General features: G+C 69.2%; 56 protein-coding genes and 1 rRNA gene (1 of these 57 cut by a window edge). 23 read left to right on the plus strand and 34 right to left on the minus strand.

All coding sequences use genetic code 11. The annotated features are described in order from the left end of the window. Positions 1–85, plus strand: a 5S ribosomal RNA gene (gene rrf, locus ACIN94_RS17455); the annotation flags it as partial. Positions 86–215: 130 nt separating this feature from the next. On the opposite strand, the gene ACIN94_RS17460 is transcribed toward rrf, so the two are convergent. After that, positions 216–683 (minus strand): Lrp/AsnC family transcriptional regulator, encoded by a 468-nt coding sequence (locus tag ACIN94_RS17460; protein WP_400706664.1) that lies wholly within the window; start codon positions 681–683, stop codon positions 216–218. 120 nt (positions 684–803) lie between these two features. Between ACIN94_RS17460 and ACIN94_RS17465 the strand changes: the two genes are divergently transcribed. Continuing rightward, a complete protein-coding gene (locus tag ACIN94_RS17465) occupies positions 804–1691 on the plus strand; it encodes a phenylalanine 4-monooxygenase (protein WP_400706667.1) in 888 nt (295 codons plus the stop codon). Between the two features lie 67 nt (positions 1692–1758). On the opposite strand, the gene ACIN94_RS17470 is transcribed toward ACIN94_RS17465, so the two are convergent. The 6 genes from ACIN94_RS17470 to hisN form a co-directional block, all read right to left on the minus strand. After that, positions 1759–2415: a response regulator transcription factor gene (locus ACIN94_RS17470; RefSeq protein ID WP_400706670.1), complete on the minus strand. Its 657-nt coding sequence runs from the start codon at positions 2413–2415 to the stop codon at positions 1759–1761. A gap of 86 nt (positions 2416–2501) precedes the next feature. Continuing rightward, positions 2502–3278 carry a phosphate ABC transporter ATP-binding protein PstB gene (gene pstB, locus ACIN94_RS17475; RefSeq protein ID WP_400706673.1) on the minus strand — a complete coding sequence of 259 codons (777 nt, stop codon included), beginning with the start codon at positions 3276–3278 and terminating at the stop codon, positions 2502–2504. A gap of 13 nt (positions 3279–3291) precedes the next feature. Next, positions 3292–4167, minus strand: a complete 876-nt coding sequence (gene pstA, locus ACIN94_RS17480; protein ID WP_400706676.1) for a phosphate ABC transporter permease PstA — start codon at positions 4165–4167, stop codon at positions 3292–3294. Then, positions 4164–5141: a phosphate ABC transporter permease subunit PstC gene (gene pstC / locus ACIN94_RS17485; RefSeq protein WP_400706679.1), complete on the minus strand. Its 978-nt coding sequence runs from the start codon at positions 5139–5141 to the stop codon at positions 4164–4166. Before pstC ends, pstA begins: the two co-directional genes overlap by 4 nt. A gap of 3 nt (positions 5142–5144) precedes the next feature. Next, positions 5145–6251 (minus strand): phosphate ABC transporter substrate-binding protein PstS, encoded by a 1107-nt coding sequence (pstS, locus tag ACIN94_RS17490; protein WP_400706684.1) that lies wholly within the window; start codon positions 6249–6251, stop codon positions 5145–5147. 128 nt (positions 6252–6379) lie between these two features. Beyond that, the gene (gene hisN, locus ACIN94_RS17495; protein ID WP_400706687.1) at positions 6380–7183 is read right to left on the minus strand and encodes a histidinol-phosphatase; all 804 of its coding nucleotides are present in this window, start codon (positions 7181–7183) and stop codon (positions 6380–6382) included. A gap of 141 nt (positions 7184–7324) precedes the next feature. Here hisN and ACIN94_RS17500 point away from each other — a divergent pair, with 141 nt between their 5' ends. Beyond that, positions 7325–7768 (plus strand): DUF4442 domain-containing protein, encoded by a 444-nt coding sequence (locus tag ACIN94_RS17500; RefSeq protein ID WP_400706690.1) that lies wholly within the window; start codon positions 7325–7327, stop codon positions 7766–7768. Here ACIN94_RS17500 and rsgA read toward each other — a convergent pair. Next, positions 7765–8841 carry a ribosome small subunit-dependent GTPase A gene (rsgA, locus tag ACIN94_RS17505; RefSeq protein ID WP_400707213.1) on the minus strand — a complete coding sequence of 359 codons (1077 nt, stop codon included), beginning with the start codon at positions 8839–8841 and terminating at the stop codon, positions 7765–7767. The genes ACIN94_RS17500 and rsgA overlap by 4 nt on opposite strands. Before the next feature lie 81 nt (positions 8842–8922). Next, positions 8923–10200 (minus strand): 3-phosphoshikimate 1-carboxyvinyltransferase, encoded by a 1278-nt coding sequence (aroA, locus tag ACIN94_RS17510; RefSeq protein WP_400706693.1) that lies wholly within the window; start codon positions 10198–10200, stop codon positions 8923–8925. 59 nt (positions 10201–10259) lie between these two features. Between aroA and ACIN94_RS17515 the strand changes: the two genes are divergently transcribed. Next, positions 10260–11018 carry an SOS response-associated peptidase gene (locus ACIN94_RS17515; protein WP_400706696.1) on the plus strand — a complete coding sequence of 253 codons (759 nt, stop codon included), beginning with the start codon at positions 10260–10262 and terminating at the stop codon, positions 11016–11018. 178 nt (positions 11019–11196) lie between these two features. Beyond that, the gene (locus tag ACIN94_RS17520) at positions 11197–11529 is read left to right on the plus strand and encodes a TraR/DksA family transcriptional regulator (protein ID WP_400706699.1); all 333 of its coding nucleotides are present in this window, start codon (positions 11197–11199) and stop codon (positions 11527–11529) included. Between the two features lie 92 nt (positions 11530–11621). On the opposite strand, the gene ACIN94_RS17525 is transcribed toward ACIN94_RS17520, so the two are convergent. Then, positions 11622–12362 (minus strand): class I SAM-dependent methyltransferase, encoded by a 741-nt coding sequence (locus ACIN94_RS17525; RefSeq protein ID WP_400706702.1) that lies wholly within the window; start codon positions 12360–12362, stop codon positions 11622–11624. A 166-nt stretch (positions 12363–12528) separates the two neighbouring features. Between ACIN94_RS17525 and ACIN94_RS17530 the strand changes: the two genes are divergently transcribed. From ACIN94_RS17530 to ACIN94_RS17560, 7 genes are all read left to right on the plus strand, one after another. Then, complete coding sequence (locus ACIN94_RS17530) at positions 12529–13251, plus strand: sigma-70 family RNA polymerase sigma factor (RefSeq protein ID WP_400706705.1); 723 nt, start codon at positions 12529–12531, stop codon at positions 13249–13251. A gap of 67 nt (positions 13252–13318) precedes the next feature. Next, a complete protein-coding gene (gene rsrA / locus ACIN94_RS17535; RefSeq protein WP_400706708.1) occupies positions 13319–13585 on the plus strand; it encodes a mycothiol system anti-sigma-R factor in 267 nt (88 codons plus the stop codon). Positions 13586–13634: 49 nt separating this feature from the next. Further along, entirely contained in the window at positions 13635–14579 is a 945-nt protein-coding gene (locus ACIN94_RS17540) for an NAD-dependent epimerase/dehydratase family protein (protein ID WP_400706711.1), read from the plus strand. 207 nt (positions 14580–14786) lie between these two features. Beyond that, on the plus strand, positions 14787–16133 hold the full coding sequence (locus tag ACIN94_RS17545; protein WP_400706714.1) for an HD-GYP domain-containing protein: 1347 nt from the start codon (positions 14787–14789) through the stop codon (positions 16131–16133). Positions 16134–16247: 114 nt separating this feature from the next. Next, positions 16248–17552: an HD-GYP domain-containing protein gene (locus ACIN94_RS17550; protein WP_400706717.1), complete on the plus strand. Its 1305-nt coding sequence runs from the start codon at positions 16248–16250 to the stop codon at positions 17550–17552. A gap of 139 nt (positions 17553–17691) precedes the next feature. Further along, positions 17692–19023: an acetyl/propionyl/methylcrotonyl-CoA carboxylase subunit alpha gene (locus tag ACIN94_RS17555; RefSeq protein WP_400706720.1), complete on the plus strand. Its 1332-nt coding sequence runs from the start codon at positions 17692–17694 to the stop codon at positions 19021–19023. A gap of 49 nt (positions 19024–19072) precedes the next feature. Beyond that, positions 19073–19285: a biotin/lipoyl-binding carrier protein gene (locus tag ACIN94_RS17560; RefSeq protein ID WP_400706723.1), complete on the plus strand. Its 213-nt coding sequence runs from the start codon at positions 19073–19075 to the stop codon at positions 19283–19285. Between the two features lie 13 nt (positions 19286–19298). On the opposite strand, the gene ACIN94_RS17565 is transcribed toward ACIN94_RS17560, so the two are convergent. Beyond that, positions 19299–19679 carry a thioesterase family protein gene (locus ACIN94_RS17565; RefSeq protein WP_400706726.1) on the minus strand — a complete coding sequence of 127 codons (381 nt, stop codon included), beginning with the start codon at positions 19677–19679 and terminating at the stop codon, positions 19299–19301. Positions 19680–19702: 23 nt separating this feature from the next. Between ACIN94_RS17565 and ACIN94_RS17570 the strand changes: the two genes are divergently transcribed. Both ACIN94_RS17570 and ACIN94_RS17575 read left to right on the plus strand, forming a co-directional pair. Next, the gene (locus tag ACIN94_RS17570; protein WP_400706729.1) at positions 19703–19885 is read left to right on the plus strand and encodes a hypothetical protein; all 183 of its coding nucleotides are present in this window, start codon (positions 19703–19705) and stop codon (positions 19883–19885) included. 203 nt (positions 19886–20088) lie between these two features. Further along, a complete protein-coding gene (locus ACIN94_RS17575; RefSeq protein WP_400706732.1) occupies positions 20089–21723 on the plus strand; it encodes a serine/threonine protein kinase in 1635 nt (544 codons plus the stop codon). 90 nt (positions 21724–21813) lie between these two features. On the opposite strand, the gene ACIN94_RS17580 is transcribed toward ACIN94_RS17575, so the two are convergent. From ACIN94_RS17580 to ACIN94_RS17600, 5 genes are all read right to left on the minus strand, one after another. Continuing rightward, complete coding sequence (locus ACIN94_RS17580; protein ID WP_400706735.1) at positions 21814–23466, minus strand: acetolactate synthase; 1653 nt, start codon at positions 23464–23466, stop codon at positions 21814–21816. A 188-nt stretch (positions 23467–23654) separates the two neighbouring features. Next, on the minus strand, positions 23655–24650 hold the full coding sequence (gene bioB / locus ACIN94_RS17585) for a biotin synthase BioB (protein WP_400706738.1): 996 nt from the start codon (positions 24648–24650) through the stop codon (positions 23655–23657). Between the two features lie 35 nt (positions 24651–24685). Continuing rightward, complete coding sequence (gene bioD / locus ACIN94_RS17590) at positions 24686–25408, minus strand: dethiobiotin synthase (RefSeq protein WP_400706742.1); 723 nt, start codon at positions 25406–25408, stop codon at positions 24686–24688. 45 nt (positions 25409–25453) lie between these two features. Then, positions 25454–26173: a GntR family transcriptional regulator gene (locus ACIN94_RS17595; RefSeq protein WP_400706745.1), complete on the minus strand. Its 720-nt coding sequence runs from the start codon at positions 26171–26173 to the stop codon at positions 25454–25456. Between the two features lie 76 nt (positions 26174–26249). Further along, on the minus strand, positions 26250–27419 hold the full coding sequence (locus tag ACIN94_RS17600; RefSeq protein WP_400706748.1) for an 8-amino-7-oxononanoate synthase: 1170 nt from the start codon (positions 27417–27419) through the stop codon (positions 26250–26252). 59 nt (positions 27420–27478) lie between these two features. Between ACIN94_RS17600 and ACIN94_RS17605 the strand changes: the two genes are divergently transcribed. Continuing rightward, positions 27479–28942 carry a histidine kinase N-terminal domain-containing protein gene (locus tag ACIN94_RS17605; protein ID WP_400706751.1) on the plus strand — a complete coding sequence of 488 codons (1464 nt, stop codon included), beginning with the start codon at positions 27479–27481 and terminating at the stop codon, positions 28940–28942. A gap of 30 nt (positions 28943–28972) precedes the next feature. Here the strand turns inward: ACIN94_RS17605 and ACIN94_RS17610 are convergent, their stop codons facing one another. Continuing rightward, positions 28973–29227, minus strand: a complete 255-nt coding sequence (locus ACIN94_RS17610; protein WP_400706754.1) for a WhiB family transcriptional regulator — start codon at positions 29225–29227, stop codon at positions 28973–28975. A gap of 281 nt (positions 29228–29508) precedes the next feature. Beyond that, on the minus strand, positions 29509–30459 hold the full coding sequence (locus ACIN94_RS17615) for a diacylglycerol/lipid kinase family protein (RefSeq protein ID WP_400706757.1): 951 nt from the start codon (positions 30457–30459) through the stop codon (positions 29509–29511). A 78-nt stretch (positions 30460–30537) separates the two neighbouring features. Here ACIN94_RS17615 and ACIN94_RS17620 point away from each other — a divergent pair, with 78 nt between their 5' ends. After that, positions 30538–30936: a hypothetical protein gene (locus tag ACIN94_RS17620; RefSeq protein ID WP_400706760.1), complete on the plus strand. Its 399-nt coding sequence runs from the start codon at positions 30538–30540 to the stop codon at positions 30934–30936. Positions 30937–30965: 29 nt separating this feature from the next. On the opposite strand, the gene ACIN94_RS17625 is transcribed toward ACIN94_RS17620, so the two are convergent. The 3 genes from ACIN94_RS17625 to sodN all read right to left on the minus strand — a co-directional run bounded on the left by ACIN94_RS17625 (position 30966) and on the right by sodN (position 32852). Next, positions 30966–31745 carry an RNA polymerase sigma factor SigF gene (locus tag ACIN94_RS17625; protein ID WP_221465310.1) on the minus strand — a complete coding sequence of 260 codons (780 nt, stop codon included), beginning with the start codon at positions 31743–31745 and terminating at the stop codon, positions 30966–30968. Between the two features lie 17 nt (positions 31746–31762). Continuing rightward, entirely contained in the window at positions 31763–32188 is a 426-nt protein-coding gene (locus tag ACIN94_RS17630) for an anti-sigma factor (RefSeq protein WP_400706764.1), read from the minus strand. 262 nt (positions 32189–32450) lie between these two features. Beyond that, positions 32451–32852, minus strand: coding sequence for a superoxide dismutase, Ni (gene sodN / locus ACIN94_RS17635; protein WP_184753709.1), 402 nt, complete (start codon positions 32850–32852; stop codon positions 32451–32453). 89 nt (positions 32853–32941) lie between these two features. Here sodN and ACIN94_RS17640 point away from each other — a divergent pair, with 89 nt between their 5' ends. Next, positions 32942–33247, plus strand: a complete 306-nt coding sequence (locus tag ACIN94_RS17640; RefSeq protein WP_400706768.1) for a S24 family peptidase — start codon at positions 32942–32944, stop codon at positions 33245–33247. On the opposite strand, the gene ACIN94_RS17645 is transcribed toward ACIN94_RS17640, so the two are convergent. Beyond that, positions 33214–33747 (minus strand): CGNR zinc finger domain-containing protein, encoded by a 534-nt coding sequence (locus ACIN94_RS17645; protein ID WP_400706771.1) that lies wholly within the window; start codon positions 33745–33747, stop codon positions 33214–33216. The two genes, ACIN94_RS17640 and ACIN94_RS17645, sit on opposite strands and share 34 nt — an antisense overlap. A 281-nt stretch (positions 33748–34028) precedes the next feature. Between ACIN94_RS17645 and ACIN94_RS17650 the strand changes: the two genes are divergently transcribed. Both ACIN94_RS17650 and ACIN94_RS17655 read left to right on the plus strand, forming a co-directional pair. Beyond that, entirely contained in the window at positions 34029–35210 is a 1182-nt protein-coding gene (locus ACIN94_RS17650; RefSeq protein ID WP_400706774.1) for an NADP-dependent malic enzyme, read from the plus strand. A 242-nt stretch (positions 35211–35452) separates the two neighbouring features. Further along, positions 35453–36811: a hypothetical protein gene (locus ACIN94_RS17655; protein WP_400706777.1), complete on the plus strand. Its 1359-nt coding sequence runs from the start codon at positions 35453–35455 to the stop codon at positions 36809–36811. 125 nt (positions 36812–36936) lie between these two features. Here ACIN94_RS17655 and ACIN94_RS17660 read toward each other — a convergent pair whose 3' ends face one another. The 3 genes from ACIN94_RS17660 to ACIN94_RS17670 all read right to left on the minus strand — a co-directional run bounded on the left by ACIN94_RS17660 (position 36937) and on the right by ACIN94_RS17670 (position 41981). Next, entirely contained in the window at positions 36937–38490 is a 1554-nt protein-coding gene (locus ACIN94_RS17660) for a trypsin-like serine peptidase (RefSeq protein ID WP_400706780.1), read from the minus strand. 526 nt (positions 38491–39016) lie between these two features. Then, on the minus strand, positions 39017–40219 hold the full coding sequence (locus ACIN94_RS17665; protein ID WP_400706783.1) for a trypsin-like serine peptidase: 1203 nt from the start codon (positions 40217–40219) through the stop codon (positions 39017–39019). A 205-nt stretch (positions 40220–40424) separates the two neighbouring features. After that, complete coding sequence (locus ACIN94_RS17670; protein WP_400706786.1) at positions 40425–41981, minus strand: hypothetical protein; 1557 nt, start codon at positions 41979–41981, stop codon at positions 40425–40427. A gap of 379 nt (positions 41982–42360) precedes the next feature. Between ACIN94_RS17670 and ACIN94_RS17675 the strand changes: the two genes are divergently transcribed. Next, complete coding sequence (locus ACIN94_RS17675) at positions 42361–43323, plus strand: zinc-binding dehydrogenase (RefSeq protein WP_400706789.1); 963 nt, start codon at positions 42361–42363, stop codon at positions 43321–43323. A gap of 65 nt (positions 43324–43388) precedes the next feature. Here the strand turns inward: ACIN94_RS17675 and ACIN94_RS17680 are convergent, their stop codons facing one another. The 7 genes from ACIN94_RS17680 to ACIN94_RS17710 form a co-directional block, all read right to left on the minus strand. Then, on the minus strand, positions 43389–44120 hold the full coding sequence (locus ACIN94_RS17680; protein ID WP_400706792.1) for a helix-turn-helix transcriptional regulator: 732 nt from the start codon (positions 44118–44120) through the stop codon (positions 43389–43391). Then, positions 44117–44914, minus strand: a complete 798-nt coding sequence (locus ACIN94_RS17685) for a DUF4097 family beta strand repeat-containing protein (protein ID WP_400706795.1) — start codon at positions 44912–44914, stop codon at positions 44117–44119. The genes ACIN94_RS17680 and ACIN94_RS17685 overlap by 4 nt, the downstream gene beginning before the upstream one ends. Before the next feature lie 71 nt (positions 44915–44985). Next, the gene (locus tag ACIN94_RS17690) at positions 44986–45162 is read right to left on the minus strand and encodes a DUF6104 family protein (RefSeq protein WP_400706798.1); all 177 of its coding nucleotides are present in this window, start codon (positions 45160–45162) and stop codon (positions 44986–44988) included. 66 nt (positions 45163–45228) lie between these two features. Then, positions 45229–48906 (minus strand): multifunctional oxoglutarate decarboxylase/oxoglutarate dehydrogenase thiamine pyrophosphate-binding subunit/dihydrolipoyllysine-residue succinyltransferase subunit, encoded by a 3678-nt coding sequence (locus ACIN94_RS17695; RefSeq protein ID WP_400706801.1) that lies wholly within the window; start codon positions 48904–48906, stop codon positions 45229–45231. 170 nt (positions 48907–49076) lie between these two features. Then, positions 49077–49742 (minus strand): B3/4 domain-containing protein, encoded by a 666-nt coding sequence (locus ACIN94_RS17700; RefSeq protein WP_400706804.1) that lies wholly within the window; start codon positions 49740–49742, stop codon positions 49077–49079. Between the two features lie 27 nt (positions 49743–49769). Next, a complete protein-coding gene (locus ACIN94_RS17705) occupies positions 49770–50624 on the minus strand; it encodes a bifunctional 5,10-methylenetetrahydrofolate dehydrogenase/5,10-methenyltetrahydrofolate cyclohydrolase (protein ID WP_400706807.1) in 855 nt (284 codons plus the stop codon). Continuing rightward, on the minus strand, positions 50621–51241 hold the full coding sequence (locus ACIN94_RS17710; protein ID WP_400706810.1) for a cyclodeaminase/cyclohydrolase family protein: 621 nt from the start codon (positions 51239–51241) through the stop codon (positions 50621–50623). The genes ACIN94_RS17705 and ACIN94_RS17710 overlap by 4 nt, the downstream gene beginning before the upstream one ends. A 400-nt stretch (positions 51242–51641) precedes the next feature. Here ACIN94_RS17710 and tnpB point away from each other — a divergent pair, with 400 nt between their 5' ends. Next, a complete protein-coding gene (tnpB, locus tag ACIN94_RS17715; protein ID WP_400706813.1) occupies positions 51642–53009 on the plus strand; it encodes an IS607 family element RNA-guided endonuclease TnpB in 1368 nt (455 codons plus the stop codon). Here tnpB and ACIN94_RS17720 read toward each other — a convergent pair. Both ACIN94_RS17720 and ACIN94_RS17725 read right to left on the minus strand, forming a co-directional pair. Next, the gene (locus tag ACIN94_RS17720; protein WP_400706816.1) at positions 52993–53187 is read right to left on the minus strand and encodes a cellulase N-terminal Ig-like domain-containing protein; all 195 of its coding nucleotides are present in this window, start codon (positions 53185–53187) and stop codon (positions 52993–52995) included. The two genes, tnpB and ACIN94_RS17720, sit on opposite strands and share 17 nt — an antisense overlap. Before the next feature lie 520 nt (positions 53188–53707). Next, positions 53708–54361, minus strand: a complete 654-nt coding sequence (locus tag ACIN94_RS17725; protein WP_400706820.1) for an FHA domain-containing protein — start codon at positions 54359–54361, stop codon at positions 53708–53710. Positions 54362–54542: 181 nt separating this feature from the next. Here ACIN94_RS17725 and ACIN94_RS17730 point away from each other — a divergent pair, with 181 nt between their 5' ends. Both ACIN94_RS17730 and ACIN94_RS17735 read left to right on the plus strand, forming a co-directional pair. After that, positions 54543–55664, plus strand: coding sequence for a citrate/2-methylcitrate synthase (locus tag ACIN94_RS17730; protein WP_400706823.1), 1122 nt, complete (start codon positions 54543–54545; stop codon positions 55662–55664). Positions 55665–55724: 60 nt separating this feature from the next. After that, positions 55725–55888, plus strand: partial view of a DUF3017 domain-containing protein gene (locus ACIN94_RS17735; protein ID WP_400706826.1) — the 5' portion only. The gene runs 106 nt beyond the window's last position; 164 of the gene's 270 nt are visible here — the first part of the coding sequence; it begins with the start codon at positions 55725–55727; the stop codon falls past the right edge of the window.

Raw genomic sequence — 55888 nt, forward strand, 5'->3', positions numbered from 1 at the left:
TTACATTCCGAACCCGGAAGTTAAGCTCTTCAGCGCCGATGGTACTGCACCGGGGACGGTGTGGGAGAGTAGGTCGCCGCCGGACAATCTTTTGGGAAAGGCCACCCCGTTTGGGGTGGCCTTTCCTGTTTTCCGGGTTCTTTTCTCACCTGGGCCGGCCCTCTCTTGGCCCCGGTTTTCTCCTGATCCGGGCCCTCTCGATCAGAGGACGTCGATCAGACTTCCGGGGCGGCGCTGAGCAGAGGTTCGATCCGGAAAGGGATCTGGATCGACAGGGCGATCGTGGTGTCGGTGCGCTGGACCGCGGGTGAGGTCAGGATGCGGGCGATGATCTCCTGGAGCTCCGGCGTGCTACGTGCGACCACGCGGCAGAGCAGATCGGCCTGGCCGCTGGTGCCGTACACCTCCAGAATCTCCGGTACGGACCGCAGTGCCTGCACGGCCTCGGCCAGACGGCCCTGAGCGATCTGCAGGGACACGAAGGCCAGGATCGGGTAGCCAATGCCTTCGGGGGTGACCGTGGGGCCGAAGTCGGCGATGACGCCGCGGGCGGTGAGCTTCTCCACGCGTGCCTGCACGGTGCCCCGGGCCACGCCGAGCAGCCGGGCGAGCTCGGTGAGGCCGATGCGGGGGTGAGCGCGCATGGTCACCAGGAGGCGGCTGTCCAGGTCGTCTATGGGCATCGCATCAGATTAGGCGATACGACCAGTTGATCGCAGCATCAACGGTGCAGATATGGGCAGATCGCGCAGTAAAACTGCTCGCTCTTGCCAATCATTCCTGGAATTGCTGTCATTTCATGCATGTTCGAGGAAGCACAGTACTTCGCGCCGGTGGCGACCCGTGATGATGGCACCGTTGAGGTTGAGCTCGCTACGAGCCATCCGGGCTTCGCCGATCCGGTCTACCGGCTCCGGCGCAACACGATCGCCGCGCTCGCGATGGGACACGTGCCCGGCACGCCGATCCCCACGGCTGAGTACACCAGCCAGGAACACGAGGTCTGGGCCCTGGTCAGCCGGGAACTGGCGATCAAGCACCGTAAGTACGCGACCGTGGAATACCTGGACGCGGCCGAGCGACTGGGTCTGCCGGCCGACCGGATCCCCCAGCTTCAGGAGGTCAGTGAGCTGCTGCAGCCGCTGACCGGGTTCCGCTATCTCCCCGCCGCGGGGCTGGTGCCTCTCCGGGACTTCTACGGCGTGCTGGCGGACGGCTTCTTCCACTCCACGCAGTACATCCGGCACCACTCCACGCCGCTCTACACGCCGGAACCGGACGTGATCCACGAGGTGATCGGGCACGCCAACGCTCTTGCCTCCGATCGTTACGCGCGGCTCTACAGGCTGGCCGGAAGCGCGGCACGGCGGGTCGAGAGCGACCAGGCGCTGGAGTTCATCTCCAAGGTCTTCTGGTTCACGCTGGAGTTCGGGGTGATGACCGACCAGAAGGAGCTGCGGGCGTACGGCGCGGGCATCCTGTCCTCCTACGGGGAGATCGAGGAGTTCCAGAGCATGGACATCCGGCCTCTGGACCTCGCCGCCATGGGCACGACCCACTACGACATCACGAAATACCAGGATGTTCTCTTCCGGGCGGAGTCGCTGGAGCACCTCGAAGACGTGGTCGGAGAGTTCTGGGCGACCTGTGACGACGAGAGCATCGCCCGTCTGGCCGCCTGCGCCCGTTAGGCCGGGGAGGGCGGCCAGGGGCGTCCTGGCCGCCCTCACGGGTAGGTGAGGGCGCGCGGAGCGCGGGTCAGGGCCTCTTGTCGACCAGCCGGTAACCGATCCCGCGCACGGTCTGGATCAGTTGGTCGTTGTTGTCGCCAAGGCGGGTACGCAGGCGTTTGACGTGTACCGCGATCGTGTTGGTCGAGGTGGTGTCGGTGGAGTTCCAGACGTGTCGCATGATCTGCTCACGGGTGACCGTGCGGTGGGCGTTGCGCATCAGGTAGTGCAGCAGTTCGAACTCGCGTAGCGGCAGGTGGACGATGTGCCCCCCGACCTTCACCTGGTAGGCGTCCATGTCGAGTTCGATCTCGCCGACCACGAGCGTCCGGTGCGTCCCGGCCTCGCCGGAGAACGCCGCCTGCACCAGGGACAGGAGTTCGGGGACCCGGTACGGCCGGGCCACACACGCGGTGGCCCCGGCCGTGAGCGCCTGGACGGCCTGTTCCGCATGGTCCTCGCCCACGCCCAGCAGGACGGGAACCACCCGCGTGAGCCGTACGGCGCGGATGAACTCGACCGCGCCGATGACCGGCAGCGAGGCGCTGATGAGCACGACGTCAGGCCGGAGCGCTCCGGCCTGCAGAAGGGCCTGGGCGCCGTCGGTGACGCCCCTGACCGCGACGCCGTCGCGTCCGAGGGCGTCGGCCAGGTCCTGGACCAGGGCCGATTCTGGATCGGCCACCAGAAGCAGGGGCGCCGTCCGAGTGTCCCCATTCACCTCGGGTGCCGACTGCGGCTGGATCACCCAGGTCCTCCAAAGCGATCGATTTATCCGAAACGACCGGTGATGTAGTCCTCGGTCGCCTGCTGGCTGGGGTTGGTGAAGATGCGCGAGGTGTCGTCCATCTCGATGACGCGGCCCGGCTGACCCTGTCCCGCCAGGTTGAAGAAGGCGGTGCGGTCGCTCACCCGCGCGGCCTGCTGCATGTTGTGCGTCACGATGATGATCGTGAACCGGCTCTTCAGCTGGGACATCAGGTCCTCGATCGCCAGGGTGGAGAGCGGGTCCAGGGCGGAGCACGGCTCGTCCATCAGGAGGACCTCGGGCTTGACCGCGATGGCCCGGGCGATGCACAGGCGCTGCTGCTGGCCACCGGAGAGTCCGGCACCGGGCTTGTTGAGGCGGTCCTTGACCTCGTTCCAGAGGTTGGCGCCCCTCAGCGACTCCTCGACGATGCCGTCGACCGTGGACTTGGCGTGCTTCCCGTTGAGCCGGAGGCCGGCCGCCACGTTCTCGTAGATCGACATCGTGGGGAACGGGTTGGGACGCTGGAAGACCATGCCGATCATCCGCCGCACCGACACCGGCTCGACGTCGGCGGCGTAGAGGTCCTCCCCGTCGAGCAGGACCTTGCCCTCCACGCGTGCGCCGGGGATGACCTCGTGCATGCGGTTCAGGGTCCGGAGGAACGTCGACTTGCCGCATCCGGAGGGGCCGATGAAGGCGGTGACCGACTGCGGCTCGATCGTCATCGAGATGTCCTCGATCGCCTTGTGTTTCCCGTAGTACGCGTCAAGGCCGGAGACCTGGATCTGCTGGCTCATTTCGACGTTCCTCCTATCGGTTCCTGGCCGGCGAGCGCCACCAGCCGATGAGGCGTGCTGCCAGGTTGAGCAGCATGACGATCAGAATGAGCGTGAGCGCTCCGGCCCACGCGCGGTCGACGGCGGCGTCGGTCGGACGGGCCGCCTGGTCGAAGACGTAGAGCGGCAACCCCATCTGCGGCCCGTTGAGGGGGTCGCTGTTGATGGAGTCGGTGAAGAAGACCGTGAGCAGGAGCGGAGCCGTCTCTCCCGCGACACGCGCGATGGCGAGCATGACGCCGGTGACGATGCCAGTGAAGGAGGTGGGCAGGACGATACTGATGATCGTCCGCCACTTCGGCACCCCCAGCGCGTAGGAGGCCTCCCGCAGGTCGTTCGGGACCAGGCGGAGCATCTCCTCGGCGGAGCGGACCACCGTCGGCATCATCAGGATCGACAGGGCCAGTGCGCCGGCGAAACCGGAGAACGGCATGCCCAGGGCCAGGATCCAGAAGGCCAGGATGAACAGGCCGGTGACCACCGAGGGGATGCCTGTCATGACGTCCACGAAGAAGCTGATCGCCCGGCTCAGCTTGGTGCCCTGGCCGTACTCCACGAGGTAGATCGCGGTGAGCAGGCCGATGGGGATCGAGATGGCCGAGGCCATCAGGACCTGCTCCAGGGTGCCGAGAATGGCGTGGTAGGCGCCGCCTCCCACGTCCCTGGCGCCGATGTTGCGCATGGAGTGCGTCAGGAACTCCATGTCGAACCGCGCGAGACCATTTTTGATCACCATCCAGAGGACCGCGACCAGCGGTACCACGGCGATGGCGAACGACAGGTAGACAAGCGACTGGACGATCCGGTCCTTGAGCCGCCTGCCGGTTGAGATGCGCTGGATCGCGGTCATGCGGCGGCTCCGGAGAACTCCTTGCGGCGGGCGACGATGAGACGGGCCACCATGTTCACGAGCAACGTGATGACGAACAGCACCAGGCCCGACGCGATCAGCGCGCCGCGTCCGATCGGAGTGGCCTCGCCGAACCCGTTGGCGATGTTGGCGGCGATGCTGTTGCCCTGGGGGGTCAGGATCTCGAAGCTGATGCCGAACGTCGCGGGGAAGATGAGCGCGACCGCGATGGTCTCTCCCATGGCCCGGCCGAGGCCGAGCATGGCCGCGCTGACGACGCCGGGACGGCCGAACGGCAGGACCGCCATTTTGATCACTTCCCAGCGGGTCGCGCCAAGGGCCAGCGCCGCCTCCTCGTGCATTCTGGGCGCCTGGAGGAACACCTCACGGGAGATCGCCGCGATAATCGGCAGGATCATGACCGCGAGCACGAGGGAGGCCGTCAGCATCGAGCGGCCCGCGACGATATCGCCGCCGAACAGCGGGATGAAGCCCAGATACTCGTTGAGGAACTCCGAGGGCCCCTGCATGAACGGGACGAGGAAGACGACTCCCCACAGGCCGTAGACCACGCTGGGGACGGCGGCCAGCAGGTCGATGACGTAGCCCAGGACTCCGGCCAGGCGCCGGGGCGCGTAGTGGGAGATGAAGAGCGCCACCCCGACGGCGACCGGAACCGCCATGATCAGCGCGAGGGTCGCGCTGATCACGGTGCCGAACGCCAGGGCCGCGATGCCGAAGGACTGGCTGCCGTTCGGCTCCCAGGTGAGGGTGGTGAAGAAGCTCCCCTTGTTGGCCTGCAGGGCGGGGATGGCTTCGATGACGAGGAAGACGGCGATGGCCGCCATGATCGCCAGCAGGGAGATTCCGGCGGCTGTGGAGGCGTAGCGGAAAAGTACTTCACCTCGGCTGCGCCGAGAGGCGGATCGGCTGAGAGCCGATCCGCCTTCGCGGGTATGGACGGGAGCCACCATGAATTAGGAGATCGCCTCGATGGCGGTCCGGACCTTGGCGAGCACCGTCGCCGGCAGCGGGGCGTAGCCCAGGCCGGTCAACGCCTGCTGGCCCTCGTCGCCGGCGGTGTAGCCGAGGAAGGACTTCACCAGCTTGGCCTCTTCGGGCGCCAGGCCCTTCTCGCAGGTGATCTCGTAGGTCACCAGGACGATGGGGTAGGCGCCGGCGGCCTTGGTGGCGTAGTCGATGCTCAGCTTGAGGTCGTTGCCCTCGCCGACGATCTCGGCGGCCTCGACCGTCTTGGCCGCGCTCTCCGGGGTCAGCTCCACGAACTCGCCGGAGCCGTTGGCGACCTTGGCCTTGGCCAGGCTGGAGTTCTCGGCGTAGGAGAGCTCGACGTAGCTGATCGCGCCGGGGGTGCTCTTGACGGACTGCGCGATGCCGTCGGAGCCCTTGGCGCCCTGGCCCTTGGCCTCGGCCGGCCACGCCTTGGCGGCCTCGTACGGCCAGTCGGCGGTCTTGGACAGGAACTTGGTGAAGTTGTCGCTGGTGCCCGACTCGTCCGAGCGGTGGAACGCCTGGATCGGGGTCGAGGGGAGCGTGGCGTCCGGGTTGTCAGCCTTGATCGCCTCGTCGTCCCACTTGGTGATCTTGCTGTCGAAGATGCCGCCGATGGTCTTGGGGGAGAGCTGCAGCCCCTCGACGCCGGGGAGGTTGTAGACGACGGCCACCGGGCCGGTCACCATCGGAATGTTGATGGCCTTGCCGGTCTTGCAACGGGCGTCCGCCTCGGCGGGCTCGCCCTTGTCGTCCTTGAGGGCCGAGTCGGAGCCGGCGAACGCGACCGTGCCCTGGATGAACGCCTGGACACCGGCGCCGGAACCGCTGGGCTGGTAGTTGACGCTCACGCCCGCGTTGGCCTGCTGGAAGTTCTTCTTCCACTCGTCAATGGCGTTCGCCTGCGCCGAGGAGCCCGCCGCGTTGATCGTGCCGCTGAGACCGGCGTCCGACCCGGCTGAGGACGCCGCCGGGGAGGCGTCGGTGCTGGCGTTGTTGCTATCGGTGCCGCACGCAGCGAGCGAGAGCGCGCCGACGAGGGTGACCGCGGCGAGCCGGCCTGCATACTTCACGGTTGGGTTCCTCCCACTAAGTCCTTCAACACTCTCGACAGTAGGGAGGCGAGATGACTCAGAACCTGTGGGAAGGTGAACGGAAAGTGAATGCCTCCGGTCGCGATCGCGGCACTCACCTGGGGGGTTTACACGGGGAGGGTGAGCGGCCCCCCGCCGAGGCGTTTGAGGACCTCGCTGTGTAGCGAGCCGTTGGTGCACACCAGGCTGCCCCCGTCGAGGTCGGGCACCCCGGACAGGTCGGTCCAGATGCCGCCGGCCTCCTCGACGATCACGGTCAGCGCCGCGATGTCCCAGGGAGAGAGCTCGGGCTCGGCCGACAGGTCGACCGAGCCTTCAGCGACCATCATGTGCGACCAGAAGTCGCCGTAGGCGCGGCTGCGCCAGACCGACCGGTTCAGGTCGACGAACTCGTTGAGCTTCCCGGCCTCCTCCCAGCCGCCGAGGCTGGAGTAGGAGAACGAGGCGTCCTCCAGCCGGGTGACGGAGGAGACCCGGCAGCGGGTGGCCTTGGTCAGGCTCTTGCCGGTCCACGCGCCGCTGTCGCGGGCGGCCCACCAGCGGCGGCCGAGCGCGGGGGCCGAGACCAGGCCGACGACGACCCGTCCCTGGTCCATCAGCGCGATGAGTGTGGCCCAGACGGGGACGCCGCGTACGTAGTTCTTGGTCCCGTCGATCGGGTCGATCACCCACGAGCGCGCGCCGTAGCCGGTCTTGCCGAACTCCTCGCCGATCACCGCGTCACGGTGACGGGCCCGGCTGAGCGTGCCCCGGATCGACTCCTCGACCGCCCGGTCGGCGTCGCTTACCGGGGTGAGGTCTGGTTTGGTGTCGACCCGGAGGTCTGTGGCCTTGAATCGGCGCATGGTCAGATCGTCGGCGGCGTCGGCCATGACGTGCGCGAGGCGCAGGTCGTCGTTGTAACCCGTCACGGGAGGTAACGCTATCGCCTCAGAGGGGGGTTACAGGAGAGCGGGGAACAAGCCGGGGAATTGTGTCGCGTCCCGTCAGTCGACCGGATAGGGCGCAAATCCTCTGCCCAGCCAGAGTTACCGGCGAGTAGCATTCGGGGCATGACCTTTGACGTGGGTGCCTTCATGCTGCAGAGCGTTCCCTTCGCGCGGACGCTGGACATCTCCTTCGACAGAGTGGAGCCGGGGCTCGCGGTGGCTCGCATGCCCGACCGCGCCGACCTGCACAACCACGTGGGCGGTCCGCACGCGGGAGCACTGTTCAGCCTCGCCGAGTCCGCCTCCGGCGCCGCGATGCTGTCCGCCTTCGGCGACCAGCTTTCGCGGGCGACCCCGCTGGCCGCGGACGCGGCCATCCGCTACGTGAAACTCGCGAGGGGCGAGGCCGTCGCCGAGGCCCGCCTGCGCGCCTCCCGCGAGGAGGTCGTGGCCAAGCTGGACGCCGGCGAGCGCCCGGAGTTCGAGGTCGCCGTCGACATCAGGACCGCCGACGGCGCGCTGGTCTCCGAGATGACCGTCACCTGGACGCTCCGGCCCAACCGTTAGACGTCGTCGGAAGTGCCCTCGCGGGTGTCGTCGGGGGCACCTTCGCGGCTGGCGAGCAGGCGGCGCAGGGAGACGAGCCTGGCGGGGTCAGCGTGGCCGGCCGCCACCCAGGCGTCGAGGACGCACTCCTCGCTGAGATGGCTGCATCCCTTGGGACAGCCGACCGTGCCCTCGACGAGGTCGGGGAAACCGGCCAGGACGGTCTCCACCGAGACGTGGGCCAGGCCGAAGCTGCGCACGCCCGGGGTGTCGATGATCCAGCCGCCCTCGGGAAGCTCCAGCGCCACTGCCGAGGTGGAGGTGTGACGGCCCCGCCCGGTCACCGCGTTGACGTGGGAGACGGCCCGGTTGGCATGCGGGACCAGGGCGTTGACCAGGGTCGACTTGCCCACGCCAGAGTGGCCGACCAGCACGCTGATCCGGCCGTTCAGGCGTTCCCTGACCTCCTCCAGGGTGCCGCCCTTCTGGAGCACGACGTACGGCACGCCGAGGGGCTCGTAGAGGGAGACCAGCTCCTCGGGCGAGGCGAGGTCGGACTTGGTGAGGCAGAGCATCGGCTCGATGTCGGCGTCGAAGGCGGCCACCAGCATCCGGTCGATCATGCGAGGGCGGGGCGGCGGGTCGGCCAGGGCCGTCACGATCACGAGCTGGTCGGCGTTGGCGACCACGGGCCGCTCGATGCCGTCGGTGTTGTCGGTGTCGTCGGCGGAGCGGCGGAGCATCGAGACACGGGGCTCCACGCGGACGACGCGGGCCAGCGTGTCGGACGCGCCGGACACATCACCCACCAGGGCCACCCGGTCGCCCACCACGATCCCCTTACGGCCGAGCTCGCGGGCCTTCATGGCCACCACGACCCGGCCGTTCATCGCGGCGCCCTCCCACTGGTCCTTCTTGCGGCGGCGGCCCTTCTCTCCCGTCGACTCCACCAGGCACGTGTAGCGGCCCCGGTCGACCGCCACCACGAACCCCTGGACCGCGTTCTCGTGCGCAGGACGGATACGGGTCCGGGGCCGGGAACCCTTCCCCGGCCTGACCCTGACGTCGTCCTCGTCGTATTCGCGCTTTCTCAGCTTCTCTGCCTCGATCTTTCCTTGTCCGAACGGTCGTCCGCCACTATCGGGCGTCTGCGAGGCGCACCGGCCGGTAACCCGTCACCGCGCGCCATCCAGCATGTCCGCCCACATGGAGGCGAACTCGGGAAGAGTCTTACCCGTGGTGGCGATGTTCTCCACTTCGACCCCCGGCACGGCCAGGCCGATCACCGCGCCGGCGGTGGCCATCCGATGGTCGTCGTAGGTGTGGAACACCCCTCCGGTGAGCGGGCGCGGCCGGATCTCCAGGCCGTCCTCGGTCTCGTTCGCGTCCCCGCCGAGGCCGTTGATCTCGGCGACCAGCGCGGCCAGCCGGTCGGTCTCGTGCCCGCGGATGTGGGCGACGCCGCTGATCCGGCTGGGGGAGTCGGCGAGAGCGGCGAGAGCGGCGATCGTCGGGGTCAGTTCGGCGACGTCGCGCAGGTCCGCCTCGATGCCGTTGACGCGCCCCGTCCCGGTGACCACCAGTCCGCTGGGTGTGTGCTCGACGGAGGCGCCCATGTCCGCCAGCAGCTGCCGGAGCTGATCACCCGGCTGGGTCGTCTCCGCGGGCCAGCCGGGGACGGTGACCGTGCCGCCGGTGACCATCGCGGCGGAGAGGAACGGCGCCGCGTTGGACAGGTCGGGCTCCACGGTGAAGTCCCTGGCGCCGATCGGGCCGGCCTCGACCCGCCAGACGCCGGGTTCGGAGTCGTCGACCCGGACGCCGAACGCGCGCAGCATCTGAACGGTCATCCGGATGTGCGGCTGCGACGGGATGGGCGGCCCGACGTGCCGTACCGTCACGCCTTTCTCGAACCGGGCCGCGGTCAGCAGCAGGCCGGAGAGGAACTGGGAGGACCCGGACGCGTCGAGCGTGACCTCCCCGCCGGTCAGCGGGCCCCGGACGGTGAACGGCAGCGCGTCGCCCTTCACCTCGGCGCCGAGGGTGCGCAGCGCGCCCAGGATCGTGCTCATCGGGCGTTTGCGCGCGTGCGGATCACCGTCGAAGAACACCTCGCCGTCGCCCAGCGCCGCCATTGGCGGCACGAACCGCATCACCGTGCCCGCGAGCCCCACGTCGATCCGCGTCCCGCCGGTGACCGGACCGGGGGTGATCGCCCAGTCGACGCTGGAGGCGCTCTCGTCGGAGGGGGTCAGCGTGGCGCCGAGCGCCCGCAGCGCCTCCACCATCAGGTCGGCGTCCCGGCTGCGCAGTGCCCGCCGTACCGTGCCCGGGCCGTCGGCCAGCGCGGCGAGCAGCAGCGCGCGATTGGTCACGGACTTCGAGCCGGGCAGGTTGACGGCCGCACGGACGGGTTCGGTCACGGTCGGTGCGGGCCACAGCGGAGCGGACATGTGCAAAAGCCTACCGGGGTGGTACCCCTGCGCCTCCGGACGCGTGGCAGGGTGGTGACATGTGCGGGAGATACGCGTCTGCGCGGAACAAGCAGGAGTTGCTTGAGGAGTTCGAGGTCGAGGTCGACGGGGCCGAGGAGGAACTCGCGCCCGACTACAACGTCGCCCCGACCAAACCGGTCTACGCGGTGATGAGCCGGGTGCCGAGGGCCAATCCGGAGGGCCGGGCGGTCCGGCAGCTCCGGGTGCTCCGCTGGGGCCTGGTCCCCGCCTGGGCGAAGGATCCGTCCATCGGCTCGAAGATGATCAACGCGCGGGTGGAGACGGTGGCCGAGAAGCCGTCCTACCGTAAGGCGTTCGCCGAGCGCCGGTGCCTGCTGCCCGCGGACGGCTACTTCGAATGGGCCGTGCGGGACGACGCGGGGACGGGCGGGAAGCCGAAGAAACAGCCCTACTTCATCCGGCCGGCCGACGGCGGGGTCATGGCCATGGCGGGGCTGTACGAATTCTGGCGGGACCGGGGCCGGCCCGATGACGATCCGCTCGCGTGGCTGGTGACCTGCACGGTCATCACCACCTCCGCGCTGGACGAGGCCGGTACGGTCCACGACCGGATGCCGATGCTGATCGAGCGAGACCGCTGGGCGGAGTGGCTCGATCCCGGGGTGCCCGACGCGCGGGACTTCCTGGTCCCGGCCGGTTCCACCGGGCTGAAGGCGTATCCGGTCTCCACCGCGGTGAACTCGGTACGGAACAACGGCCCGGAGCTCATCGAGCCGATGAAGGTGGAGGATGGTGACGGACAGGCCCTCTTCTGAGAGCGCTCCGTAACCAAAGGCACCCCTTAACCGGTGTAAAACCAGCATCAAGTGGGCATTCGCTGAGAAAGGCGATACCTCTACATGGGGGTCGCTCTACAGACCCATTCCCTTTCGTGCCTGGCGGGAGAAGCGGGGAACCCCCTCACAGGCCGCCTCACTCTGTGGAGGTGCGTCCGTGAACGCCGCGACCGCGCGTATGCGCCTGGAGAGCATGCTGGCCGAGCTCGACCGGTCCATCGATGTCCTGCGAAGAGATCCCCTGGCAGGGCAGGACCGATCCGCGGCGGACGCCGGATCGGTCCTGACGGACGCGGATCGCAACCGGGCCATGCTGGAGGTGGCCACCCGGCACCGCCGCTCGGTGCTTGAGGCGCTCAGGCGGCTGGACGAGGGGCTCTACGGTCTCTGTGCGGACTGCGGCGGCCCCGTGCCGGAGGGCAGGCTCGAAGCACGTCCCGAGGCTGTCCGCTGCGTGCGGTGCCAGTCGGAACGCGAGCGCAGGCACTGACTCCGGACGCGTTGGGCCTCACCGGCCGCGGGCGCTCGCGGCCGGGCGGACGCCCCACGGGCCGGTGGTCGCGAGGGGCGGTGTGGCGGGCCTCACCGGCGGCGGGCGCTCGCGATCAGGTGGATGCCCACGGTGTCGTCGTCGTCCGGGTGGGCCTCCAGCTCGGTGTTGACCAGCCAGGTGAGCGCACGTGAGTCGGAGGCCAGCACGTGGTCGACCGTGGATGGTGACAGCACCGTGCGGGGCCGTATCCACTCGACCTCCAGACCGGCCTCGGTGATCAGGTCGCGGAGCTGGCCGCTGCTGAAGCACCGGGTGATGCTCCCGTCCGGCCAGGGCACGAGCATGACCTCGCCGGTCTGGCGCAGATGGGCCCAGTAGTTCTGCTCGGCGAGGATCGCCATTCCCAGGACCAGGGAGTCGACGCAGATCAGCGCCCGGCCGCCTGGGCGCAGCACCCGGGCGACGTCGCCGATCGCGGACTCGGCCATGAGCTCCACCGACATCGCGCGTTCCTCGGCGAGCACGGCGTCCACGCTGCGGTCGGGGAGAAAGCGCAGATCGTCGGCGCGGACCTGGCGGACCCTCTCAGTGATGTGCGGCAGTGGGTGGCCTTCCACGGTGCGGCGGAAGTCGACCACCTCCAGCACCCGGTGCCCGGCCTTGGCGGCCTGAGCCGACCAGCTGCCTCTGCCGCCGGACAGGTCGAGGATGGTGGAAGGGCTCTCCGGCAGCCATCGGTTCAGCTGCTCGGCCGCGACCGCGCGATAAAAGGTCCAGTACGGCCCGAGCGTTCCTGCGCCGTTCAGCTCTTCGGCCGGGATGGGCAGCACAAGCGGCTCCTGGCGTCGGGGTATCCGGTGGTCTACAGCTACCTGCCGGTACGTATGTTTTTCCCCGTACCGGGTCCTTCGTCACCTTCTATCTTGTGGGAACAGATGGACCACCGGGCGTGTTGCAAGCGGACAACGCACGATCCTTTCGGAGGTTGGCAAGCCAATGCTCGCGTTGATCGAACCCGTCACCCGCCCCGGTGAGCGGACCTTCCCCGATGAGCGGGTATCCTCCGCTCAGTACGGAGTCCCGCGTCAGCAGGACTCCGGCGATCTTAAGGGGGTGGGTCCGGTCCCTGCGACAGACGAGGAGACTCTGGAGCAGCGGAGCATGCGGTTCGAGCGGGATGTGATGCCCTACCTCGACCAGCTCTACTCCGCCGCGCTTCGGATGACCCGGAACCCAGCGGATGCCGAAGACCTCCTTCAGGAGACCTTTGCCAAGGCCTTCGCGTCCTTCCACCAGTTCCAGGAAGGCACGAACCTCAAGGCCTGGCTGTATCGCATTCTTACCAACACCTTCATCAACAGCTATCGCAAGAAGCAGCGGGAGCCCAAGCAGTCGGGTGCCGAGGAGATCGAGGACTGGCAGCTCGCCAGGGCCGAGTCGCACACCTCGTCCGGGCTGAAGTCCGCGGAGATCGAGGCGCTGGAGCACCTCCCCGACAGTGACGTGAAGCAGGCGCTCGCCGCACTCCCCGAGGAGTTCCGCATCGCCGTCTACCTCGCCGATGTGGAGGGTTTCCCCTACAAGGAGATCGCCGGCATCATGGGCACCCCCATCGGGACCGTGATGTCGCGGCTCCACCGGGGCCGCCGCCAGTTGCGGACGCACCTCGAGGACTACGCCCGCGAGCGTGGCCTGGTTCCCGCGGAGGACGCGAAGTGAGCGAGCGAGCCGACAGCAACCGCGGGCGTGGGCACACCGGTCCGGTGACCTGGGGCGGGGTGATCGCATGAGCTGTGGAGAGCCCCACGCCACCGACTGCCGCGAGGTCCTGGAGAAGGTCTACACCTACCTTGACGGTGAGCTGGACGATAACAACTGCGTCGAAATCCGGCGGCACCTGGACGAGTGCGGTCCCTGTCTGGAGGAGTACGGCCTGGAGCAGGTCGTCAAGCAGCTCGTCGCCAAGCACTGTGGCTGTGACCGCGCCTCGGACGAACTACGTGCCAAGGTGCTCAGCAGGATCGAACAGGTCCGCTCCGAGCTGACCGGCTGACCTCCTAGGATTTCTCGTACGGCCATGGCCATACGAGCTGGGGGACAGCATGCGCATACTCGTCACCGGTGGAGCGGGATTCATCGGATCCAATCTGGTGGACCGGCTGCTGGCGGACGGTCACGAGGTCATGGCCGTGGATGACCTGTCCAGCGGAGACCGTGGCAATCTCGTCGCCGCGGTACGGAGCCCGCGATTCAGGCTGCACGAGATGGATATCCGTGAACCCGCGCTGGCCGGCCTGGCCGCCGAGTGGAGGCCCGAGGTCATCTGCCATCTCGCCGCGCAGATCAGTGTGCGTAAGAGCGTGGCCGACCCCGTTCACGACGCCCGGCTGAACGTCGAGGGCACCGCCTCCGTTCTCACCGCCGCCCACAGCGGCGGTACCCGCAAGGTGGTCTTCGCCTCCTCGGTCGCCGTATACGGCAGGCCCGCGACCCTCCCGATCTCCGGGGACGCGGCGACCGACCCGCGCTCGCCGTACGCGGCCTCCAAGCTCAGCGCGGAGACCTACCTGGCCGCCTTCAAGGCGCTCCACGGCATCGACTACACCACGCTGGTGCTCTCCAACGTCTACGGCCCGCGCCAGTCGCCCGACGGTGAGGCGGGAGTGGTGGCCATCTTCACCGCCGCCCTGCTCAACGGCACCCCCACGGTGCTGTACGGCGACGGGACCCAGACGCGCGACTACATCTTCGTCGACGACGTGGTGGACGGCTTCGTCCGCGCCTGCGGAGACGCCGGCAACGGCCGCCGGTTCAATCTGGGGACCGGGGTGGAGACCACCGACCGCGAACTCCACACCCTGGTGGCCGAGGCCGCCGGCGCGGCGGACGGGCCGGCCAGCGCGGAGACGCGCCCGGGCGACCTTCCGGCGATGGCCGTCGATCCGGCCCCCGCGTTCGAAGGGCTGGGCTGGCGCCCTCAGACGGATCTGGTCACCGGGCTGAAGACCACCATCGACTGGGCGAGGGCGCGGCTGGCCGCCCGCTGACCGCCGGCGATGTGATGGCATGTGGTGATGAGTTGGTTACGCTTTGCTCGCGATTTCTGATCCTTGCCTCCGGGACGGCTCCGTTTCTGTAGCCTGAGCCACGAAAAGGACATGGAGGCAGCGCATGTTGATGGAAACGGTCAACCCGGACTGTCCGGGGATCTCCTGGACCTGAGCACGCGCCCGTAGGACCCAAGGGTGGCCGCTTTGCGTGGACTGCCATGGTTTGCAAAGGTCTACCTTGTCGCTGTGATCGGCGTCGCGTTCGCGTTGCTCGGACACAGCGTTGTGGTGAGTGGTCGCCTCGGGCAGCTTGACCGGTCGAACCTGCTTGTACTGGCACTGTTGTTCCTGGTGTGCGAGTCGGTGCCGACTCTGCTCAACGTCAAGCAGGCGGCGGTGTCGGTCAGCTTCTCGGCCGTGCTCGCGGCGGTGGTGCTCGTCGGCCCGGAGGGGGCGGCGCTGGTCGGCATGACGGCCGTCTTCAGCGTGCGGCCTGGCCTGCCGCCGGTGAAGCGGCTGTTCAACGGCGCCCAGTTCGCCGTCTGCGGTTACGCCGCCGGTCAGGCCTACGAGTGGCTGGGGGGAAGGGTCGGCCTGCCGACGATCGCCGGGTTCGACGACCTGATCGTGCCGTTCGCGGGTGCGGCGGCGGTCTTCGTTCCGCTCAACTCCCTCCTGATCGCGATCGTGCTCGCGCTCACCGGCCAGGCCGACCAGGTGCCGCTGCGGGGGCTGGCCCAGTTCATGGTCTCCTACCTGGGTTATGCCACCTTCGGCCTGCTGATCGCCGGGCTGTGGGCGACGGTCAACTCGATCTCCGCGGTGCTCGTGCTGCTCCCGCTGTTCGTCGCCCGCTGGGCCTTCGGCCAGTATCTCGCTCAGCAGCGCTCCTACGACGCCACGATCGCCGCGCTCTGCCAGGCCGTGGAGACCAAGGACTACTACACCCGTGGCCACTGCACCCGCGTCTCGCTGGCCTCTGGCATGATCGCCCAGGAGATCGGCATGGGGCCCGAGCGGCTGCGGGCGATCCGTTACGCGGGGATGCTGCACGACGTGGGCAAGCTGGGTGTGCCGACCAAGGTGCTGCAGAAGGACGGGCCGCTCACCGAGGAGGAGTTCGCCGCCATCCAGCTCCACCCGATGCGCGGATTGGAGATCGTGCGTGGCATCGACTTCCTGGACGAGGCGTTCGCCGGGATCATGCATCACCACGAGCGGCAGGACGGCAGGGGATACCCGATGGGGCTGGCAGGGGACGAGGTGCCGGAGTTCGCCCGGATCATCGCGGTGGCCGACGCCTTCGACTCGATGACCTCCGACCGTTCCTACCGGGGCGCCCGGCCGGTGGAGGTGGCCATGACCGAGCTCCGCAAGGGAGCGGGCACCCAGTTCGACCCGGTGATGGTCACGGCGTTCATCAAGGCCGTCGACCGTGACGGCTGGGAGCCTCCGCGCAGGGTCATCACACCCCCGGCCGACGAGGCGGAGACCGCCACCAAGGACCACGACGACCCGACCACGCCCATCCAGGTGGTGTCGGAGCGGTGAGCCGCCGAGCGAGCGGAGCGAGTGAGAAGGCGAGCGCGACCATGGGTACGGAGCGGTGAGCCGCCGAGCGAGCGGAGCGAGTGAGAAGGCGAGCGCGACCATGGACGCGGAGCGGTGAGCCGTCCCGCCTCCGCGGCGCGGCCGTTCCAGCGGCTCGACTCGGGCCAGCTCCTGCTGATCTGCACGACGGGGCTGCTGGCGGTGGCGGGGGTGGCGCACACCGTCGCCGTCGGAATCCTCGCCCCGGAGGTCGCCATCGGCTTCGGCGCGCTGATCGCGGCGGGGGAACTGGCCAGGCTGACGATGCCGGGCAACCGGGAGGTGGCGCCGATCGGCGCGGCCGCCGCGATCGGCTACACCCTTCTGCTGGATATGGGCGACGTCCCGGTGCGGCACTCGGCGTTCCAGGTCATCGCGGTGCTGACGGTCGGCATGGCCGCCGGCGCGCTGCCGCATCTGGCGGTGGGCCGTCCGCCCAGGCTGGATGCGATGGCCCGCAGGTTGCTGACGGGCGCGCTGCTGGCCCTGGCCTACCGGCCGCTGGCGGGGTGGCTGTCCGATCTGACGGAGGGGCCCGAGGGGAGCTGGTGGCCGGCGCTCGGAGTGATGGCCGTGCTCATCCTGGCCATGGCTCTGGTGGATGTGGTGCTGGCCGCCGTGCTCCGGGCCGAGCAGGTGCGCGCCGCCTTCGGCGTGGCGTTCCACGACGAGGTGCGGATGGCCGCGCCGCTGTGGGCCGCCGTCGCAGCCTCCGGCATCCTGCTCGCTCTCGCCTCGCACAGCATGAGCATGGCGGCGCTGCTGGTCTTCGCCGCGCCGCTGCTGGTCACCCAGGTCGCGTTCCGGAAGTACGCCGGTATCCGGGCCACCTACCTCCAGACGGTCCGGGCGCTGTCCCGGGTCACGGAGGTCGGCGGTTACGTCGAGCCGGGGCACTCGCGCCGGGTGAGCCGTCTGGCGGTCGCGGTGGGGCGGGAACTCGGCCTGGCCGAGCCCGAGCTGCTGGAGCTTGAGTACGCCGCGCTCATGCACGACATCGGCCAGCTCTCGCTGCGCGACCCGATCCCGGGCGGCGCCACGGTGCTGACCGAACCCGAGCAGGCCCGGCGGATCGCCGAGCTCGGCGCGGAGGTGATCCGGCAGACCGGGGTGCTGGACCGGGTGGCCGAGATCGTCCGCCGTCAGTGCGATCCCTGCGCCGAGACACCGCCGCTGGCCAGCCGCATCATCAAGGTGACCAACGCCTATGACGACCTGGTCGGCGGCTCCACTGACCGGGACCGTGCCGGAGCCGCCCTCGAACGGCTCTGCCTCAGCGCCGGCGGGGAATATGATCCAGAAGTCGTCGGGGCCATGGCCCGCGTCATCGACAGGCTGACTCCGGCGCTCCGGTTCCGAGGGAGCTCCCTCGGCTCCTGAGAGGTTCTTCCGAACGGGCTCCGACCGGGCGCGGTTGTGGGTTTCCTACAGATCGTCCTGTCCTGATCGGTGGTTTCGGGCGAAGGGTTGGATCCGGACCCCGGCCGTAGGGTGGAGCGGTCGAAAGGGGCCCACGAACGTGTTCGAGTCTGTTCTGGTAGCGAACCGTGGCGAAATCGCCCGGCGAATCATCCGCACGGTCCAGCGCATGGGACTGCGAGCCGTCGCGGTGTACTCCGAGGCCGACGCGGACCTGCCGTTCGTGCGGGAGGCGGACGAGGCGATCCTGCTGGGCCCGGCCAATCCGGCGCAGAGCTATCTCAACGCCGCCGAGGTGCTTGAGGCCGCTCGCGTATCGGGCGCCCAGGCTGTTCACCCGGGCTACGGGTTCTTCTCGGAGAACGCCGGATTCGCCCGGGCTGTCATCGACGCGGGCCTGATCTGGATCGGCCCCTCGCCCGAGGCGATCGAGCGGATGGGCGACAAGATCAACGCTAGGAACCTGATGGAGGCGGCGGGCGTGCCCGTGGCCGCCGGGACCCGCGAGCCGGTCACCGGCCTGGAGGAGGCCGTGGTGGCCGCCGCCGGGATCGGTTATCCGGTCATGGTCAAGACGGCGGGCGGGGGCGGCGGCATCGGCATGGGCGTCGCCCGTGACGAGGCCGGACTGGCCAAGGCGTTCGAGCAGGCGTCCAGGGCCGCCTCGCGGTTCGGCGGGACGCCCGCGATCCTGCTGGAGCGCTACATCGAGCGTGCCCGTCATGTCGAGGTGCAGATCCTCGGCCTCGCGGACGGCACGGTCGTCGCGCTGGGCGAGCGTGACTGCTCGGTGCAGCGCCGCCACCAGAAGGTCGTGGAGGAGACGCCCTCCCCCGGTGTCACCCCGGAGCTGCGTGAGCGCATGCTGGCGGCGGCCGTGCGCGCGGGCGAGGCCGTCGGATATCTCGGCGCCGGAACCGTGGAGTGCCTGGTGGACGCCGACAGGCAGGACTTCGTGTTCCTGGAGATGAACACCCGCCTCCAGGTGGAGCACCCGGTGACCGAGCTCGTCACCGGCGTGGACCTCGTCGAGCAGCAGCTGCTGATCGCGGCGGGTGAGAAGACGGAGCTGCCGTCGGCCGCACACGGTCACGCGATCGAGTTCCGCGTCTACGCCGAGGACCCCAAGCGGTTCTTCCCGGGGCCGGGGAAGATCGACATCTGGGTGGAGCCGTCCGGTGAGGGTGTCCGGGTGGACTCCGGCTATATGGGCGGGAACACGGTCACGCCGTTCTACGACCCGCTCATGGCCAAGTTGTGCGTGTTCGGGGAGACGCGGGCCGAGGCGCTGGAGCGCGCCCGGCAGGCCGTGGCGGACTTCGAGGTCGTTGGCCCCAAGAACAACCTGCCGTTCTGCGCGGAGCTGCTGGAGCACCCCGAGTTCGTCGGCGGGAACTATGACACCGGCCTTGTGACCCGGATGAGGGCGTGAGCGGGCAGGTCTGGCACAGTTGGATCACAGCGATTGATGGGAGTGTCCGGTGGCTGAAGTACGCGCCGAGATGGTGGCTAATGTCTGGAAAGTCTTGGTAGCGCAGGGTGACACCGTCGAGGACGGCGACACCCTGGTCATCCTTGAGTCGATGAAGATGGAGATCCCGGTCATCGCCGAGGACGACGGGGTGGTCGCCGAGCTCAAGGTCGCCGAGGGCGACGTCATCCAGGAGGGTGACCTCATCGCCGTCATCGAGTAGCCCGGCTGGCCGGTCAGCGGTGGAGCTTGGCGAGGAAACGTCCGCGGTCGACGACCACACGCTCGATCGTGCCGGCCGCGACCGTGGTGTGCCGGTCGCGGGCGGTGAAGGTGAAGACCAGCCGGCGACCGTCGACCTCGGTGAGTTCGGCGGTGATCTCGACGTGGGTGCCGACCGGGCTGGCCGCCAGGTGTTCCAGGACGACCTTGGTGCCCACGGAGGTCTGGCCGGGCTCCAGGGCGCCGGTCACCGCCTGGACGGTGGCCTGTTCGGCGAGGGCCAGCACGCGGGGGGTGGCCAGCACGGGAACGTCTCCGCTGCCGACCTTCGCCGCGGTGTCCCCCCTCTCGACCATGATGAGAAGTTGCGCGCGCAGACCGGGAGTGAGCGTCATGGGCGCCAGCATAGGGTGATCCCGTGACCTCCTACTGCGATCACTGTGGCGGCCCGGCCGAGGAGGGCGACCACGCGAGCTGCCTCGCCGCGCGGGCGATGGAGCCGCCGCGCTACTGTGCCCGCTGCCGTCGCCGGATGGTGGTTCAGGTGACCCCCGGCGGCTGGTCGGCGTGCTGCGTGGAACACGGCCCGCTGAGTGGCTGAGATCAATGGCCCTGGTGATAAAAAGGTGCAACCTATACAAGCACGCTCAAAGCGCTGAGTTTTGTGCGATGCTACGGCACGCACCCTGTCTGTGAGGCATCCGGCTCCGCAGGGGCTTGTTACGTTGCCGTGACGTCGGTGCGATACAAATCCGCTTTGTTGGAGAGCCCTGGGGCGAGAACGGAGAGGGTTACGGGGGAGTCATGGTGGCCCAAGGCACAACGCTGGCGGGGCGGTATCGCCTGGATACCCGCATCGGCGCCGGCGGTATGGGTGAGGTGTGGCGGGGCGAAGACATCGTCCTGGCCCGCACCGTCGCCGTCAAGGTGCTGCTTCCGGGCCGTACCGACGCCCCCGGCTTCCTGGTGCGTTTCCAGGGTGAGGCCCGGGCGATGGCGACGATCAACCATCCCGGGGTCGTGGACGTCTACGACTACGGGATTCACGAGGTGCCCGGCGCGGGGGCGACGGCATACCTGGTAATGAAGTTCGTCGACGGGGAGCCGCTGGACCGGCTGCTCGCCCGGCTGGGAAGCATCCCGCCCGGTCCCGCGATGGAGCTCATCTCGCAGGCGGCCTCGGCCATGCAGGCAGTGCATGACCAGGGCATCGTCCACCGGGACATCAAGCCCGGCAACCTGCTGGTCCGTTCCGACGGCACGCTCGTGCTCACCGACTTCGGCATCGCCCGGTCCGACGCGGCCAGCAGGCTGACCGACGCGGGCATGGTGCTCGGCACCGCCGCCTACTGCGCGCCGGAGCAGGCTGAGGGCGCGCCGGTCACCCCCGCGGTGGACATCTACGCGCTGGGCGTGGTGGCCTATGAGTGCCTGGCCGGGCAGCGCCCCTTCGACGGCGACACCCCGGTCACGATCGCGCTCAAGCACATCCGCGAGACGCCGCCGCCGCTGCCGCCGCACATCCCGCCCGCGATCCGGGCCCTGGTGGAGCGGGCCCTGTCCAAGGACCCGGCCCGCCGTTTCCCCAGCGCCGCCGCGATGAGCACCGCCGCGAGGCAGGCGGCGCAACTCGGGCCGGAGAGCGGCCCGATGGCGCTGCCGCCGGTCTCGCCCACGCCGTCCGCCGACGCCGTACGGGAGACCGGCTGGGAGGGCTCCTCCCCGGCGCAGACGGGCCGGCAGGACGCCCTGCAGACCGGCCAGGGGGCCGGGTCCCCCCCGTCCGGCCCGGCCACGGAAGCGATCTCGCAGGGGCGTGGCCGCCGCGCCGCGAAGAGGCCGCGGCGCAGGGGCGGGATGCTGGCGGTGGCCGGCGTGGTCGGCGTGATGTGCGTCGGCCTCGTCGCTGTGGCGATCAACGGGATGGCGGCCTCCACGGCGACGGAGGTTCCCCCGCCGGAGACCGTGTCATCGCCCAGCGCGCCCGAGCCGCCGTCGCCCTCGCGGACCAGGGGCCGGACATCGCCGAAGCCGGCCCCTCCCACGCCGACCGTGCAACCTGCGCGTCCCATCAGCACGCCGACCGTCACCCCGACGGTGACGCCCTCCGTCACCCCGACGGTGACGCCCTCCGCCACCCCTTCGGCCACGCCGACGCCGCTGCCGAAGAGGCAGGTGCCGAATGTCGTGGACATGCTCCCGGAGGCGGCCAGGAACGAGCTCAAGAAGGCGGGCCTGAAGGTGACGACCACCGAGAGCGGCGACATCGACCACACGCAGTGCGTGAGGGTGGTCCAGCAGTTCCCGGCGGCCGGAGCCATGCAGGATCCCAAGGAACCGGTGGAGATCATCGTCGCCAACGAGAAGTGCCCGCCGCCCCCCTCGCCGACCGTGACGCCGCCGCCCAACCCCAGTCCCACCCCGGCGCCCACCCCCTAGGTCCCGTCCCGCGGCTTCCGCCGGGAGAACCGGTCCCGGCGGAAGCCTTCCATCCGGCGGCGACACCAGGTCGGCGTCCGGAGACGGACCCTAGACGCCGGTGGTGTTGCGGGGGTAGGCGACCGACGGGTCGGTGGCGATGTTGACCATGTACGGCACGCCGGAGTCGAACGCGCGGCGCAGCGCCGGGCCGATCTGCGACGGGTCGGTGACGAGCTCGCCACCGCCGCCCAGCGCGGTCACCACCTGGTCGTAGCGGCACTGCGGCTGGAGCTCGGCGGCCACGTCGTAGCCGTAGAGCATCTGCATGGGGTGCTTCTCCAGCCCCCACATGCCGTTGTTGCCGCAGATCATCACGACCGGCAGGCGGTGCCGTACGAGCGTGTCCACGTCCATCAGGGAGAAACCGGCCGCGCCGTCGCCGAGCAGCAGCACCACCTGCGAGGAGGGCCGGGCCACCCGGGCGGCGATGGCGTAGCCCAGGCCGGTGCCCAGGCAGCCGTACGGGCCCGGGTCGAGCCAGTTGCCGGGCTGCTTGGGCTCGACGTATTTGCCCGCGTAGGAGACGAAGTCACCGCCGTCGCCGATCACCACGGCGTCGTCGGCGAGGACCTTGGCCAGCTCGCCGTAGATCCGCATCGGGTGGATCGGATCCGAGTCGGAGGCCAGGAGTCCGGCGTCCGCGGCGATGGCCGACGCGGCGGCCTCCGACAGCTTCGACAGCCACGGCGCGTAGGCCTTGGGGGACACACCGGCCTGGTTGCAGGCCGTACCGAGGCCCCAGAAGACCAGCGACAGGTCGCCGGCGGCGGTGCCGACGGGCTTCATGTGCGTGGTGAGCTGCGACGGCGCGTCGGCCAGGTGCACGACCTTGGCGAGCGGGGCGCCGTTCTTGCCGCCGAACCAGCCGTAGCCGAGGCGGAAGTCCAGCGGGGTGCCCGCCACGATCACCAGGTCGGCCTGGGAGAGCGCCAGTCCTCGCGCCCGGGTGACCAGCAGTCCGTGCCCGGCGGGCAGGATGCCGCGGCCCTGGCCGTTGGGGATGACCGGGAGGCCGAACTCCTCGGCGAAGGACCGGGCGACCTCCTCGGCGCGGTCCATCCACACGTCCGAGCCCAGCACCAGCACCGGGCGCTCGGCCTCGGCGAGCAGGCGGGCGATCCCGGCGAGGGCGTCGGGGTCGGGCTCCAGCGGTGACGGGGTAAGCGTCTCGGTGACGTGGTCCGGCGGGGGCGCGGCGGCGAACAGGTGGTCCATGTGGAAGTCGAGGAAGACGGGGCCGCGATGCGGGGCGAGGGCCGTGCGGAAGGCCATCTCCACGTCCTCGGCGATGGAGTCGGGGCCGGAGCCGGTGAAGGCCAGCTTGGTGATCGGCGCGAACAGCGGCGGCTGGTCGAGCTCCTGCAGCGCGCCGGAGCCCCAGCGCGACTGCGGCGCCCGGCCTCCCATGATCACGACCGGGGAGCCGTTGAAGTGCGCGGTGGCCACGCCGCTGACGCCGTTGGTGACGCCGGGACCGGCGGTGAGCACGGCCAGCCCGGGTCTGCGGGTCAGCCGGGCGGTCGCCTCGGCGGCGAAGACCGCGCTCTGCTCGTGCCGTACGTCGAGGATGGACATGCCCTCGTGGACCGCCCCGTCGTACAGCGGGAAGACGTGCCCGCCGGACAGGGTGAACATGGTCTCGATGCCGTAGGTCTTGGAGACGGCGACCGCGATGTCACCTGCGTGCTTTGGGGACTCCATATCGCGCAACCTACCAGTCGGTTACTTAGCCGGACAGGGGTTCTTCACCCTGCCCGGATTCGCCCCGCCTAACGCTTACCGGCACGTATTGTGCCTACCCGTCGGCCAACCGGCCGGCTGTCGCCGCTCCGCAGGGGACCTCGGCGACCGCCTGGCCGGTCCGGCCCCGGCTCCGGGCGGTGGTGCGTTCAGAGGGTGTCGGAGAGCGCCTTGATCGGCATCTTCAGGTCCACCAGCAGGTCGAGGTCCCGGTCGGCGGAGCGGCCGAGCGTGGTCAGGTAGTTGCCCACGATGATCGCGTTGATCCCGCCGAGCATGCCGTCACGGGTGCCCAGGTCGCCCAGGGTCAGCTCGCGGCCACCGGCGTAGCGCAGGATCGTGCGGGGCAGGGCGAGCCGGAAGGCGGCGATCGTCTTGAGCGCCTCGGAACCCTCAAGGAGCGGCAACGACTCAAGAGGCGTGCCGGGACGAGGGTTGAGGAAGTTCAGCGGGACCTCGTCGGGTTCCAGTTCGCCGAGCTGCCCGGCGAATTCCGCCCGCTGCTCCCGGCTCTCGCCCATGCCCACGATGCCGCCGCAGCACAGCTCCATCCCGGCCTCGCGCACCATCAGGCAGGTGTCCCAGCGCTCCTGCCACGTGTGGGTGGTGACGACCTTCTCGAAGTGCGACCTCGCGGTCTCCAGGTTGTGGTTGTAGCGGTGCACGCCCATCTCGGCCAGCTCGTCGACCTGGGCCTGGGTGAGCATGCCCAGCGAGCAGGCGACGTTGATCTCCACCGCCTCCCGGATCGCCTTGACGCCCTCGCGGACCTGGTCCATCAGCCGCCGGTCGGGCCCGCGCACGGCGGCCACGATGCAGAACTCGGTCGCGCCGGTCTGCGCCGTCTCCCTGGCCGCCTGGACCAGGGAGGGGATGTCCAGCCACGCCGCGCGGACCGGGGAGGAGAACTGCCCCGACTGGGAGCAGAAGTGACAGTCCTCGGGGCAGCCGCCGGTCTTGAGGGAGACGATCCCCTCGACCTCCACCTCGGGGCCGCACCACTTCATCCGCACCTCGTGGGCGAGCCCCAGAAGGTCGGCGAGGCGCTCGTCGGGCAGCTCCAGGCAGCGCAGGACCTGCGCGCTGTCGAGTCCCCGGCCCTCCTCCAGGACCTGCGTCCGGGCGATCTCAAGGATGTCGCTCATCCCGCTCCGTTCTCTGTCCACTCTCCGGCCGTCGTCTACGGCAGGAGCCTAAGGGCGGTGCGGAAGGCCGAGGGGTTGAACACGCCCCCCAGCGCCGGGCCCAGGCCGGCGCGGGCGGTACGGGCGAAGGCCTCCCGGTCGAGAGCCCCGGCCCCCGCCGGGAGCACGCCCGCCAGCGGCCGGGCGGCCAGCATCTCCAGATCCGCCACGTTGCACCGCTCGGCCGGACCGGGCTCGGCCGGCCAGGAGCCGATCACCACGCCGGCCGGTTCCAGCCCGCGATGGGCCATCGCCTCCAGCGTCAGCGCGGTGTGGTTGAGCGTGCCCAGCGCCGCCCGGGTCACCAGGAGAACCGGCGCCGAGAGCGTCCGGGCCAGGTCGGCCACTGTCGCCCCCTCCTCGTCGAAGCGGACGAGCAGGCCGCCCGACCCTTCGACGATCACCAGCCGGTGCGACTCGGCCAGTTCCCCGATCCGGGCCGCGGCCCGGGTGAGGGAGACCGGCGGCAGGCCCGCCGTACGGGCCGCCGCCGCCGGGGACAGCGGGTCGGGAAACCGGGCGAACTCGAACGTGGACGTCACCCCGGCGAGCCGGATGACCTCGTCGAGGTCCCCGGGTTCCGTCTCGGCGACCCCGGTCTGGGCGGGTTTCACCACCGCGACCGAGGCGCCTCGCTCTCTGGCGAGCGATGCCACCGCCGCGGTGACGACCGTCTTGCCCACGCCGGTGTCGGTCCCGGTGACCACGAGAATGCTCACGCCCCTCACCTTAGGCGGCGGTGGCCTTCGCGATCCGCACGGCTGTCAGGGGCGGCGCAGGCGGGTGACGAACTTGTACCGGTCGCCGCGGTAGAGGGACTGGGCCCACTCCACCGGGTTGCCTTCGGCGTCGAAGGCGTGCCGGGTGAGCAGCAGCATCGGCAGGCCGACGTCGACGCTCAGCACCTGTGCGTCGTACGGCGTTGCCAGCACGGTCTCGATGATCTCCTCGGCGTCGGTCAGCCGCACGTTGTAGGCGTTGTGCAGGGTCTCGTACAGCGAGGAGTGCACCTCCAGCTCCCGCCGGAGCCGGGGGAAGCGCCGAGCCGACAGGTGGGTGGTGTCGATCGACATCGGCTCGCCGTTGGCCAGGCGCAGCCGGTGGATGCGGAGCACCCGGCCACCGGGGTTGATCGCCAGCCGGCGTGCCAGGGGCTCGTCGGCGGTGACATAGCTGATGTCGAGGATCTTGGTGTCGGGTTCGAGGCCGACGGTCCGCAGGTCGCCGGTGTAGGACGTCAGCTGGAGGACCTGGGCGACCTTGGGGTGCGCGACGAATGTCCCCTTGCCCTGGATGCGCACCAGACGGCCCTCGACCACCAGCTCCGACAGGGCTTGGCGCACGGTGGTGCGTGACGTCTCGAAACGGACCGCGAGGGCCCGCTCGGGGGGCAGCGCGCTGCCCGCCGACAGAGTCTTGGTCAGTTCGAGCAGGCTCCGTTTGACGTCGTAGTACTTAGGGATCCTGGGGGAGTCGTCCGTCACGTCGGCACCTCGCCTGATGGCTCGGGAACGGCGTGACCGGAGGCGCCGTGCCTGCCGGCCTGCCTGCTTCGCTCACTCACTTGGTCACCTTCATCTCGGCCACGGCGGTAAGTGCACCTCTGGTCACCGTTAGGTCATCGGAACTCAGATTGGCCCGTGCCGTCAACCGCAGGCAAGAGCGGCCGGTCGGCACCGAGGGCGGCCGGAAGCATCCGGCGCGCACTCCGCGTTCCGCACAGATGAGGGCGGCCCGTAGCGCGGTCTCGGGTGGGCCGAGCAGGATCGGGACGACCGCACCCGCCGGATCAACGGTCTCCAGGCCGAGTTCGCGGGCCATCGAGGCCAGCTCCCTCGCTCTGGTCCGTACGCGTCCGGGCAGTTCGGGCTGATTGTGAAGGATATCCACAGCGGAGAGTGCCGCCGCCACACTGCCGGGGGCCAGCCCGGTGTCGAAGATGAACGACCGACCCGTGTCTATCAGCGTCTCGATCACTTCCGGGGCTCCGAGTACGGCTCCGCCCTGGGAGCCCAGGGATTTGGACAGTGTGATCGTTCTCACAACATCCGGCTCGGCTGCCAGGCCCGCTGCGTACACCGCTCCCTGCCCGGAGGGGCCGATGACGCCGATCGAGTGGGCCTCGTCCACGACCAGCAGCGCGCCCTGCCGTACGGCTGCCGCGTGCAGATCCTCAAGCGGCGCCAGGTCCCCGTCGACGGAGAAGACCGCGTCGGTGACCACGATCGCGTGTTCCTCGTCCCGGTCGGCCAGCGCCTTCTCCACCGCCGCCACGTCCTTGTGCGGGGTGACCACCACCCGCGAGCGTGACAGCCGGCAGGCGTCCACGATGGAGGCGTGGTTGCCCGCGTCGGAGACCACCAGCGCGTCTCTGCCCAGGGTGGCCACGGCCGCCAGGTTGGCCAGGTATCCGGAGGAGAACACCAGGGCGCCGGCGGCCCGCGTGAAGGCGCACAGCCGCGCCTCCAGTTCGGCGTGGAGGGCGGTGGAGCCGGTGACCAGACGGGAACCGGTGGAGCCGGTGCCCCAGGTCCGGGTGGCCGCGGCCGCGGCCTCGACCAGCCGTCCGTCCCTGGCCAGCCCGAGATAGTCGTTGGAGGCCAGGTCGATCAGACCGTCGTCGTCCGGCGTCCGGGCGCGCAGGGCGCGTTTCAGCCCCGCAGCCTCCCGCAGGCCCGCGGCCGCGCGGAACCGTGCCAGCGGATCTGAGATCTGCTCCATAGCGGGCATCCTGCCAGTAAGGTCTCCTCGATTCGCGTTCGGGCCTGCAAAGAACGCATGATGCACGGGTGCCGACTCTAAGCGACCTGGTGATCAGCCATACCGCGCTCGATGATGCCGACCTCGAGTGGATGCACTCGCTGGTCTCCGACTGGCAGCTGCTGGCCGACCTGTCGTTCGCCGATCTCATCCTCTGGATCCCGCTCAGGGACGACACGGGATGGATCGCCATCGCGCAGATGCGGCCGACCACGGGCCCCACCGTCTATCACGACGACATCGTCGGGACGGTCGTGGCCAAGGGTGAGCGGGCGCTCATCGACGTCGCCTGGAATGAGCGGCGGATCTGCCGGGAGGGCGACCCCGACTGGTCGAGCGGGGTCCCGGTGCGTGAGGAGACCATTCCGGTACGGCGGGCCGACCACTTCCTGGGGGTGATCCAGCGCTCGACGAACCTCTCCTCCGCGCGCACCCCGTCACGGCTGGAGCTCACCTACCTGCAGAGCGCCTCCGACCTGGCCCAGATGGTGGCCGAGGGGCGGTTCCCGTTCTCCGGTGCCGAGCCGATCCTGGTCCGTTCCCCGCGCGTGGGCGACGGCCTGCTCCGGCTGGACCGCGCGGGCCGTGTCACCTACGCCTCGCCGAACGCGCTGTCGGCCTACCGGCGGCTGGGCCTCAACGCGGACCTGGTCGGCGCCGAGCTGGGCCGTACCACCGCCACCCTCTGCTACTCCGACGAACCCATCAACGAGAACCTGATGATCGTGGCCAGCGGGAAGGAGCCCCGGGAGACCGAGGTCGAGTCGGGTGGCACCGTCGTACAGCTGCGGGCGATCCCGCTGGTCGTCGGGGGCGGGCGGATCGGCGCGCTGGTGCTCATCCGGGATGTGACCGAGCTGCGGCGCCGCGAGCGGGAGCTGATGACCAAGGACGCCACCATCAGGGAGATCCACCATCGGGTGAAGAACAACCTGCAGACGGTGGCCGCGCTGCTGCGGCTGCAGGCCCGGCGGCTGCGGCAGCCGGAGGGGCGTGAGGCGCTGGAGGAGGCGGTGCGCAGGGTCGGGTCGATCGCGATCGTGCACGAGACGCTGTCGCACACGCCCGACGAGCAGGTGGACTTCGATGACATCGCCGACCGAGTGATCGCGATGACGGGGGAGGTGGCGGCGCCGGAGGCGCAGGTCGTGCCGTGCCGCGTCGGGACGTTCGGGGTGCTCCGTTCGGAGATCGCGACACCGCTGGCGATGGTCCTCACCGAGCTGCTGCAGAACGCCGTCCAGCACGGACTGGCTCACCGGCCGGGCCGGCTTCAGGTGATCGTTTCGCGGGGGGTCGACCGGCTCGACGTGATCGTGTCCGATGACGGAACCGGCCTGCCCGAGGGTTTCGACCTGGAGTCGTCCACCAGCCTGGGCCTGCAGATCGTGCGGACGCTGGTCGTCGGGGAGCTGTCCGGCCGGCTGGCCATCGAGCCCCGGCAGGGCGGGGGTACGGAGGTCACCCTCGGCATTCCCCTCCCCCCGGCCTGAGCCGGGGTGGGGGAGGGGGAGGTGCGCAGGTCAGACGTTCGTGCGGGCGCGGGCGCGGGCCGTACGGCGCTTGTAGGCGCGGCGCTCGTCCTCGCTCAGGCCACCCCAGACGCCGGCGTCCTGCCCGGATTCCAGGGCCCACTTCAGGCATGCTTCACTTACACTGCACGTCTGGCAGACCTGTTTGGCCTCTTCGATCTGCATCAGGGCGGGGCCGGTGTTGCCGATCGGGAAGAACAGCTCGGGGTCCACGTCACGGCAGGCAGCGCGGTGGCGCCAGTCCATGCGTTCACTCCTTCGTAAGAGGAGCCCCTGCTGTGGCTCCATCGGCTCACTTTGTGAAGACTTTCACTAACCAGTGCGAACAATTTCCCGAGCCTTGTCTGGTCCGGGAAACGTCAGCTTGATCGCCGGTGACCTGGTGAGCGGGGTAGTCGCTCAAAGGTCCTACGTTCCGACGTCAATGTTGAGATTGTCAGCCACGCTCAGTGCACGCAAGAGGTTTGGGGGAACGTTTTACCCGATATGGATGTCGGATGCGTCACATGATTACCCCATGTGACGGACTAGACCAGGACCTGTAACGCGTCCGGGATGGAACGGAATGTCACCCGCTCGACTTCGCCCAGGTAGTCGCCGTCGAGCTGGAAGGCCACGGGGCGTTCCGCGGTCAGCGTGAACTCCCTCTCGTCATGGAACTGCACCAGGTGGCGGCCGGTGGGCAGGGTGTCGCGGGCCCCCGCGATCTGGGGCATGAGGCGGAGCATCGACGGCACGCCCAGACGCTGGAGTCCCAGCAGGTCGAGACCCGTCTCGAAGCTCGCCCACGGGGTCGGGCAGATCGGCCTGGAGCCCACGTAGGTCCAGGGCGAGGTGTTGGAGATGATCGCCATGAAGATGTTTCCGGCGCGGGGCACGTCCGGTCCCTCGACGGTCATGGCGGCATGGCGTCTGTCGGTCGAGAGATAGTGCTGTAAAGCGGTGTTCACGTAGCGCGCGGCGGTGGCCTTGCGGCCGGCGCCGCGCATTCCCTCCACCGCCCTGATCACCTCGGCGTCATACCCCATGCCGCTACAGAAGGTGAAATATCGGCTTTCGTCATTCCAGAGCGCCTGGCCCAGCCCGACGGTCCGCCGCCGGTTCTCACGGATCGCCTCAAGCAGCGCACCGACCGCCTCGACCGCGCTGTTCGGCAGCCCCAGTGCCCGGGCGAAGACGTTCGCGCTGCCGCCGGGGATCACCAGCAGGGCCGGCCGGTCCGTCGCGTCCCCGTCCCTGCCGTCCTCCGCGTCGAGCAGGCCGTTCGCGGCCTCGTTGATCGTGCCGTCGCCGCCGAGCACGGCCACCACGTCGTATCCCGAGGCGTGCGCCTTGCGGGACAGCAGGGCCGCGTGCCCCCGGTAGGCGGTCTCTTCGACCTTGATGCTCATGGTGGCGCTCAGGGCTCCGATGAGCACGTCCCGGGTCCGCCGGTTGGTCGTCGTCGCCGTGGGGTTCACCAAGAGCATCGCGCGCATGACGCCAGGGTATCCGCCGATATCGGCGTTATGCCGGGGGAAACCGGGAGGGAGGTGCCCCGGCGATAGGGTTGGGACGTGTCGAATCGCCCGATGACCCTCACCATCGCCGCCGCCATCACGGGACTGGAAGGCGTCACCAGCCTGCTGCTCGGCGGTTACGTCGGCGTCGAGACGGTGGTCGGCCGGCCCTCCGACGTACTGAGCTCCATCTTCGTCGCCGGATTCGGGATTCTCGTCGGCGCGGCCCTGCTCTGGGTGACCTGGGGGATGCTGCAGATTGAGCGGTGGACGCGGAGTCCGGGCGTGCTGGCGCAGATCTTCGCCGCCGTGGTCGCCATCACGCTGATCCAGTCCGGTCAGCAGGCCATCGGCATCCCGCTGATCGCCGTGGCGGTGATCGGCCTGGTTGTACTGCTGTCCCCGCAGACGACCCATGCCCTCTACGGGGATCAGCTCTACGACGACCAGGGCTAGGATCCGTCCCGCGGCGCGGGCGGAGAACCTCAGTCCTCCGCGGTCAGACCCTCACGGAGCTGGGCGAGGGTCCTGGCCAGCAGGCGGGACACGTGCATCTGCGAGATGCCGAGCTCGGTGGCGATCTGTGACTGGGTCATGTTGCCGAAGAACCGCAGCAACAGGATCCGCTTCTCGCGCGGCGGCAGCCGTTCGAGCAACGGCTTGAGAGACTCGCGGTATTCGACGCCCTCCAGGGAGTCGTCCACGATGCCGAGGGAGTCGGCCACCGCGGGCGCGTCGTCGTCACCGGAGTCGGGTGCGTCGAGGGAGACCGTTGAGTAGGCGTTGGCCGACTCCAGCCCCTCAAGCACCTCCTCCTCGGTCATCTTGAGAAACGTGGCGAGCTCGCCGACGGTGGGCGCGCGTCCCTCGCGCTGGGAGAGCTCGCTGATCGCCTTGGTGAGCGAGAGCTTGAGCTCCTGCAGGCGGCGCGGCACGCGGACCGCCCAGCCCTTGTCGCGGAAGTGTCGCTTGATCTCGCCCACGATCGTCGGGGTGGCATAGGTGGAGAACTCGACCCCCCTGCCCAGATCGAAGCGGTCGATCGATTTGATCAGGCCGATGGTGGCGACCTGAGTGAGGTCGTCAAGCCACTCGCCCCGGTTGCGGAACCGGCGGGCGAGATACTCCACCAGCGGAAGGTGGAGCTCAACGAGCTCGTCACGGATACGCTGGCGCCGTGAGTCGTCGGGGGTCAACTCCGCCAGTTCCGCGAAGAGCAGGCGCGCGCGCACCCGGTCGGGCACCGCGTGGTCGCTGGCGGCCATGGCACGAGTCCTTTCCGTCACGCCGGCCTCGCTGCGCCTCGGCGCTTGCGTAGCACGATCGCCATGCGGTCGGGGGAGTCGGTTACGGCATCCACATCGTCAGCCAGGGCGGTGAGCACCATCCACGCGAAGTCGTCGCGTTTCGGCGCGCTGCTGCCCACCGTGCTGACCTCGACCCGGACCTGCATCAGCTGTCCGGTGAGCTCGAACTCGGCCGTCAGATCGGTGCCGGGAACAGCCTGGGTCAGCAACATCGCACACGCCTCGTCGACCGCGATCCGCAGATCCTCGATCTCGTCGAGCGTGAAGTCCAGCCGCGCGGCCAGTCCGGCGGTCGCCGTACGGAGCACGGACAGATAGGCGCTCGCAGCCGGCAGCCGGACGCTCACCACGTCGCGGATTCCGCCCGTACCGACCGCAGGCGTCTCGGTGTGTTCGGTCACGTTCCTCCTCGCAGAGTCGCTGACTGCAACCTACAGCCCCGAGGGGGTGGTTGGCCCAATTGGACTCGCGATCCGGACGATTTGAACACCTCAAGAACACACTAAGACGCCTCAATGGGGCATCTCACCAGCTCAGGCCCCGTGTGGTCGCACTCCCCACGGGGCCTGTGATGGTGACCGCGCCGCCGCGGCGCCCGTCACTCGCCCACCGTGATCTTCCGCCTCCCGGCCGGATCATCGGCAAGCCTCCGCGACAGCCGGCTCAGGCGGCCTTGGTCGCCCAGAAAATCTTGGAGATCTCGTCGATCTTGCCCAGGAGCTCGTCGGCCTTGGCGACGTCGACCGTCCCCTTGCCGCCCGCGGCGCCGGCCAGCTTCGTGGCGTCCCAGAAGAGCTGGTGCAGCTGCGGGTAGGTCTCCAGGTGCGGAGGCTTGAAATAGTCGGTCCACAGCACCCACAGGTGATGCTTGACCAGCTCCGACCGCTCCTCCTTGATGGTGAGCGCGCGGGAACGGAAGACCGGGTCCTCGTTCGCGGCGTACTTCTCCATGATGGCCTTCACGGACTCGGCCTCGATGCGAGCCTGGGCGGGGTCGTACACGCCACACGGCAGGTCACAGTGCGCGGACGCGACGTGCTTGGGTCGCATAAGTCGTGCGAGCATCAGAAAATCCTTCCTTGATGCTGAGATCAGCATGGTCCAGTACGACCTTACTCGTCTTCAAAAACCCTTGTGGGAGGGGGCTGCGCCCGATGAGAGTCCGTGTCGAGGGAGATTCGATGCTGCCCGCGCTCCGCCCGGGAGACTGGCTGTGGGTACGGCGCGGCGCCCCGATCAGGGCGGGTGACCTCGTGGTCGCCCGGCTCCCGTCCGACCCGTCGCTGCTGATCGTCAAACGGGCCGTCTGGGAGGCGGACGACGGATGGTGGCTGGAGAGCGACAACCAGCGGGCCACGGGGCGCCGCGACAGTTGGGACTTCGGCGCCCTGCCGCCTTCGTCGCTGGTCGGCCGGGTGGTACTGCGCTACTGGCCGTTGACCTTCTTGCGGGCCCGGTAGGCCGCCACGTTCGCCCGGCTGGCGCACCGCTCGGAGCAGTAGCGCCGGGACCGGTTGGAGGAGGTGTCGAGATAGGCCCTCCGGCAGGGCGGCGCCTGGCAGAGGCCGAGCCGGTCCACGCCGAGGTCGGTGACGATGGTGGCCAGGCCCATCACGGCACCCACGGCGTACTGGTCGGCCATCCGGCCGCCCTCGGTGAGGTGCAGGTGCCAGCGCTCGCCGTCGTGGCCGGAGATCTGCGGCTGGACCGGATGCTGGATCAGCAGGGAGTTGAGCCGGTCGACCACGTCCTGCTCGTCGCCGCCGGCCGCGGCCGTGAACACGGTCACGAGCTCTTCGCGCAGGTCACGCAGGGCGTCGAGATCGCCCCGGGTGATGCGGCAGCCGGGGCGGTAGCGGCGGCCCTCCTCAAGGAGAGAGCGCAGCCCTTCCAGACCGGCCAGTCGGTCGGGGTTGTTGATGAGCAGCACAGCCAGCTCGGCATAGGAGGTCAGATCCACCGGCGACCCGTCGATGTAAGCGATGAATGAAGCTCCGAGTATTACACGTGCGACGAGGCCACCACTGTGTAATGAAAGTAAGCGTCCCTGCCACCTGCCAGAGTCTCAACATGTGGCACAATCAACCCACGGGTGACCCCCGTACCCTCCAGCTCCAGACGACCGTTCCCAGCGAGCGAGCCCCGAGCGGCTACCGAAGCCGGGCCGCGCCTGGCGCGGTGTCTACAAAGGAACCATCCGTCTGAACTACAGGGGTCGCTGTGGCAGTCACACCGTCGTCCGTGTCTCTCGAAACACTCGAAGCACTCGATCTGGATCCGGCCTTCGCCCTGCATCGCGGCGGCAAGATGGAGGTCCGCTCCACCGTCCCGGTCCGCGACGCCGCCGATCTGGCGCTCGCCTACACCCCGGGTGTGGCCCGGGTCTGCACCGCGATCGCCGAGCGGCCCGAGCTCGTCAACGACTACACCTGGGTGTCCAAGGTGGTCGCCGTCGTCTCCGACGGCACCGCCGTGCTCGGCCTCGGTGACATCGGGCCCGCCGCCGCCATGCCGGTTATGGAGGGCAAGGCCCTGCTGTTCAAGCAGTTCGGAGGGGTCGACGCGGTGCCGATCTGCCTCGACTGCACCGATGTGGACGCGCTGGTCGAGACGGTGGTACGGCTCGCACCCTCCTTCGGCGGCATCAACCTGGAGGACATCAGCGCGCCCCGCTGCTTCGAGGTCGAGGACCGGCTGCGCGAGCTCCTGGACATCCCCGTCTTCCACGACGACCAGCACGGCACCGCGATCGTCGTGCTGGCGGCGCTCAGGAACGCGGCCCGGCTGACCGGCCGTCCGCTGGGTGACCTGCGGGCCGTGGTGGCGGGCGCCGGCGCGTCCGGCGTCGCGGTCAGCCGCATCCTGCTCAACGCGGGCATCGGCGACATCGCGGTCTCCGACTCCAAGGGCCTGATCCACCAGGACCGCGACGGGCTCAACCCGGTGAAGGAGGCCCTGGCGCGCGACACCAACCGGGCCGCTCTCCGGGGTTCCACGGAGGAGGCGCTGGCCGGGGCCGACGTGTTCGTCGGCCTGTCGGGTTCCACGGTGTCGGAGCGGGCCATCGCGTCGATGGCGTCCGGCTCCATCGTCTTCGCGCTGTCCAACCCCAATCCCGAGGTGCACCCGGAGATCGCCAGGAAGCACGCCCAGGTGGTGGCGACCGGCCGTTCCGACTTCCCGAACCAGATCAACAACGTGCTGGCCTTCCCCGGTGTCTTCCGGGGAGCGCTCGACGTCCGAGCCACCACCATCACCGAGAACATGAAGGTGGCCGCGGCCGAGGCGCTGGCCGCCGTGGTCGGCGATGACGATCTGTCGGCCGACTGCGTGATCCCCAGCCCGTTCGACGAGCGCGTCGCCCCGGCGGTCACCGCCGCGGTCGCCGCGCAGGCCCGCGCCGACGGAGTCGCCCGGATCTAGGTTTTCCACCGCCTCCGGAGGCCGTCCGCGACGACCCCGGCCCGTCTCCGCAGACGCCTCTCGCCCGATCGGGCGGGAGGCGTCTCTTAGTTTTGGGAAATTAAAAAAACGGTCACGGATCGTGCTATAAAAAAAGCTCTCCGTCACCTATCCGGGCAAGAGTGTGCAACGAGGGGCGGATACGGGCGCAGGGGGCGCGGCTGGCTGTTGGCGCTCCGGCGGTTCTCACGGTGAGGAGAGCGATGGAACGCGAGCCCAACCGATTGCTTCAGCGACTCATCGCCGAAGCGGGTTTCACGCACAAGGGGCTGTCCCGCAGGCTCAACGATCTCGGCGCCGCCCGGGGCCTCCCGGGTCCGAAACACGACCACGGCTCCGTCCTCCGCTGGATCGGCGGCCAACGGCCGAGAGATCCGGTCCCGGGACTGCTCGCAGAGATCTTCGCACTCCGGCTCGGCAGGTCGGTCAGCTCGGAAGACCTTGGTCTGCCGGTCGTCCCGACATCTCTCGACCTCGGCCAGGAGTTCACACACACATGGCAGGAGGGAATCGCGACCGTGACGGCGCTGTGGCGGGGAGATGTTGAGAGGCGCAGGTTCCTGATCGACTCGACCTTCGCGATCGGGGCCGGGTCCGCCGGCGCCCTACGCTGGCTGACCCTCCCGCTGGAGGGCCGCCCCGCCGCGGGTGGCGCCCGGCGGGTGGGCATGGCCGACATCGCCGCGATCCGGGAGGTGACCCGGTCCTTCGGCGAGCTGGACAACAGGTTCGGCGGTGGCCGGGTCCGCTCGGCAGTCGTGAAATATCTGGACACGGCGGTCGCACCGCTGCTCAGTGACGGCTCCTACAGCGGGAACACCGGCAGGGCGCTGGCGTCCGCCGCGGCCGAGCTGACCCGGCTGGCCGGGTGGATGGCCTACGACCTGGAACAGCACGGCCTGGCCCAGCGCTACCTGATCCAGGCGCTGCGGCTGGCCAGGGGAGCGGGGGACCACGGGTTCGGCGGGGAGATCCTCGCCGGGATGAGTCACCAGGCCCTGTACATAGGACAGCCCGCGCACGCCCTCGACCTGGCGCGGGCCGCCCAGCTGTCGGCCCGGCGCGCCGGTGTCTTCGCGCTGCTGGCCGAGACGCATGTGCTCGAGGCCCACGCGCACGCCCTGATGGACGACCGGGCCGCGTGTGGAAACTCCCTGCACGAGGCGGAGCGGGCCTTCGACCGGCGCCGGACCGGTGACGAGCCCGACTGGATCGCCTACTTCGACGAGGCCTACCTGTCGGCCAAGTTCGCCCACTGCTTCCGCGACCTGCGCGACGGGCCGGGGACCGTACGGCATGCGACGCGCTCGCTGGACATGGACGGGCGCTACGTCCGCGGGCGCATGTTCAACCTGTCGCTGCTCTCGGCGGGGCTGCTCGAATGCGGTGAGCTCGAACGGGCCTGCGTGGCCGCGGGCCAGGCGCTGGAGCTGGCGGGGGGCCTGCAGTCGGTCCGCACCCAGTCGTACGTGTCGGACCTGCGGCGGCGGCTGGACCCCTTCGCCGGTGAGCCGGCCGTGGTGGAGCTGAAGGAGCGGAGCCGGGAGCTCAGCATCGCCTGATGTTCCCTGGGGGAACGTGGGAGAAGTTCCGGACAAAGGCCGAGGGGCCCGGCAGAAGCCGGGCCCCTCGGGTGGAGCGGGGTGAGTTCGAGGTTTGGACCCCCGAGCTCAGGTGATCGTCAGAACTACTTGACGATCGAGCCGGACCAGGTGGCGGCAGCCTTGTTGTAGACAGCAGCGGTCTCACCGTCGAAGTACGGGGAGGTGCTGGTGTCGATGCGACCGTTGTTGTCCTGGTCGCCGAACAGGCTGGTCACGCCGTTGACGTAGCCGAGACGCTTGGCGTTGCTGTACTTGACGAGCCACGGGGCGCCGTCGGCGCCACGGGTCATCGAGCACTTGAGGCCAACGTGCTCCTCGACCTTCTCGGCCGCGGAGACGTACACCTTGCCGGAGGTCTTGCCGTAGCACCACTTCGGCGTAACGCCGGTGAAGGCCTTGTTGCCGTCGGGGTGCGCAGCCGCCGGGTAACCGAAGATGTAGACGGTCTGGCTGGTCTTCTGGTTCCAGGTGAAGCCCTGGCCGCCAACAGCGTCACCGAGGGCGCCGGTGTCCTTGATGAAACCGTCGGTGACGAAGTAGCGGAAGAGGACGTACTCGGTCTTGCTGTCCTTCTTGACGTACTTGACCACGTAGTAGTGCTGGATCTGGTAGTTGCCCTTGGCGTCAACGCTCTTGTAGCCGAGGCCGGTGTACGCGTCGTACACGGACTTGGTGACCGCCTCAGGGGCACCCAGCTTCACCTGGCTGCCAGCGGCGGCCTTGCCGGTCTTGCCGGGCTCGCCGCGCTTCTTGCCAGGCTTGCTGGGGGTGCCGTCAGCCTTGGGAGCGTCGTCCCAGGTCCACTTGTCAACCTCGACCTCGATGGCCTCGGCACCCGGGTAGTCCGGGCCAACCTCGTCCTGGGTGGCAAGGTTGCGGATCTCGCCCCGGGCGCCCTTCTGCAGCGCCTGGTCGTACTCCTTGAAGGTGTCGACCTTCGTCTCGGTGACTTCCTTCTTGCCGGTGGCGGCGGTGTAGTCAGCGAAGCTGACTTCCTTGTTGGAGCCGCCACCGATCTGGACACCGTTGTAAACGGTCACGAACGCGTAGTCGCGGTCGCGGTCGTTGAAGACGCTGTAGTCATAGTGGGTGTAGGCCGTCTTACCGACGAAGACGCCGTAAGGGGTCTTGCCCTGGTAGTAAGCGGGCACGAAGACCCACTTGTCCATGACGCTGGCGTTCTTCTTGTCGTCGTAGACGCAGTGACCGGCCGTGGCGACCAGGTTGCGGTACTTCGACTGGATCGAGGTGGCGGAGCACCAGTTCGTCGAACCGTCAGCGGCGACGAAGAACACCTTGCCGATGGTGCGCGGCAGGTTGATGTTCTTCACGACGGAGGAGGACTTCTTCTCCTCGCCGATGGGGGCGACGACGCCGGGCTTGCCGTCGGGGGTGTAGCCGCCGCTCGCCTTGAGCTTCGAGGCCGCGGTGGTCTCGTGGGAGTACGGCGTGGCCTTGCGGAGGGCGTCGGCGTTGGCGCCGAGCCAGAAGTTGGCGACCTCAGCCGCGGCCGGAGCGTCCTTGGCCATGGTGTCGGCGGCCCAGTCCGGGTTGGCGTTGGCGGTACCGGCAAGGCCGGCGGCCAGCATGCCGGTGGCGAGGATGGCGCCGCCGGCGGGGAGGAGGATGCGCTTCAAGGTAACTCCTTGGTCTGATGTGGAACGCTTCTTGCGTCCCATGCGTCAGTAAAGGGATAGCCAGAACATACAGTGCGGATCTTGAGGATCGGAAGCCGCTTTGGGGGGTAAGAACCCCATGCGCCGGGCCGTGACCATTCTGTGATGTTTAAGCGGCCGTGAAACCCTTGCCGTGCTTGGGGGTGGAGCACTGCGTTTCCGCAGATAGGCGTAAGTCTGTTGTAAATGTGACCGATGTGGCGTGAGTGCCCCGGTACGTTCAGTCACCATTGCGGTGTGACGCAGATCACACAGGATCAATGGCACCGATTTGGCGAGAGTCACGTCTAACGCGACCGATCCGCCGCCGAGACAGGGCCTCCGAGACCCCGGAAGGCCTTCAAATCAGGGGCTGCGCGCCTCTGGAAGGCCGCACAGCGGGGCCGGCATGACCCCGGAAACACGCGTGGGGCCCGGCGTCTGCCGGGCCCCACGGGGAGAGAGAAGGTCCGGCCCCCTCGTCCGGGGCCGGGTGGTCACCATGAGGTCATGGCGCCCGCTGGCTGTCCGCCCACCGGTAGACGTTGTAGGTGGACGCGATGAAGTACGGCGAGGAGATCAGGTCGTACCTCTGGTCGGCGTCGGTGTCCCACGCGAAGCTGTTGACGCCGTTGAGGTAGCCCAGGCCGGTGGCGGGGTTGTAGTTGACCAGCCAGGGGCCGCCGCTCGCCCCGCCGGTGAACTGGCACTTGAGCGCGATGCCCATCTCGACCAGCCAGGCGGGGGCCGTCCTCCTGATGGTGCGTCCGACGCACGACATCAGCTTCTGACCGTCGTACGGCCTGCTGCCGTCGATATGGGGGCCGGCGGGGTAACCGAAGGCGATGGTGGACTGGTTGATGCCGCGGTTGACCGCCAGGCCCTGCCCGCCGACGTTGTCCTCCAGGTTGCCCACGGGCTCCATCTCGTAGGTGTTCGCGGTCTTACCCGGCTTCCACCTGAACCCCTCGTGCACGTTGACGAAGGCGTAGTCGTAGTCGTAGTCCCCGCGGCCGACGAAGCTCTCGTGCAGGTTGATCGAGTGGCCGACGTAGATCCCGTACGGGGTGTTGCCCCTGTCGTAGCCGGGGATGAAGATCCAGTAGTCGGCGTGCCTGCCCTGCTTGGCGTCGTAGGCGCAGTGACCGGCCGTGGCGACCAGGCTGCGGCTCTGGGACGCCACCGCCGAGGCGGAGCACCAGTACTCCTTGTCGCCGATCCGGAAGAACACCTTGCCGGCGGTGGTCACCGGGGAGGTGCCGGTGGCCGGGGGAACCCGCTTGGGGAGGGTGGGCTGGACGGTCGGCGAGGTCTTGCCGGCGCTTCTGTACGCCGTGACGGTCGTGGCCGGGGAGCTCGTGGTCTCGCCGCCCGGCGCCGCGGTGGTGGCGCTGGCGCTGGCGGCCGTGCCGGTGGGCGTGGGAGGGGCGGGTACCGGTGAGGTGGTGCCGTTGCTGGGCTTGACCTCGGGTCTGGCCGGAGTGTTGTCCTGTGCCTGCTTGAGCCTGGCCGGGTTCCAGTACTCCGCGACCCGCTTCATGTCCGCGCTCGACTTGGTGAGCGTGATGGAGGTGATGCTGCTGGGCACCGCGCCGTAGGGATAGGCATGGGTGTCGGCCCCGGCTGCCCCGGCGTACGCGGACAGCACGAGCACACCGCTGGCGACGAGGGCGCCGAGGGTGGTCGTGAACCGCCGTGCGCGGGGGGACATGAGAGCTGTTTCCTTCGGGGGATCAGGAGGCGAGTGAGGGCCGCAGGGGGTATTTTTCCAGATCAACTGAGTTTTGGGCAGCTCAGTTCGGGGGTCTGCTTTACACCGTTATCTGATGAAGCTTGCCTTGCCAGGCGTAAGCACCCTGTCAAGGGGGGAGGCGCCCGGCGACAGCGGACCCCTCCCCACTCACGGCGTCCTGGCCCTAGGCGGGAAGCTTCCCGGTCCAGAGGTTGGCGGCGTGCTTGTAGATGCCGTAGGTCTCACCGTTGAAGTACGGGGTGGTGACCCGGTCGTAGCGGTTGTTCTTGTCGGTGTCGAGAGTCAGGCTCACGACGCCGTTGAGGTAGCCGGTCCGCTTGCTGCTCTTGTACTGCAGCAGGAAGGGACCACCGCTGGCGCCCGGGGTGAAGGCACACTTGATCGCCTGCTGCTCCTCGGCCTTGTAGGCCGAGACGACGGGCGCGGCAGCGGTCGTGCCGTAGCACCACTTCATGGTCTCACCGGAGTACGGCCTGTTGCCGTCCGGGTGGGCACCGGTCGGGTAGCCGAAGGTGAAGACCTTCTTGCCCAGCTTCTGGTTCCAGGTGAAGCCCTGGCCGCCGACGTTGTCGCCGAGACGGCCGGCGGAGGTCACCGTCGTGATGTAGTGACGGAAGATCACGTACTTCACGGACGCGGTCTTCTTGATGTACTTCACCACGTAGTAGCTGGTGATGGTGTAGTTACCGGACGCGTCGATCTTCCGGTAGCCCAGGCCCTTGTAGTCGTCGTACTCGGACTTGGTGACCTGCTCGACGCGGGACTCCACCTTGGAGCCGCTCTTGGGCCACGCGTCCTGGGCGAGCGGCTTGCCGTCGAGGGTGACCTGGTCGTCCTTCAGGCCGTAGACGTCGCCGGTGACCTTCTCCCAGGCCCACTTGTCAACCTCGGACGCGACCGCGAGGGCACCCTTGTACTGCGGGCCGACCTCGTCCTCGGAGGAGATGTCCTCGACCTTGCCGAGGCCGCCCTTCTGGGTCCACCTGTCGTAGGTCTCGAAGTCGACGGTCTGGGCGTCCTCGCGGCCCACGCCCTTCTTGTCGACGTGCGCCTTGTAGGTCTTGTAGTCGACTTCCTTCTCAGCCTGCTGCTTGATGCCGTCGTAGACGTTGACGAAGGCGTAGTCGTAGTCGTAGTCCTCGTAGACGGTGAAGTCGTCGTGGGTGTTGACCTTGGCGCCGACGTAGATGCCCCAGGGCGCCTTGCCCTGGTAGTAGCCGGGGATGAACACGAAGTTGTCGAACGGCTTGTTCGTGTCGGTGTCGTACACGCAGTGGCCCGCCGTGGCGACCAGGTTGCGGTACTTCGACTGCACCGAGGTGCCGGAGCACCAGCGCTGCTGGCCCTTGTCGTCGACGAAGAAGACCTTGCCCACGGTGATCGGGAGGTTCAGGTTCTTCGACTTGCCCGCGGACTTGCCGCCCTCACCGATCGGGGCGATGGCACCCGGCTTGCCGTCGGCGGCGGCCCTGGCAGCGCCGGTCTTCGTCAGCTTGGCCGAGAGGGTGGAGCCGGCGACGTAGCTCTTCGCCGACTTGAGCTTGGAGGACGTCCAGTAGCCCGCGATGGCCTTCGCGTTACCGGACGTGGTGAGCGCCGACGACTTGACGCCGGGCTTGGGCGCAGCCTGGGCGACACCGGCGAGAGGGGCGCCGATCATGGTGGCGGCCACGAGGGCACCACCGAGGGGGAGGACCAGGCGCTTGGTTCGGGAGTTCAATCTAGCTCCTTCTTTGTCGCAGGCCACTCGGGATGACCCGCGCATACGTAAAGAGACAAGAAGAGACCGTACTAGGTAAAGAACGGTTAAAGAGCTACAAATCGGGCATGCACTTTGACCGTTATGGGTTCGTTACCAAAATCATGGAACCGAACTTTCATGATCCACGTCTGATTCACCCGCGCGTGACGGGATGGGTGGACGCATGCCGTACACGGCTGTGACCTGCGAAAACGGAAGGGTCCGGTGGTGAGGCCCGGGTGCCTCGTCACGCCGGTCGGCCGGTTGGCCTGACGGCCGGCCGATGGACCCTCGATCCCCGGCCCGGCCGGGGTGGTGCGCCGTGAGGGGGCTCGGCCCGGAGGCGTAGGGTGCGGCCATGTTCGCCGTAACCGCCACACAGACCGATCCCGACAACCCCCTCGCCGGGCTCACGCTCGGTGAGCACCCCGAACCCGAGGTTCCCGACGGCTGGACCACCGTCACGGTGCGGGCTGCCGGGCTCAACCACCACGATCTGTGGACGCTCAAGGGCGTGGGCATCCGCCAGGACCGGCTGCCGATCGTGCTCGGCTGCGACGCCGCCGGCATCGATCAGGACGGCAACGAGGTCATCGTGCACTCGGTGATCGGCAGCGGTGCCGACGAGACGCTCGACCCCAGGCGCTCCCTGCTGTCGGAGGTCTACGACGGCACCTTCGCCGAGCGGGTGGCCGTGCCCCGGCGCAACCTGGTGCCCAAGCCCGCCGCGCTCAGTTTCGAGGAGGCGGCCTGCCTGCCCACCGCGTGGCTGACCGCCTACCGGATGCTGTTCGACAAGGCGGGGCTGGAGCCGGGCTCGACCGTGCTGGTCCAAGGCGCCGGAGGCGGCGTGGCCACGGCGCTGATCGCGCTGGGCCGGGCGGGCGGCTACCGGGTCTGGGCCACCAGCCGGTCGGAGAAGAAGAGGGCGCGGGCGCTCGACCTCGGCGCCGACCAGGTCTTCGAGAGCGGCGCCCGGCTGCCCGAGCGGGTCGACGCGGTCATGGAGACCGTCGGTCAGGCCACCTGGGACCATTCGCTGAAGGCGCTCCGGCCCGGCGGCCGGATCGTGGTCTCCGGCGCGACCAGCGGCGCCGTGCCGCCCGCAGATCTGAACCGGGTCTTCTTCCTGCAGCTCTCCGTGGTCGGCTCAACCATGGGCACCCGCGACCAGCTGGCCAGGCTGGTCCGGTTCCTGGAACAGACCGGCGCCCGCCCGGTGATCGACCGGACGCTCCCGCTGACCGAGGCCCGAGAGGGGTTCGCCGCCATGCACGAGGGTGACGTGTTCGGGAAGATCGTCTTCACCGGGGCAGGCTGAGCCCGATGCCCGCCGGGGCGCGGACCTCGGCAGCAGGAAGGGCGGGCGCGGGGCGCACAGCAGGATCATCGGAGCGCGTCTCGGATACGGCGGGCGGCGTCGTAGAGCGCGTCCTGCGCGGTGGCCAGGGTCTCCTCGGTCACCTGCGCCCCGCGCGCGTTCCCGCGGACCTCCTCGACGAACTCGGCCAGCATCTGCCCGAGCTGGGCGTCACTGGCGCGTGACCCGTGCCCGGTGAAGCCGTCGGCCCAGACGCGCTTCCACTCGTGCTTCCACTCGCGGGTCTGTCGCTGCCATTCCTGCTTCTGGAGCTGCCACTCACGCTTCTGGCGCTGCCACTCGGCCTTCTGCTCCCGCCAGGTCTCGCGGTGCTCCTCCTTGGCCTGCCGCTGCTCCTGCCGGACGCCCTGGCGCACGTCGCGCGCCATCTGGGTGAGCTCCTCGCGCAGCGACTTGACCGTGTCGCGCACGTCCTCCTTGACCTCGCGGGCGATGTCACGGACGGAGTCGGAGATCTCCTGCTCAAGGTCGGCGAGCTCGTCGAGCCGGGCGTTCAGCTCGTCGCGGCCCCGGTCGGTGATGGTGAAGACCTTCTTGCCGTCCACGACCTCATGGGTGACCAGGCCCTCCTCCTCCAGCCGGGCGAGGCGCGGGTAGATGGTGCCGGGCGAGGGCGAGTAGACGCCCAGGAACCTGTCCTGGAGCAGCCGGATCACCTCGTAGCCGTGGCGCGGGCTCTCCTGGAGCAGCTTGAGGAGGTAGAGCCGGAGCCGCCCGTGGCCGAAGACCGGGCTCATGCCTGCTCTCCCTTCAGTAGTGTGACGTCCGCCGAGACGGTGGCCGCCCACAGGGACGCCATGCCGCCGCCGATCCGGCCGGACAGCGACTTGGCGCCGGCCTGGCTGGAGTGGCTGAGCTCGGTGAAGGCGGTGTCGAGCCTGCCGGAGGTGGAGCGGATCGAGACGTCGGTCTCGACCCGGTGTGGCAGCCGGAGCATGATGGTGCCCGAGACGCTGTTCAGCGTCACGTGACCGGTCGGGGGGAGCTCCAGATCGGCGGTGATCCGGCCCGAGACTGTGGTGGCCCGCAGGCGGCGGGGCGTGCCCTGGGCCACGGTCAGCTCGCCCGAGATGCTCTTGAAGGACAGATCGCCGACCAGTCCCCGGCTCTCCACGCTGCCGGAGACGGTGTCGGCGTGGATCTCGCCGCTCACCCCGTCGAGCACGATCTCACCGGAGACGCTCCTGACCGAGGTGCGGTTCTCGAATCCGGCGACGACGGCTGAGGCGGAGACCACTCCCACGTTGACCGGGCAGTCCTTCGGCACGGTCAACGTCAGTGTCGTCTCCCGGCGGCCGGGGCGTAGCCAGCCGAGCAGGCCGTCCCAGGTCAGGTCCTTGTAGGTGACGGTGAGCGTGCCGTCGTCCTCGTGGGTGACGATCAGTGGCGGGTCGCCGACGTCGGTGACCTCAAGGGCGGGCGGGCCGTCGCTGGCCAGCACCGCCAGCCTCCCCGCCACGATCCGGACGTTGAGCTTGCTTACGGCCTCGAAGGTGAGCTGCTCGGGTTTCTCGATGGTCCACTGGCGCATGTTCGTGACCTCCTTGTGCAAGACACGATATGTCGCGTCATGCAAGGAGGTCAAGATATATCGTGTTTGCGTTACTCGTCCTCGTCGTCCAGCCGGGCCAGCCAGGTGGCCAGCCGTTCCACCGGGGTCTCGAAGTCGGGGTTCAGGTCGACGAACTCGCGCAGCCGCTCGGCCAGCCAGACGATGCTGACCTCCTCCTCGCCGCGGCGCTCGGCCAGCTCCTCGATGCCCCGATCGGTGAAGTACATCGTTCTCCTCGCAGTAACGGGGAAGTCCCCCACAGGGGCTCCTGTGGGGGACTTCCGGAGGTGTGCCTAGTTGAAGATCTCTCCCAGCATCTGCTGCAGCTCCGCCTCGTGCGCGGAGTGCGAACCCGTCGCGGGGGAGGAGTTCGCCTTGCGGGAGACCCGCCTGATCTGACGTCCGCCGAACGTGTCGGGGCTCTCGGCCAGCTTCAGCGTCAGGAACGGCCACGGGCCCATGTTGATCGGCTCGTCCTGCGCCCACACCAGCTCGACACCGTCGGGGTAGCGCCCCAGCTCGGCCGCGAGCGGGTTCGCCGGGAACGGGTAGAGACGCTCCAGCCGGACGATCGCCACGTCTGTACGGCCCTGCGCGTCACGCGCCGCCGCCAGGTCGTAGTAGATCTTTCCGGAGCAGAGCACGACCTTGCGGACCCCGGCCGGATTCACCGTGGTGTCGCCGAGCACCGGCCGGAACGAGCCGGAGGTGAACTCGCTGACCGGCGAGACCGCCGCCTTGTGCCGGAGCAGCGACTTGGGCGTGAACACCACCAGCGGACGGTGCCGGTTCGACTTCGTCTGCCAGCGCAGCAGGTGGAAGTAGTTGGCCGGCAACGTGGGCTGGGCCACGGTCATGTTGTCGTAGGCGCACATCTGCAGGAAGCGCTCGATCCGGGCCGAGGAGTGGTCCGGGCCCTGGCCCTCGTAGCCGTGCGGCAGCAGCAGGGTGACGCCGGAGCGCTGGCCCCACTTCTGCTCGCCCGCGGTGATGTACTCGTCGATCACGGACTGGGCGCCGTTGACGAAGTCGCCGAACTGGGCCTCCCAGGCGACCAGGGCATCGGTACGCTCCACGCTGTAGCCGTACTCGAAGCCGAGCGCGGCGTACTCGCTGAGCAGCGAGTCGTAGACGTAGAACTTCGTGGTGCCCTGGTTGAACGCCTTGAGCGGGGTGTGCTCGTCGCCGGTGACGCGGTCCACCAGCACGGCGTGCCGCTGGACGAAGGTGCCGCGCCGGGAGTCCTGGCCGACCAGGCGGACCGGGTGGCCGTCGATCAGCAGCGATCCGAAGGCGAGGGTCTCGCCCATGCCCCAGTCGATGCGGTCCTCGGCCACCATCTGGCCGCGGCGCTGCAGCACCGGCAGCAGGCGCGGGTGGACGGTGAAGCCCTCCGGCAGGTTGAGCTGGGTCTCCACGATCCGCTTGACGGTCTCCTCGGAGATCCCCGTCGGGGTGTCCTCGTGCGACCAGGGGACGCTGTCCACTTCGACCGGGCGGGCGAACTCGCCGGTCGTCTCCTTGGAGACCTGGCGGGTCTCGGCGAAGGCGTTCTCCAGCTTGGCCTGGTAGTCGCGGAGCGCGCTCTCGGCCTCCTCCACCGTGATGTCGCCCCGGCCGATCAGCGCCTCGGTGTAGAGCTTGCGGGTGGACCGCTTGGCGTCGATCAGGTCGTACATCAGCGGCTGGGTGAAGCTCGGGTTGTCGGCCTCGTTGTGGCCGCGGCGGCGGTAACAGATCAGGTCGATCACGACGTCCTTGCGGAACGCCTGACGGTACTCGAACGCCAGCTTGCCGACCCGGACCACGGCCTCGGGGTCGTCCCCGTTGACGTGGAAGATCGGGGCCTGGATCATCCGGGCCACGTCGGTGGCGTACACGCTGGAGCGCGAGGAGGCCGGCGAGGTGGTGAAGCCGACCTGGTTGTTGACCACGATGTGGACGGTGCCGCCGGTGCGGTAACCCCGGAGCTGCGACAGGTTCAGGGTCTCGGCCACCACGCCCTGGCCGGCGAAGGCCGCGTCGCCGTGGACGAGCACGGGCAGGACGCTGAAGCCCTCCTCGCCGCGCTCCAGCAGGTCCTGCTTGGCGCGGACCACGCCCTCCAGGACCGGGTCGACCGTCTCCAGGTGCGAGGGGTTGGCCACGACCGAGGTCTTGAGCTTGCTGCCGTCGGGTGAGATGAAGTCACCGGTGGCGCCCAGGTGGTACTTGACGTCGCCGGAGCCGTGCGCCGTCCGCGGGTCGATGTTGCCCTCGAACTCGCCGAAGATCTGGCCGTAGGACTTGCCCACGATGTTGGCCAGGACGTTCAGCCGGCCGCGGTGGGCCATGCCGATGACGGACTCGTCGAGGTCGTCCTCCGCGGCGGCGGAGAGCACCGAGTCGAGCAGCGGGATCAGCGACTCGCCGCCCTCCAGCGAGAAGCGCTTCTGGCCGACGAACTTGGTCTGCAGGAACGTCTCGAACGCCTCGGCGGTGTTGAGCCGCTCCAGGACGCGCAGCTGCTCCTCGCGGTCGGGCTTGGCGTGGGGACGCTCCACCCGGGCCTGGATCCAGGCGCGCTCCTCGGGGTTCTGCATGTGCATGTACTCCACGCCGATGGTGCGGCAGTAGGAGTCACGCAGCACGCCGAGGATCTCGCGCAGCTTCATCAGGGGACGGCCGCCGAAGCCGCCGGTGGCGAACTCGCGCTCCAGGTCCCACAGGGTCAGCCCGTGCGACTTGATGTCGAGGTCGGGGTGCTTGCGCTGCTTGTACTCCAGCGGGTCGGTGTCGGCCATCAGGTGGCCGCGGACCCGGAAGGCGTGGATCAGCTCTATGACCCTGGCCGACTTGGCCACGTCGTCGTCGTGCGTGGTCGAGATGTCCTGGACCCAGCGGACCGGCTCGTAGGGGATCCGGAGGGCCTCGAAGATCTCGTCGTAGAAGCCGTCCTCGCCCAGCAGCAGCCGGTGGACCTGGCGCAGGAAGTCACCCGACTGGGCACCCTGGATGATCCGGTGGTCGTAGGTGCTGGTGAGCGTCATGACCTTGCTCACCGCGAGGCGGGAGAGCGTGTCGGGGGAGGCGCCCTGGTACTCCGCGGGGTACTCCATCGCGCCGACGCCGATGATCGTGCCCTGCCCCTGCATCAGGCGCGGCACCGAGTGGACGGTGCCGATCGTGCCGGGGTTGGTCAGCGAGATCGTGGTGCCGGCGAAGTCGTCGACGCCGAGCTTGCCCGACCTGGCCTTGCGCACGACATCCTCGTACGCCACCCAGAACTGGCGGAAGTCCATGCCCTCGGTCGCCTTGATCGACGGCACCAGGAGCTGCCGGGTGCCGTCGCTCTTCGCGATGTCGATGGCCAGGCCGAAGTTGACGTGCTCGGGCTTGACCAGCGCCGGCTTGCCGTCGACCTCGGCGTAGGAGTAGTTCATCTCCGGCAGGGCCTTGAGGGCCTTGACGACCGCGTAACCGATCAGGTGCGTGAACGACACCTTGCCGCCGCGACCGCGCGACAGATGGTTGTTGATCACGATCCGGTTGTCGATGAGCAGCTTCGCCGGGACAGCGCGCACGCTGGTCGCTGTCGGAACGTTGAGGCTGGCCTCCATGTTGACCGCGGTTCTGGCGGCCGCGCCACGGAGTCGGATTTCCTCGGCACCGGCGGGCAACTGCGTCTCCTGCTTGGGCTTGTCCGCCGGAGCGGTCGTGGTGACCGTGGCCTTCGGCGCGGGGGTTACCGGAACGGCGGCCGGGGTTGCCGGAGCCGCAGCGGGGGGTGGAGTGACGGGTGCGGCGACGGCCGCCCCCGGGGGCGCGGCTCTGCCGGCCCCGGAATCAGGGGTGTAATCAGCGAAGAAGTTCCACCAGGCACGGTCCACAGACTCGGGATCCTGGAGGTACTTCTGGTACAACTCGTCGACAAGCCATTCGTTCTGACCAAAGGCTGCCAGCGGGTTTGTCCGCGACGACTCAGACGACACGGCGGAAATCGCCCTCTTCCGCAGATCGGCGTTGATGATAGAGAACTTGTCCAAGGCTACTCGCCCGGACCCGGACCTGCGCCAGTCTGACCGCAGCTCGCGGCCTGATCCTCCCAGGTAGGTCCAGAGCGGTTACCCTCTAGGGGTATATCTGGAGGGTGTGAACTCGCTCACACACGGTCCACGAGCCGGGACTCGATCCGGATGCCGGGAGTGATTGCCCGGAGTGACTCCGCCAGTTCGCTCCCCGCCGCGTCCAGCTCCGCGAGCGACATGGGTGCGAGCCGCTCCAGCAGGAACAGCGCGTCCGTGGTCTCCTCGGTGATCCGGGTGCGCACGCACTGCCGCCAGTTCCAGCGCCGGCAGGTGGCGCCCCTGTCATCCCGCCAGATGACCTCGCCGATCTCGGGATGGTCGGTCGCGGGCTCGCCCTTTTCGACGATCTCGAAGGGCTCGTCTCCGGCGGCGCGGACCAGCCGGGCCGTCCCCTCGTAGTGGCCCAGGTCCTCCCCGCCGATCGGCAGCCCGTGCCTGACGCTGACCGCGTTGTAGGTGTCGACCACCAGGTTGATCTCCGGCAGCGGCATCCGCCGGACCAGCGCGTCCACAGACGGCCTGGTCCGCTGCGGCTTCGCCCCGAATGTCCGGTAGGCCTCCCGCCACGCCTCGACCTTCGGATCGTCGGTGCTCACGGCGTCGTCGGCCGCCTCGGCCAGCCAGGCCCGGGACCTGTCGTCCGTCGGTCCGTTGCGCAGGCCGTACACGCCCATCACCAGGACCGCGAAGTCCGGCCTGAGCGCGTGGACGGCGGGGTCCACCCAGATGTCCTCAATCACGGGCCTCAGTTTAGGCCGGTGGGCGCCTCACCGGTCGAGGGCGGCGGAGGCCGCCTCCACCGTGTGCCGCAGCAGCAACGCGGTGGTCACCGGCCCGACCCCGCCCGGTACGGGGGTCAGCGCCCCGGCCTTCCCCGTGACGGAGGCGGCGTCCACGTCGCCCACCAGGCCGCCGTCCTCGGTCGGGTTGGTGCCCACGTCGACCACCACGGCGCCGGCCCGCACATGCTCGGCGGTGATCAGCCCGGCACGGCCGACCGCGGCCACCACCACGTCGGCGGCGGAGGTGACGGCGGCCAGGTCCCCCGTGCGCGAATGGCAGACGGTGACGGTGGCGTTCCTGTTCAGCAGCAGGTGGGCGGCGGGCTTGCCGACCACGGTGGACCGGCCGACCACCGCCACGTGCCGTCCGGTCAGCTCGACCCCGTGGTGGTCCAGGATCGCCACCACGGCCTCGGCGGTCGCCGGGGCGAACGCCGGGAGCCCCGAGGCCAGCCGCCCCAGGGACAGCGGATTGGCGCCGTCGACGTCTTTTTCGAACGCGATGGCCGAGGCCAGGTCCTCCAGTTTGGCCCCGTCCGGCAGCGGCGTCTGCAGGATGACGCCATGCACGCTCTCGTCGGCGGACAGCGCGGCCAGCCTGTGGCGGATGTCATCCGGGGAGGCGCCGGTGCCGAGGTCGACGATGTCGCAGGCGATGCCGGCCTTCTCCGCGGCCCCGGCGATCGAGCGGACGTACCAGGCGCTGGACTCGTCCGCCGTCGCGACGACGACCGCGAGCTTCGGCGGCGTCCCGGCCTCGGCGAGCTCGGCCGCCTGGGCGGCGGCGCCGGCACGGATCGCGGCGGCGAGTTCCCTGCCGGACAGGACGGTGGCGCTCACCGGCCGATCTCCTCGCGGACGGCCGCGGTGACCCGTTCGGCGCGGCCGGCGATGTCGTCGACCTTGCCGGCCTCGGCGGCCAGCTCGGCGCGGGCCCGCTCGTCCTTGATGCCGCCGAGGTTGATCTCGACGTTCACCCGGGCGGTGGTCGCCGCCGCGCGGGCGGCCTCGGTGGCGGCGGCGATGTCGGTGATGACGTTGCGGTTGCCGATCGGCAGGAGTTCCTCGGCCAGCTCGACAACGGCCCGGGCGACGGCGATGACCTCGGCCGGGGGCTTGCCCGCGCCGATCAGAGCCGTGGCGATGGCGGCCGACCGGGCGGCCCCGGCCGCGTCGGTGTCCTTGGGCAGCTTGTAGGCGTCGGTGACGGCGGTGAACGCCGCCGCGTCGTCTTCGGCCAGCCGTAGCGCCGAAGAGCGCAGCTCGTCGGTCTCGCCGATGATCCGCTCGATGGCCGGCCTGTGCTCGGCGTACTTCTCGCCGGTGCTGTAGCGGGCGACCATCCCCAGTAGTGCAGCGGCCTGCGCGGCGTGCAGGGCCGCCGACGCGCCGCCGCCCGGGGCCGGCACGCGGTCGGCGAGCCGGGCCAGGAAGTCACTGATCTTCTCGTCGCGCATGAGCGCTCGTCCTCCGGTCGATGGGATCACGGCACCATCGAAATCCTCCCACGCCCCGGCCCTCCGGCCCGTGACCGGGGACGGCCGCTCCCCGGGGGAGGGGGCGGCCGTCCGTCCGGGGTCAACGGCAGACCGCTCCGCTGAGGAGGAACTGCTCGGGGCCGGGGTTGTGAACCGCTGATTGTTTCATCAGCGTTTATCAGTTCTTCTCTGGATTCTTCCGTCCAGTGGGGTGGGTGACCGGCGCTTGGAGTGGTGGGGTACCGAAGGGGCCCGCGGGCGGTGCGAGGGTGCGGTGTGGGCTTTTCCGCCGGTCCGGTGGCTGTCGATCACCTCCCGAAGGTAAGCTCACCGTCATCGGTTGACAGCGGTGAGTAAAGAGCGGGGTGGGGGTGGGGTGGTGCGGGTCCATCAGGCCTACTGCTACGCCCTGGACCCCACCCCCGAGCAGGCCGTGGCGCTGGCCTCGCACTGCGGGGCGTCCCGGTATGCGTTCAACTGGGCTCTGGGCCGGGTCAAGGTGGCGCTGGAGCAGCGGGAGGCCGAGAAGACCTACGGCGTTGCCGCCGAGCTGCTGACCGAGGTGCCGTGGTCGCTGTACGGCTTGCGCAAGGTGTGGAATGCCACCAAGGGTGGGGTGGCACCGTGGTGGGCGGAGCACTCCAAGGAGGCCTACAACACCGGCCTGGACGGTCTGGCGCGGGCGTTGAAGAACTGGTCGGCCTCCCGCCAGGGCACCCGCAAAGGCAAAAAGGTTGGCTTCCCCAGGTTCAAGTCCAAGCACCGCACCACCCCGTCGTGCCGGTTCACCACCGGGACCATCCGCGTCGAGGCCGACCGCCGCCACGTCACCCTGCCCCGGCTGGGCACCATCAAGACGTGTGAGTCCACCCGCAAACTGGCCCGGCATCTGGAGCGCGGCACCGGCCGGATCCTGTCGGCCACCGTCCGCCTGCAGTGCGGCCGCTGGTCGGTATCCTTCACCTGCGAGATCGACCGCACCGACCGCGCCCCGGCCCGGCCGGACACGGTGGTCGGGGTGGACCTGGGAGTGAAGAACCTCGCCGTGCTGTCCACCGGCGACGTCGCCCCCCACCCCAAACACCACCGCTCGGCGCTGCGCAAGCTGCGCCGGTTGAACAAGCAGCTGGCCCGCCGCACCGGCCCGCGTACCCCCGACGGCGGCCGGCAGGAGCCGTCAAAGCGGTGGCGCAAGGCCAAGGCCGCACTCGGCAGGGCGCACGCCCGCGTGGCCCACCAGCGGCGCGACGGCCTGCACAAGCTGACCACCCGCCTGGCCACGACGTACGGCACGGTCGTGGTGGAGGACCTACATGTGGCCGGGATGCTCGCCAACCGGTGCCTGGCCCGGGCGGTGGCCGACACCGGCATGGCCGAGGTCCGGCGGCAGCTCACCTACAAGACCGGCTGGAGCGGTGGCCGGCTGGTCGTGGCCGACCGCTGGTATCCGTCGAGTAAGACGTGTTCGGGTTGTGGTGTGGTGAAAGCCAAGCTCGCCCTGTCCGAACGCACCTTCACCTGCGCGGCGTGTGGTCTGGTCCTGGACCGGGACCTGAACGCCGCCCGTAATCTGGCCGCGTTGGCGGCCGGCGTCGCCCAGAGTTGCGGGGAGACGCAAAACGCCCGTGGAGGAGCGGTAAGACCCGGCGCCCGCGCCGGGCACGCCCCGGTGAAACGGGAACCCCGGCAACGGGGAACGCTGCCCCGGCAACGCGGCAGCTCGCTGACTCTCACCGAGAAACACTGAGAATCAGCGAACGGTAGTAGAACTTCAGCGCGTTGGTCCGCAGCCGCTGGTAGAAGTCGCCGTCGAGGTCGAAGGGGCGGCTGGTCTCGCCGTCGGCCTCCAGCGTGTAGCCGGTGCCGGGGATGGTGACCGAGCCGAAGTCGATCGAGTGCACGTTCTGGCCCGAGCTCTCGTCCACTCCCCGGGGAGTGGTGGTCCCGGTCGCGACGCCGCGGAGCCCTTCCTGAGATTCCAGGTCACGGCCTCGGTCCTGTCGGTGACAAGGGTGGCGTTCTTCGGGCCCGTGGGCAGGTAGCCGACCATGTTCACCCGGACACGCGGGCCGGTGTCCGGCGTGTAGACGTCGGGCTCGGCGCCGCCCTTGAGTGAGACGTTGTCCACGCAGAACCTCCAGGGGGTGGCGCTGCCGCCGAGCTGGAACGCCACCTGGGCGTTGGGCAGATCGACGGGGGAGGTCTGTAGTCGTTGCCGGACACGCTGAGCTCGGGGTCCTTCGGGCGGGGTGTGATCAGGTGTTGACGGTTATGTGGGAGCGCTCCCACTGGCAATGCGCCGATGTTTCCAGCGCGTTCCCACTCCGTCAATGAGCCGTCTCTCGACCTCTTGGCCCGACCGGCCGAATGACCGATTTGCCCGATGAAACTTTCACGCCGGACGAGGTCCGCAGCCGATCTCGGACCGCAACCGCCCGGTGCGCGTCAGGACGCCCGGCGGCCGGCGGCGGTCGCCGGTGCCGAAGGCTCGGGAGTGCCGGTCGCGCGCTGCGGAGGCACCACCGGGGTGGGCCTGACCAGGCCCAGGGCGACGACCTCGTTGGCCAGCCTGGTGCGTCGGTTGGTCCCCTCGGGGATCCTGAACTTCTGGTAGAGGCGGAGCAGGTGCTGCTTGACCGCGGCCTCCGTCACCACCAGATCGTCGGCGATCTCCCGCGCGGTGGCGGGTGCGACGAACGCCTCGTCCGACAGCGCCGGACGGCACAGCGACGTCAGCACATCGACCTCCCGCCTGGTCAGCTCCGGAGCCGCCGCCCGGCGGAGCTCGACCTCGGGGACGAAGTCCTCGCGTGGGACTCCGCCGATCCTGCCCCGCGCGGCGCCGAAGGAGACGACGTCACCGTCGTCGAGCACCCTCCGGGCGATCGGCCTGCCGTTCACCCGTGTGCCGTTGCGGGACAGGCCCAGATCAACGACATACAGGTAGGGCCCGCGCCGGACGAATTCCGCGTGCAGCCGGGAAACACTTGGATCGGTGAGCCGGATGTCAACTCCCCGGCCACGTCCGATCGTCGTGATCTCGGGGCGCAACGGGATCACTTCACCGGTGTCCTCGATGCGTATGAACGGCCCCTCCACGGCAGTTCCTCCCCAGGTAGCCCGCCGTAACTATTCCTACAGCTCCGGCTTACCCAAACGAGGTGATGGGGAATCGCCTTTGCCAGAAGGAGAATCCTCCGTGAAATTGGCCGGAGCCTCTCGGGAGGGTTTCCCCTGCTCACGGGTAGACTGCGGGCGAAGATAAGCGGAGGAAACACTTATGGCGGACAAGCCCACCAAAGGACTCGCTGACGTCGTGGCCGCGTCCACGGCGCTCAGCGACATCGACGGTCAGGCCGGTCTCCTTTTCTACCGTGGCTACGACATTCACGACCTGGCCGGCCGTACCACCTTCGAAGAGACCGCCCACCTGCTGCAGCGCGGCAGCCTTCCCACCGCGGAGCAGCTGGCCGCCTACGGGGCGGAGCTCGTCAGAGGACGTAAGCTCGGCACTCTCGTCGGAGCGAACATCGCGGAGATCGCGGGGAGACAGGCGCCCATGGAGGCGCTGCGCACGCTGGTCTCGCTGGCCGGGGGCGACGACCCGGACAAGGACTCCAACAGTGCCGAGGCCAACCTGCGGAAGGCCGCCCGGCTGACCGCGCAGCAACCGCTCCTCGTCGCCCGCTACCACGCAGCCAGGACGGGTGCCACGGTCCCGGAGCCGGACCCCGAGCTGGGCATCGCGGCCAACTTCCTGCTCCAGATCACCGGTCGCACCCCCGGCCCGCGCGAGGTGGGGATCTTCGACACCTGCCTGGTGCTCCACGCCGACCACACGATGAACGCCTCGACGTTCGCCGCCCGTGTGTGCGCCGCGACCCTGTCCGACATGCACTCGGCCATCGTGGCGGCCATCGGCACCCTCAAGGGTCCGCTCCACGGCGGAGCCAACGAGCAGGTCATGCGGACGCTGGAGTCGATCGACCCGGCCGCCGTCGCCCAGGCCGTGCGCGACCGGCTCGCCGCCGGCGAGAAGATCATGGGCTTCGGGCACCGGGTGTACAAGACCGAGGACCCGCGCGCCACGCACCTGCGGCGGATGTCGCAGGAGCTCGCGGACGCCTCCGGCGACGACACCTACTACCGGATGTCCAGGGAGATGGAGGAGGTCGTCTTCGAGACGAAGGGCCTCTACCCCAACGTGGACTTCTACGCGGCGACCGTCTACCACTATCTCGGCATTCCGACAGACCTGTTCACTCCGGTCTTCTCGGTCAGCCGCATGGCAGGATGGACGGCGCACGTCATTGAGCAGCACGCCGACAACCGCCTGATCCGCCCGGACAGCGAGTACATCGGTGAGCGCGACCAGAAGTGGAAGCCTCTAGCGGAGCGATGAGCCGGGTGCGGGAGACGAGCCGATGAGTGCCCGAGTGAACGGTGGCCATAGGTGGGAGCGGTGAGCACAACTCAAGAGCGCTGGGGACCGTATCCGGTGGTGCTGGTGGGGGCGGTCCTCGCTGTGACCTTCGGCGTCCTGCTCGACCCCGAATGGGGAGGATTCACCCTCGGCGTGGTCATGACGCTGGGTGCCATGTTCCGGCTGGCCGGCGGCGGGCTGCT

Source organism: Streptosporangium sp. NPDC087985 (assembly GCF_044741965.1).
Lineage (GTDB): Bacteria > Actinomycetota > Actinomycetes > Streptosporangiales > Streptosporangiaceae > Streptosporangium.

Excerpts from the sequence above, each read along its gene's own strand:
- ACIN94_RS17460 (WP_400706664.1), bottom strand. The coding sequence starts at position 683 with ATGCCCATAGACGACCTGGACAGCCGCCTCCTGGTGACCATGCGCGCT.
- ACIN94_RS17465 (WP_400706667.1), top strand. The coding sequence starts at position 804 with ATGTTCGAGGAAGCACAGTACTTCGCGCCGGTGGCGACCCGTGATGAT.
- pstB (WP_400706673.1), bottom strand. The coding sequence starts at position 3,278 with ATGAGCCAGCAGATCCAGGTCTCCGGCCTTGACGCGTACTACGGGAAA.
- pstA (WP_400706676.1), bottom strand. The coding sequence starts at position 4,167 with ATGACCGCGATCCAGCGCATCTCAACCGGCAGGCGGCTCAAGGACCGG.
- pstC (WP_400706679.1), bottom strand. The coding sequence starts at position 5,141 with ATGGTGGCTCCCGTCCATACCCGCGAAGGCGGATCGGCTCTCAGCCGA.
- ACIN94_RS17500 (WP_400706690.1), top strand. The coding sequence starts at position 7,325 with ATGACCTTTGACGTGGGTGCCTTCATGCTGCAGAGCGTTCCCTTCGCG.
- aroA (WP_400706693.1), bottom strand. The coding sequence starts at position 10,200 with ATGTCCGCTCCGCTGTGGCCCGCACCGACCGTGACCGAACCCGTCCGT.
- ACIN94_RS17515 (WP_400706696.1), top strand. The coding sequence starts at position 10,260 with ATGTGCGGGAGATACGCGTCTGCGCGGAACAAGCAGGAGTTGCTTGAG.
- ACIN94_RS17530 (WP_400706705.1), top strand. The coding sequence starts at position 12,529 with ATGCTCGCGTTGATCGAACCCGTCACCCGCCCCGGTGAGCGGACCTTC.
- rsrA (WP_400706708.1), top strand. The coding sequence starts at position 13,319 with ATGAGCTGTGGAGAGCCCCACGCCACCGACTGCCGCGAGGTCCTGGAG.
- ACIN94_RS17540 (WP_400706711.1), top strand. The coding sequence starts at position 13,635 with ATGCGCATACTCGTCACCGGTGGAGCGGGATTCATCGGATCCAATCTG.
- ACIN94_RS17565 (WP_400706726.1), bottom strand. The coding sequence starts at position 19,679 with ATGACGCTCACTCCCGGTCTGCGCGCGCAACTTCTCATCATGGTCGAG.
- ACIN94_RS17575 (WP_400706732.1), top strand. The coding sequence starts at position 20,089 with ATGGTGGCCCAAGGCACAACGCTGGCGGGGCGGTATCGCCTGGATACC.
- ACIN94_RS17580 (WP_400706735.1), bottom strand. The coding sequence starts at position 23,466 with ATGGAGTCCCCAAAGCACGCAGGTGACATCGCGGTCGCCGTCTCCAAG.
- bioB (WP_400706738.1), bottom strand. The coding sequence starts at position 24,650 with ATGAGCGACATCCTTGAGATCGCCCGGACGCAGGTCCTGGAGGAGGGC.
- ACIN94_RS17600 (WP_400706748.1), bottom strand. The coding sequence starts at position 27,419 with ATGCCCGCTATGGAGCAGATCTCAGATCCGCTGGCACGGTTCCGCGCG.
- ACIN94_RS17610 (WP_400706754.1), bottom strand. The coding sequence starts at position 29,227 with ATGGACTGGCGCCACCGCGCTGCCTGCCGTGACGTGGACCCCGAGCTG.
- ACIN94_RS17615 (WP_400706757.1), bottom strand. The coding sequence starts at position 30,459 with ATGCGCGCGATGCTCTTGGTGAACCCCACGGCGACGACGACCAACCGG.
- ACIN94_RS17625 (WP_221465310.1), bottom strand. The coding sequence starts at position 31,745 with ATGGCCGCCAGCGACCACGCGGTGCCCGACCGGGTGCGCGCGCGCCTG.
- sodN (WP_184753709.1), bottom strand. The coding sequence starts at position 32,852 with ATGCTCGCACGACTTATGCGACCCAAGCACGTCGCGTCCGCGCACTGT.
- ACIN94_RS17640 (WP_400706768.1), top strand. The coding sequence starts at position 32,942 with ATGAGAGTCCGTGTCGAGGGAGATTCGATGCTGCCCGCGCTCCGCCCG.
- ACIN94_RS17655 (WP_400706777.1), top strand. The coding sequence starts at position 35,453 with ATGGAACGCGAGCCCAACCGATTGCTTCAGCGACTCATCGCCGAAGCG.
- ACIN94_RS17665 (WP_400706783.1), bottom strand. The coding sequence starts at position 40,219 with ATGTCCCCCCGCGCACGGCGGTTCACGACCACCCTCGGCGCCCTCGTC.
- ACIN94_RS17675 (WP_400706789.1), top strand. The coding sequence starts at position 42,361 with ATGTTCGCCGTAACCGCCACACAGACCGATCCCGACAACCCCCTCGCC.
- ACIN94_RS17680 (WP_400706792.1), bottom strand. The coding sequence starts at position 44,120 with ATGAGCCCGGTCTTCGGCCACGGGCGGCTCCGGCTCTACCTCCTCAAG.
- ACIN94_RS17685 (WP_400706795.1), bottom strand. The coding sequence starts at position 44,914 with ATGCGCCAGTGGACCATCGAGAAACCCGAGCAGCTCACCTTCGAGGCC.
- ACIN94_RS17690 (WP_400706798.1), bottom strand. The coding sequence starts at position 45,162 with ATGTACTTCACCGATCGGGGCATCGAGGAGCTGGCCGAGCGCCGCGGC.
- ACIN94_RS17710 (WP_400706810.1), bottom strand. The coding sequence starts at position 51,241 with ATGCGCGACGAGAAGATCAGTGACTTCCTGGCCCGGCTCGCCGACCGC.
- ACIN94_RS17730 (WP_400706823.1), top strand. The coding sequence starts at position 54,543 with ATGGCGGACAAGCCCACCAAAGGACTCGCTGACGTCGTGGCCGCGTCC.